We start from the raw sequence: 49,527 nt of genomic DNA on the forward strand, positions 1-49,527 counted from the left end.
CGGTTCGCTCCGCGAACGCGACGCGCCGCCGCTACGCGGCGGTTCCGGCGCAAAGCGCCGGCGGGCCCGGACTCCGTCCGGGCGGGTGGGGAGTCGCTCCGCGCTCCCCACCCTTGATCTGCACTCCGTGCAGATCAGAGGCCTGATCGCTCCGCGATCTGGCCTGCGGCTCCTACAGGAGGCCGGTGCCGTAGCGGAGCGTAGGCGCCTGCCGAACCTGACGGGCTGTCAGTAACTCCGCTGTGTGTCAGAGTTACTGCCCGGATCGGTTCTGGTCTCAACGCCCACACCCTATCTGCCCAGTGAAGGTGCGTCAAAACCTGTCCCGGATGGAATCTAGGGTGAGGTGGCATCACCTCTCCAATTCCTCAGGCCCGCTTAGGCATTGAACCAGTCCTGCGCGGTACGCAGCCACGTAATCGAGGCAGGCGTGCAGCGCCGTATCGAGTGCAGAGCGGGCCGAGTACTCAGGGTCGGGGCACCAGTCTGAGGCTTCTAGGTTGTCCAGCGATTCCGCGATTACTTCGAGCGAAAAGACTGGGTGGACAACGTACCCGAGAGTTCCTGAGGCATCAACGGCCCAGACGTTCATTCCGTCCAATCGGATGTCCCGGGCGGTGATTTCGTGTCCTTGGGGGCATTCGAATGCCTTGTCAGGGCGTACGCGGAATGTCTCCGTGCCGTTGCATTCGACGCAGGTGATGACGTTCATGATTGCCTCTCGATATGTACTACCCATGTGACTGCCTGAACTCGGCTGGGGATCTCTCCGATTGCCTGTGCGGCGGCTCGGTAGCAGTCGGCAAGCGTGTTGTAGCGGCCCTGTGCGCCTAGGCCTCGGTCGCGTTGGCCGTAGACCTTGCGGACTGCGATGTCGTGGGCGTGGCGGTCGATGACGACGGATTCGGGGTGTTCTGGGTTTTCGATGCAGAGGTAGAACCAGCCGGTTTTGAGTTTCATGGGGAGCACTTCGGCGGGGTCGGTTCCCGCCATGATGCGATTTGCTTTGGTGAGTGCGTCTCGGACGTGTCCGGTTGCGACTCCTTCGGTGAATGCCTTTCGGGCGAGTCGGCAGTTTTCGGCCCACGATGTGTTGGCGGACAATGCGGCCAATACGCCCGCCCCTTTCGTTGCGTCTCCTCCCGAGATTTCTAGGGCGAATTCGTGGGCGACGTCGTACCATTTGCGACCACGGCGCTTTTGGTCGGGCGTGGCTTCTTCCCACTTCTCGATAATGGCGCGGGTGTAGTGGAGGCGCTGTTCTTCGGTGCTCTTTACCGGGATCACTGAATTCCCTTGGGCGTGCTGGATTGCGCGCAGAGAGCGGCGAGGAGCGGGCGCTTGGGGCGGCTCAACTCGCGGCGGGGCGCGGGAAAGGGTGGCCGGGCGGCGGCGCGGAGTGCTCGCCGGGCGGGGGCGGGAGGCCCGGTTCGGGCCTCCCGCTGGTGTGCGCGTGCCTACTTCTTTGCGGTGAGGGAATTCAGTGCTTCCCGCAGGACGATTGCCCGGACGCTGGAGGCGGTGCAGGGCTCCAGGATTGCCCGTGCGTAAGGCATCGTGGCGGCGGGGGAATGGCTGAGGGTCTTGAGGATTTCTCGCGCGTCGTCGACGTGGGTGGGGTGTTGGAATGCGACGCATTCGCAGGTGATGGTGAGGTACGCCGCGAATTCGGCGATGCGCTTTGCGTGTTCGGCGACGGGGATGCATCCGGGGTGCCGGGTGATGGGGCGCGGCGTGGGGTCGCCGTTGCGGCCTCGGAGGTGGGACCAGAAGCGTCGGCCTTCCCACCCGCACAACTGGCACTCCATCATCCAGGGCTGGTCAGCGCCGGGGTAGCCCTGGAGGGGCTTCCAGGCGAGCTCTGTGAGCCGGGCCATGGCTTCGGCGGCCCGCACCACGTTGGGGAGCGTGGGGCGCAGGGAGGGGATGAGGTAGGTGTAGCTGCGGTGCGCGACGTCCACGGCGCGGGGCGTGTGGGGGCGTACGGCCGTGAGGGGGACGGTGGGTCGCTTGCCCTGGTCGACGGCGGCGACGAGGAGTTCGGCGGCGCCTTCCCGGCTGGTGCTGCGGCCGGTCAGCTTGTGGCCGGGCATGGTCGGGAACCAACTGCCGTGACGGCGGTGAACGGTTCCGGCGGGGTAGCCGTCGACTGCAACGGGGTAGATCCCGGAGTCTTCACGCGTGCCGATGACGTAACGGGCGTGCTGTTCCATTGTGTTCCTTTTCGCTTCGGTGCTTGGTTCGCTTTGTCGGTTGGGTGCCACTCCCTTCCGACAAGAGAAACAATACCGAATCGACGCCCCGAATTCAAAGGAATAGGGGCCGAAAAGGCCGATTGAGTGGATCTTTTTTATTTCATTTTCTGGGGCGGAAATGCTTTACCGGGCCCTATTTCGCGGGGTAGTCGGGGCGGGGTGCGGTACCGGCCGTTTTCCCGGCGGAGCCGGGACGCCCGGAGCTGCGGAGCAGCATCGGCAAGGGCGACGGAGTCGCCCGCAGCACGCGCCGGGGTGCCGGAGGCGCCCCGCAGGACCGCGGAGCGGGCCGTGCCGCGCGTGGCGGCGGCCGGTGGCGCACCCCGCCCCGCCCACCCCGCGAAATAAGGGACCTTGCTGCGCCCTGTGGCGCCTGCTGCGCCCTCGCTGCTCCCCCGGGCCCGAGACGGCGTCAGAGAGCCGCAGCGCGGCGCCCGTGGGCCGTGCTGCGGCGGGCTATGCTGGTGCTAGTTCCTCTTCGGAGGTTCGCTTCGGCCGGTACCCCGTGCCACCCGCTTCGGCGGACTGAGGGGTGCCGGCCTTTTGTGCAGGGTCGCCCTGGCACGAGCAACGGTGGGCATCAGCGGACGGGTATGGGTGGTAGAACCACCTCGGCTCCGCTGGAACCAGACCCCTGCACCTGCCACTGACCGTTGCCGATGGGCACAGAGCGCTCCCTCATCTGCTGGGCAACATCAGCGGGCCAAACCGTCCTCTCAGACCAAACCAGCTCCACGTAGATCGCGCCGGACAAGATCGCGCCGGACAAGTTCGCGCGGGACACGTTCGCGCGGAACAGGCGCGCGTCGGACACGTTCGCGTCGGACAGAGTCGCGCCGGACAGATCCGTGTCGGACAGGTTCGCGTCAGACAGGGTCGCGCGGGACAGGGTCGCGCCGGACAGGTCCGCACCGGACAGGTTCGCGCGGGACAAGTACGCGCCGTACAGGTACGCGCGGGACAAGTTCGCGCGGAACAGGTTCGCGTCGGACAGAGTCGCGCCGTACAGGTCCGCACCGGACAGGATCGCGCCGGACAGGTCCGCGCGGTACAGGATCGCGTCGGACAGGCGCGCGCCGGACAGGTCCGCGCGGGACAGGATCGCGTCGGACAGGATCGCGCCGGACAGGTCCGCGTCGGACAGAGTCGCGCCGGACAAGTCCGCGTCAGACAGGTCCGCGCGGGACAGGTTCGCGCGGGACAAGTTCGCGTCAGACAGGTTCGCGCGGGACAGGTTCGCGCCGGACAGGCGCGCGTCGGACAGGCGCGCGTCGGACAGGCGCGCGTCGGACAGGTTCGCGTCGGACAGGCGCGCGCCGGACAGGTTCGCGCCGGACAGGTCCGCACCGGACAGGTCCGCCTGGGACAGGTTCGCGTCGGACAGGCGCGCGCCGGACAGGTTCGCGCCGGACAGGTCCGCACCGGACAGGTCCTGCCGTCGCGAAGTGCGCTGGCCTTCGGCAGGCGCGGCAAGTAGGGCGGCTTGCGGCACCGCGGTGTGGGGGAATTTGTCTGGGGATTCGGCGATAGCCCTCGCCGTGCCCTCAATTCCTTCAGGTGAGGCGTCGGGGCAGGCGAGATAGAGCAGTCCGCGTAGGCGGGCTGCGTGTGCCCTGCGTTCGGCGTCCGTCACCACGCCTCCAGGGTAGGCCGGGGGTTCACTGCGGGCTCCGGTGTCGCATGACGCAGATGGGGCAGCGGAAATTGGTCTGTTGGGTGACCGCGAGCAGGAAGGCGATGGCCTCGTGCTCAGCGCGGCGCACGATGCTTGTCCGATCTGGCCGGTGCGGGATGGCGGCGCCCATGATGACCTCGGTCAGCTGAGTGAAGTGTTTCTCTGCGGTCTTCCAGTCCGGCTCGGGTGGCGGGCACTCGGACTCCGGCTCCGTGCTCTGGTGGCTGGCACCGAAAGCCTGGATGGCTGCCTTGACGTCGGCGCTGCCTTGCTCGAATGCCTCATGCAACGTGATCACGGGCCGCTCCCGGATGATCCGGGCGGGCTGCCGGGCTGTTCGGCGAGGCGGCGCAGCTCGTCCAGGACGTCGCCGAGCTGGCGGGCGTGGTGGGTTTGGATCTGTTCGGTGATGACGTAGCCGGCGGCTGCGCCGATGACGGCCGGGACCACGGCCCAGCCGGCGAGGGACAGGGGCCAGGCGCACCACGGGCAGGGGACGGTGTCGTCGGCGGGCGAGGTGATGGCGGTCATGACCTCATAGGCCAGCGTCCAGCCGTTCGCGAAGCCGTTGACGACGTAGAGCAGTACGCAGAGGCCGATGACGGTGGCACCGCGGCTGAGGAGCCAGAACCCGAAGCGCGGCAGGGCGTGGCGGTCGGCCCATCGCGCCCGCGCCTGTTGCCACCGGCTCGGGGGCGGGGGCCCTGTCGGCGGCGGAGGCGAAGGTGGTGCAGACACACGATCACGGTAGGGGACATGCCGCGCGTCTGGCAGGCGAACGGCAGCCTCCGTAACGGCACTTGGCGTGACGTCTCTGTGGAACGCCGGGACTCGGTGTACGTGCCGACGACTACCGCGCATGAAGCTGTTGGCCGGTACCCCGTGCCACCCGCTTCGGCGGACTGAGGGGTGCCGGCCTTTTGCGTGCGCTGCGCCCGCTCGCCGGGCAACCACGCGCGTTGGCAGCGTGCGACCTGATCGGCGTCACCCCAGGGAGGCGGAGTCCTCACAGACCGCATCGCGCTGGACCAGCCTGCGGTGATAGCCGAGAAGGATGACGTCCGTGTACATGTTGTCCTCGCCCATGCCGAAGGCGGCGATGTCCTGGCTCATCAGAGCCTTGTAGAAGGTGTTGCTCGGGGTGTTGTCAGTGGCCATGTCCGCGAAGTACTCGTTGTTCTTGTATCCGTAGAACATGAACTCCTCGATGAGGCGGGAGTAGATGCCGGCGTCGGTCAGGCGGTCCCGCAGGGTGCGGCCGTCGCTGCCGATCGAAGTCAGCTTGTTCATCTGGAACATGTCGGCCGCGTGTGCCTTGGCGACGGTGGAGGCCCGGTCGACGATCGTCAATGCGGGGACGCCGTTGACCGCGCGTTCCTTGTTGATCTCGCACACGATCCAGTCGACATCCGGGAAGTCAGAAGACTTCTTCACGGCGGTGGTCGACGTCTGGGTGGCAGATGCGACGGGTGCGGCCCCCGCCGGCACCGGGACCGCCATCAGCACGGCGCACGCCAGCAAGGTGACGATGCCACGGCACACACCATGCTTGGGAGCAGGAGACAGGGAAAGGATCATGCCTGCTCAACGCACATCGATCCGGCCGGTTGCGGGGCGTAGCCCATCAGGGCTGCCGCCGTCCGCACGGACTACTGCTCGTCAAGGTTCGATGGCACACGCTCAACGTCCGACGAGGAGACCCGGCTCTTGGGGTGGTGCACGGGGCCCGGCACGTAGAATCAAATGTGTGTTCGATGATTTGCCTGATGACCTGCCGCGGCTCCAGACGCTACGTGTCTGGCACGCCCATTGGTTGCGCCGGATAGACGCCAAGATCCAGGCGACGGAGCAGCGGGCGCGCGAGGTAGAACAGGGTCGTCGTGCGCGGCCTGCGCCGCCGGAGTGGGTCGTCGAACTCGGCATCGGTGACGGGCGCCCGCCCGTCCAGGTCCATGCGGGCGACTGCTACGCCGTGGGCAAGCGCCGGCGCCCGGTCGGCCGCGACGAAGCACGCCGTCTGCTGGCCGAGGGACTGCCCGGCTGCACGCACTGCCAGCCCGACACGCGCCTGGGCATCCTCGGCTTATCCCCGCGTCCGGCCCCACGTCTGACCACAGTGCACTGACCACCCTCTCGAGCCACAGGACCGCCGCCGATGACCACTCCCACTTCCCCGCCCCCGATCAGCGAGCCCGACCCGTCCGCGCTGGTCTGCTCCGGTAGCGACGTCGGATCGTGCGCCGGCTGCCAGCGCAAGACCCACCGATTCGGCAACGGCGGCTTCCCCCTGTGTCAGTGGTGCGCCGAGCCGGTCATGGCGGCGTGGAGCTCCAACGTGCGCCACACCAACACCCGGAAGTAACAGCGCGGACTGCGGCGGGCGGTGCGCCGCCCTCCTGTGCGAGGCGCCCCACCGCCGGGTGATCTTGGGGTTCAGGCCGTGACGGGCCGGGTGATCACGGCAGTTGCCTGATCATGAACCGATTGATGACCTTGGCCGCGGTTGCGGCCGTCCTCGCGGGCCTCGCCGTCGCTCCGCAGGCCGCCGCTGCCGCGCCCCCGCAGAAGACGCCAGCCGCCGCATCGTGCACCACCCAGTGGGAGGTCACGGGCAAGCGGGTCGCCGTACGACGCCCGGCAAGTGGGTCGGTCGCGTCGCCAAACTCCCCCGTGGATCACTACCTCCACAAGGGCGACCGGGTCACCTCCTGCGTGGCCGCCATCGCCCGGACCGAGAGCGGCCCGGCGTATCACAAATGCGGCCGGGACGGTCACCTCTGGCAGGTCGTCCGAGGCGGTCAAGTCCCGCAGACCTGCCTGAAGAAGGTCCGCTAGGCCTCTCCCCAGATACCGGGCGGGGCTGACCAGCAAAGGACGCCAAGTCTCGGGCAGGGGTACTGCGAACCGCCGCCCGGCTGTGGACCGTCCTGTCTCTCGTGAGACTCTCCCCGCCCGGACGCCGGGCTGAGCGGCGCGGCCTGCGCCTGTGGCACGTATGGATCGTCCTGCCCCTGACCTTCGCCGCCGCGCTCGCCATCGCCGGCGGCGTGTTCCTCGCCGGGTGGGACCTGCTGAACGTGCGCGGGCTCAAGCCCGAGCACCGCATCGACTCCACGACCCTCTTCGACCTGGTCAAGCTCTCCTTCGGCGTGGTCGCCGGGGCGGGCGCCTTGGTCGCCTTGGTCGTCGCCTACCGGCGCCAGCGGGTCGACGAGGACGGCGCGCTGCGCGATGCCACCCGCCTGCACACCGAACGCTTCACCACGGCCGTCTCCCAGCTCGGCGAGGAATCCGCCGCAGTCCGCCTCGGTGGCGTGCACGCCCTGGCCGGACTCGCCGACGACGCCCCCACCCGCGAACTGCGCCAAACCTGCATCGACGTACTGTGCGCCTACCTGCGCCTGCCATACACCGCCGAATCTGCGGTGCCTGCCGACGACACAGATGCCCGGCATGCCTACATGGCCTTACGGGAAGTCCGGCACACGATCATTCGACTCATCACCGACCATCTGCGCCTGCTGCCGCGGGACCCACGCTCCTGGCGGGGGTACAACTTCGACTTCACCGGCGTCGTCTTCGACGGCGGAGACTTCACCAGCGTGGAGTTCTCCTACGGCGGCACGGTCCGCTTCAGCGGGGCGCAGTTTTCCAGCGGCACGGTCCTCTTCAACGGAGTGGCGTTCTCCGGCGGCTGGGTCTACTTCAACGGAGCGGAGTTCTCCGGCGGCACGGTCGACTTCCGCTGGGCGGAGTTCTCCGGCGGCACGGTCGACTTCGGCCGGGCGGAGTTCACCGGCGGCACGGCCGACTTCAGCCAGACGAGGTTCTCCGGCGGCACGGTCAACTTCCGCAGCGCGGAGTTCACCGGCGGCACGGCCGACTTCAGCCAGACGAGGTTCTCCGGCGGCACGGTCAACTTCCGCAGCGCGGAGTTCACCGGCGGCACGGTCAACTTCAGCCAGACGAGGTTCTCCAGCGGCATGGTCGACTTCCGCTGGGCGGAGTTCTCCGGCGGCACGGTCAACTTCCGCAGCGCGGAATTCTCCGGCGCCACGGCCGACTTCAGCAACGCGAAATTCACCGGCGGCACGGCCAACTTCAGCAACGCGGAATTCACCGGCGGCACGGTCGACCTCAGCTGGGCAGAGTTCTCCGGCGGCACGGCCAACTTCAGCGAGGCGTCGTTCTTCAGCGACACGGTCGACTTCAGCGAGGCGCAATTCTCCGGCGGCACGGTCGACTTCGACTGGGCGACTGGCGTACCGCCAGCGGGTCTGGTTCCTCCGAGCGCGGCATCTCTGCCAGCAGGGCTGAGATTGTCGGCGGCCTGGTCCTGACTCACAGGGTGACGACCGACGGGCTGGCGACTTTTCAGGCGAGGGGCCCGAGGGCGACGTCCGCGCCGCACTCAGAGCAGGCCTGGGCGCCGGGCCGCCGCAGCTCATCGAGGGCAGCGAACACGTCCAGCTCCTCCCCGGCGGCCGGGGCTTCCGGGCAGTCCCACACGTGGACGACGACCGAGGCGGGCCGCCCGCCGGCCGCCGCCTGGTGCTGAAGCTTCCACGCCCGCCGGTCCGACGCCTGAGCAGTCGGCGCCTGCGGGCGCAGCGCACGGGTGGGGACCAGATCGTAGGAGACGCCCGGGACGGGCTGGGCCTGATCAGCAGTCAGCCAGACGCGATACTCCCGCGGCTCCACACTCTCCGACTCCGGCACGTCCGCCCACAGCGCGATGCCCACCCAGTACATCCACCCGCCCACGGGGAACTCCTGGCGCGCATGCAGCCGGGCCCGGACCTCCTGGCCGTCCGGCAGGAGCACCCGCACCTGCGGCAGATCAGCGGCGCTCATATCCGCCCCCGACGCGGTGACCGTGACGGCGACTGCAACGGAGGCAGTCCCTCGGCACACGACCAGTCCCGTCCTGCGTCGCGTGCCCTGCTGCCGTTCCCCATGACCGGTCAGCCTACGTAGGGTCAGCACATGGCGACGACTGAGGCTGTGCTGACCGCGCTGGCGGAGCTCCGGCAGGATCTCGACACCGGGGCGTGGGTGCCGGACGGGACCGAGCGGGCGCTGGCGACGGTGACCCGGGCTGATGGCAGCGTGAGCGCTGAGGCGATCCGGGCCGGGCTGCGGGCCGTCGGCCCCGACGGAGCCGCAGGGCGTCTCGCCCCGGTTCTGGCCCACTGGGGCGCCATCCTCGCTGGCCTGAGCGGCACCAGTTCGGCAGTCCGGCAAACGGTCGCCGTGGCCCTCGATGACGTCCTGGACGAGGTCGTCCTCGCCGGTCTGTGACCCGGTCTTCAGGGTCGCCCATCTGCCTGTCGTAACTGACCATCCGCTACCTCATCCCCTTGGAGAGCAGCGTGGAACTGAGCGCCACCGGCGAACCCGTCGCCGTACAGGAAGACACCCAGGTCCACGTCGGTCTCCACCTCCGACCGGGCAGCCTCACCCTCATCCGCGACGGAGAGAGCTTCGAGGCGTACCACGCCGAAGTGCAGTTCGCCGGCGTCAACGACAACCCGTGGACGGCGCAGCAGGTGAAGTTCTCAGCGAAGGGGCCGGACGGCACGGCCGTGGCGTTGACCGTGGATCTCCTGAACGACTCCTGGAACGGCCCCCGGCCTGGTGTACCCGATGCGGTCTGGAAGGTGGTGGCTCTGGCCGCAACGTCCGCCGGGGACGTCGGCATCACCTATACGGCTCCTGGCCCTGCCTGATGCAGGAGCGCGCTGTCGAGAATCGCGCACATCGACGCTAGCTGGCTCTCTACAGCGGCGACGGGATCGTTGGCGACGATCTTCGGCACGCCGAGCACGCAGCCTGTAATGGCGAGAACGGCAGCCTTGTGTGCGGGAGCGAGCCAATCGACGTACGGCAGGCTGAGCGCGATGTCGAGCCGGTTCCTGAGTACTTCCGGTACGCCGGCCTCCCCCCAGCGGTCGGGCTCGTCGCGGTCTGCGGGGTCCAGGCTGCTGGTGGCCTCCTGGACGGCATCGGCCAGATCTCCCGCGATCCAGTTCCCGGTTGCCGGGCCGGGCAGGGAGCGAAGCCAGTTCGCCGCCCGCAGGCCGGCGGCGGCGGTCGCTTCAAGAGCCGCGGCCTCTCCGGGGAAAGGCTCACGGGGCGGCTGGTCGGGTTGCGGGGGCGGGACGGGGCGGGACAGCTGGTAGTAGGTCATGCCTGGCAGAACGACCCACTGCGACCAGCGGCACGTCCCCGCCCGCGTGACCTCATCCCGTGCCGGTGTCCGGCACGGCCCACTCGCCGCTCGTGGTGGACACCTCGAAGGCCAGGCGCCACGGCTTATGCCCTTCGGCTTCGCAGTCGGCCCACAGCCGCAGGGGACGCTGGTAGCGGTAGTCGGCTTCCCACCGCAATTCGCCCTCCGCACCGTCATACCAGCGTGGACGCATGCTGGGTTGGACAGCGACCTTCCGCTCGTCGTGAGCCTCCAGGCTGAAGGGGCCAGCGGTGCGTTCTGCTGAGTCGGCCTGGTCGACCCCGTAGCGGAACCGCAGGGGCCCCCAGATCACTGCTTCTCGCGCCGCGCGCTGTTCGTCGGTATCCGATCCCAGCACCGGGTCCTCGGAGCGGTCACGGTCGTCGCGGATGCTCAAGGTGATGTGCAGACGTCCCAGCTCCCCGGGCCCGTCGAATCGCAGGATCAGTACCTGGTTGGAGCCGGAGAGGTCGACACGTACGCGGAGGCGAGGGGTGAGTTCGCGGTGCCAGCGGTCCCGCTCGATCTGGGCAACCGATTCGGCGGTCTGAGCCGCCAGTTCCGCCGTCCGGTTCGCTGTCTGCGCGTTGCGGTCTGACGACTCGGCAGCCTCCTTGGCTGTCTTCGCGGCATCCCTGGCACTGTATGCAGCCCAGCCGGTGAAGAACGCGGCAGCAGCCGCGATGCTGCCCTCAACAAGGTCCATGCGCGGCATTCAACCCGCACCTGCGGACATACCGCGCTGTTTTGGATCAACTCCTAGCGTGGGGGTAGCGCGATCCACGCCCTGTGCGGCCGTCCGGGGGGCCTGTGCCGAGGATGCTTGGTGAGAGTGGAAGACGTTGACCATGCCCTCACCCACGCCCGCCTGGTCGCTGCCCGAACCGATGCGGGCCGTACCGGTCAACGACCCGGCCCTGCCTGCCGGGTGCGCAGCGCAGCTCAAGTGGGACGGCTATCGCGCCCTGGCAGGACGGTGGGCCGACGGCCATATCGCCGTACGCAGCCGTAACGGACGGGACCTGGCCGCCCCGTTCCCGGAGATCGCGCACGCGGTGGAGCAGCTGCCCGCCGACACAGCCGTCGACTGCGAGCTGGTGGTGTGGGAAGCGGGACGGCTCGCGTTCGAGCGCCTCCAGCAGCGCATGCACCGCCGCGGCGCGGGTGCAGCCCGGGCGGCGGCGGACTGGCCGGCGCATCTGGTGTTCTCTGTCAAGTTCAGCGTGTTGAAGTCGAGGCGGTCCTGGCCCGGGCGGTGGACAGTAGTTGAAGGGTTGGCAGGCCGCCCGTCGAATACGGCGGCCTGCCAACCCTTGGCGAACTCGGCGGGAGCTGACAGCGGTTGTGGTCAAAGGTCGATGTCGGCCAGCCACTGGCTGGTGGTCCGGGGGGTGACTCCCAGCAGCTTCTGGGCGGAGGTCTCCGTGGCGATCGAGCGGCCGGGCATGGCGCTCATTGCCTGGTAGGCGCCTGCGATGTCAGCGGCGGCGCTCGCCCCGATCAGGGGAGTCATTGCGGTGCGGAATTCCTCGGGGGTGATCTGGTCGAAGACCACCCGCCGTCCGAGTCGGGCGCCGAACGCTTCGGCCAGATCCGGTCCGGTGATGGCCGGGTACTGACCGACAGAGACTACGCCGGTGACGTCCGTGCGGTCGAGCAGGGCGACGGCGGCGTCGGCGATGTCCAGGTGGGAGGCCCACGAGACGGGGAAGTCGGCCCGGATCGGGTAGGGCAGTACGCCGCGTTCGCGGACGGAGCCGATGACGTGCGGCATGAGCAGGTTCTCGAGGTAGAGCTCGGGCGCGATGACCGCGTGGGACACGCCGCCGTCGGACAGGCCGGCGGCCAGGGTCGCGGCGGCGCCGCCGATGGCGGGATCGATGGGGAAGCCGCTGGTGGAGAACACGACGCGGTCCGGCCGGGCCTCGCGAACGGCGGTGAGGACGTTGTGCGCGTAGGTCTGGCGGTCCTCCTCCGGGGCCACCGGCAAGTGGATGAAGACTCCCTCGGCGCCTCGGTAGGCGTCGGTCAGGTCGGCAGCGGAGGAGTATCCGGCGATCAGGACGCGCTGCGCGCCGGGCACGACGGCGTCGGGGTTGCGGGTCAGGGCTGTCACGGTCTTGCCCGCGGCGGCGAGAGCGGCGAATACGGGGGCGCCCTGGGCGCCGGTGGCGCCATGAATTACGTAGGTCATGACGCCATTAGTGCATGTGATGCACCAGTTACATCAACTGCACTAATGGGGTACGGTCGAAATTGTGACTGATCCCTGTCTGCCTGAGTGCGGTGTCGCCCGGTTCCTCACGCTGCTCAACGGCCCGTGGGCCACTTTGATCGTGCGCGAGCTGCTCCACGGCCCGCACCGGTTCAACCAGCTGCGCGAGGCCCTGCCCGGCATCAGTCCGCACACTCTGACAAGTCGACTGCGTCAGTTCGAGCGGCACGGCATCGTCACCCGCACGACCTACGCGGAGATCCCGCCGCGCGTCGAGTACGCGCTGACTCCTCTCGGCGAGGGCTTGCGCGAGGTCCTGGAGGCCATGGGGACGTGGGCCATGGCGGTGCCGGATCCCGAGTCCGGCGTCACCGCCTGACGTACGCCTGGCCCAGCGACCTGGTGACGGTCATGGTCACGCTGAGGATGCGAGCCTTGCCCGCAGGGCGTCATTGTCGTCGTGGTGGACGACCTCTTCGAAGCGCAGCCGCAGCCCGTGCCTGTCCAGCAGCTCGGCCACGATCGCGTCGAGCTGTTCGCGGTGCTCCTTGGTCCGCGCCTGGAGGTACGCCTCGCGGACCTCTTCGGGCTCGTCGGCAAGGACCTGGTCCATGCGCTCGAGGATGTAGCGCTTGAGGTTGATGTGCTCCATGAACACCTCGCCCACCCCGGCCTCGACGAGCTGTCCGAAGAGGTCGTCGAGGAGTTCGGGCTGGGTGGCGAAGTGGGGCAGGAGCGGGCCGACGAAGGCGTAGGTGGCGATACCGGCCTCGTTGAGTTCGGCCAGGGTGCGCAGGCGGCGGGAGGCGAGCGGGGCGCGGACCTCCAGCCAGCGGCTGACCTGGTCGTCGGTGGTGGTCACCGTCATGCCGACCTCGGCGCGCGGCAGACTGGTGAGCAGGTCGATGTCGCGGGTGACGACGGGCGACTTGGTCAGGATGCGCACCAGGCCCGGGTAGCCGACCGCTTGCAGTTCGCGCAGGATGCCGCGGGTGAGCCGGTACTTCGTCTCGTGGCCCTGGTAGGGGTCGGTGACCGAGCTGAGCAGCATCGTGCCTTGCCGCTTGTCCTGCGGCATCTTCGCCAGCTCGGTGCGGGCGAGCTCGACCGCGTTCTTCTTCACGTACAGGTAGTCGCCCCACTCCTTGACGGACCGGCCGAACTGCCGCCCCGCGAAGGAGGCGAAGCAGTAGGCGCAGCCCAGCACGCATCCGGTGTAGGGGTTGATGACGTAGTCGTTCGACGGTGTCTTCGATTTCTGGATCAGAGTCTTTGCCTCGATCTCGACCGGTTCCATGGCCGACTTCCTTCCTGCCGTTCACCGTCCGCTTGGGCGTCCGGGCTCCTCAGCTGTCCATGGGACGGCCGGCGGGACGCCGCCGGACCCACACCCATGGAACAATAATCCCAGGAAGTTGATTCCATGGAACATAAATGGTTGGCTGGGTGACAGCTGATCGAGGCTCGCGGTCACGCTTCCCACGGGTCGGCTCGCCGAGTCGCAGAGCCGCCGTCACCCATCGAGTCCAATCCATCTCAGAGAGTTTCTGCGCGCCCCCGGTATGGGGTGAGGAGTGAGTGTCATGACCGTTCCCGCCTTCAACTCGGTCGCCTGGTTCGAGTTCGGCACCGACCAGCCCGAGAAGGTCAAGGAGTTCTACGGCGAGCTCTTCGACTGGAAGTACGTCCTCAACACCAACACCCCGGGCGTCACCTACCACTCGGTGATGACACCGGGTGCCCAGCAGCCGGCCGGCGGAGTGTGGGATTCGGAAGGCGGCTTCCCCGACTACGCGGTCTTCTACGTCGTCGTCCAGGACGTCGCCGCGACCGTCGCCCAGGCCGAACGACTGGGCGCTGAGGTGCTCATGGCGCCGGTCTCCGACTCCGCGGGCTTCACCTTCGCCCGGCTGCGGGACACGGCGGGCAACCACTTCGGCGTGTTCTCCGCACCCGCCCCCTGACCGGTTCCGCGGGGCCGCGTCCCGCCCCTAATCCGCCTGGAGGTTTCCGATGCCCGGCGCCAGCGCCACCAGCGAACAGATCCCCGTCCGTGTCTACGGCGGACCGACCACCGTGATCGAGTACGGCGGGCTCAGGTTCGTCACCGATCCCACCTTCGACCCGCCCGGGGAGTACCCCATGCCGCTCCCGGGTGACCACAGGTTCGTCAAGACAGCCCCTGCCGCCGTCACGGCCGCCGATCTGGGCCGCGTCGATGCCGTCCTGCTTTCCCACGACGAGCACGACGACAACCTCGACCACGCCGGGCGCACCTACCTGTCCGAGGTTCCCGTCGTGTTCACCACGCTCAGCGGCTCCGGTCGCCTGGGCGGCAACGCCCGCGGGCTGGACGTCTGGCAGACCGCCGAGCTCGGGCGGCCCGATGCCGGCACCGTGACCGTCACCGGCGTGCCCGCCCGGCACGGCCCCGTCGGCTGTGAACCGATCACCGGTGACGTCATCGGCTTCATGCTCACCAGCGACGACCTGCCTCCGGTCTACGTCAGCGGCGACAACGCCGCCCTGGAGCACGTCAAGGAGATCGCCGAACGGTTCGCCCCGGTAGACACCGCGATCCTCTTCCTCGGCGGCGCCCGCATGCCCTTCGCCTTCGACGGCGCCCTGCTCACCCTCGACAGCGCCCAGGGCGCCGCGGCCGCGAAGACGCTCGGCGCCCGCCGGGTCGTCCCCGCCCACTTCGACAGCTGGGCCCACTTCACCGAAGGTCGAAAAGAGATCGAAACCGCGTTCACCGACGCCGGCCTGGCCGGATGCCTGGACTTCGCCCGCTAACAGCCGTCCCCACACAACACTCTGGAGAACACACACCATGACCAGCACGAACATCGACATCGCCCGCACCTACTTCCAGGCCGTGCAGACCGGCGACATGGCCACCCTCGGCGAGCTCCTCGACGAGGCGATCGTCTGGCACCAGCCCGGCGCCAACCAGTTCTCCGGCGAGCACAAGGGCCAGGGCGCCGTCTTCCAGATGCTCGGCGGCATGATGGAGGCCAGCCAGGGCACCTTCGCCATCGACAAGATCCACTCCCTGATGGGCAACGGCGACCTTGTCACCGCCACCATCCACTTCACAGGCCGCCGCGGCGACACGTCCATGGCCATGGACGGCGTGGATCTCTTGCGCCTCCAGAACGGCAAGATCACCGAGATGTGGCTCTTCTCCGGCGACCAGAACGCCGAGGACGCCTTCTGGGGCCGCTGACCCCCACTTCGTCGTGTCCTGCGGCCGGGCCGGCCGCAGGACACGACGAACAGCCCCCACCAGAGCGAGAGGCATCGCATGCGCAAGATGACTGACGAGCAGTGGCGGGCATTCGTCACGCACGGCACCCGCACCGGCAAACTGTCCACCGTCCGGGCCGACGGCAGCCCGCACGTCACACCTGTCTGGTTCCTTCTCGACGGCGACGACATCGTGCTCACCACCGAGAAGGACGGCGTCAAGGGCCGCAACCTCGCCCGCGACGGGCGCTTCGCCCTCTGCATCGACGACGACCACCCCCCATACGCGTTCGTCATCCTCCAAGGACACGCCGAGACCTCCACGCACCCCGACGAGATGCTGCACTGGGGCGGCCTCCTCGGCGCCCGCTACATGGGCGAAGAGCGCACCCAGGAGTACGCCGCCCGCAATGGCGGCCCCGGCAACCTCCTCGTCCGCGCCCACATCGACAAAGTCATCGCTTTCAACGGCATCGCCGACTGAACGCCAATGGGCGGCTGGTGCGGGGCAGACGAGCATGGTCATCTGCCCCGCACCAGCCGCCCACTGCCGTGTCCGAGACGCCCCGGCTCACGAGGCCGACCCGCCGGGCGGCCTCGGCGCCCGCATCGCCGGAACCGGCGTCTGACCCGCGGCCTTCCGTTCCGCGTCCAGAGCACGCCCGGCCGCCCGCAGAGTGCTGAGGACCGCGGTCACCTCGCGTACCGACTCCTCGGCAATCACCGACCCGATCCGCAGTTCCAACTCCTCCTCGAAGACCTTCAGCGCCCCCTCCACCAGCTTTTGCCCCTCAGGGGTGAGCTCGACGATCGAGGAACGGCGGTCGTTCGGATTGGCCCTCCGCCCGCACAGCCCCGCCGCCTCCAGACGGTCGACAACCTTGCTCGTACCGCCCACCGTGATCGAGAACTCCTCCGCGATGTCCTGGATCCGCCGTCCAGGCCGCCTCAACAGCAGGTGCAGCACCTCGAACGAGGTCAGCGCCAGGTCGTACTCCGTCCGCAACCGCTCCTCGATGCCGCCCCACAACTCGATCTCCAGCGAGACCAGCTCCCGGTACAGCAGCTTCAGGTCAGCGTCAGCCATCACTCATCTTCCAAAGAATTATCTTCCATAGACAGTTAATTGTAGGTCACCGGTATCGGGACTCTCCGCGAATGCCGGGTGTACGTACCGACGTGGACGGGTTGAAGCCAAGGTCTCAGCCGGTGGTCGGTGGCGAAGGGCCTGCTATGTGCCGAGCGTGGTCTGCGTCGGCAATGTGCGGACGGTGGCATGGCGGTCGGTGAGCTGCTGGTGCAAGTGGCTGTTTTCCATCGTGACCTGGTGCAGGGCGCCGACCAGTGCTTCAACGTCGGCCTTGAGCTGGGCGATCTCTTCGGCGTCCACCGCGCGCAGCTCCCTCAAGCGCCGGATCTGCTGGCGCAGCCGTTTCTCGCTGTCGGGGGTCTGCCCGCGGGCGCGGGCCTGGGCGTAGAAGTCGTTCTTCAGATCCAGGTGGCGTTGGGTCAGGGCATTGCGGGGGACTTGGGCTTCGGCGGCCAGGGCGACGATGGTCAGGGCGCCGTTGGAGTGTTCGGGGACTCCGGCCAGGATGCGTTCCATAGCGGCGCGGATGCGGTTACGTTCGTCGAGCGCGGGTGTCACGGGTCGCTTCCTGGGTGGTGCGGTCACGGTGATGCTGGGCGGCGATGTCGCGGTGGCGCTTAGCTCGGTGGCGCAGGCGGGCGGCCAGCGGTGGCGGGGTGAGGGGCGAGTCTGCTTGGTGTTCCAGCGTCGCGGCGTGTGCGATGAGGGTGCGGGCGTGTTGGTCGGTGCGGGCAATGTTGGCGCACAGCGGTTCGCAGACGTCGAGTCGCGGTGCATCGGGGCGCGGACCGGTGCGATGGCACAGGGCCTTGTCTCTGTCGTAGACGCACAGGAGATAGGCGTGCGGGTTGTCGTGGACGGCCAGGGACGGATTGGCCAGGAGTTCACGGGCCTGCCGGGAAGTGTGCAGGACGCCAGCGAAGGCTGGTCCGTGCGAGGCGGAGCGGATGGCGCGGGCTGCGGCGGGACCGGAGATCCCGGCGCCCGTGGCGAGGTCGTCGTGCAGGCGAGCGAGGGTGTCGGCGGTGGCGCGGGCGGTCTCGATGTCGAGGAGGTCGTGAATGCCGCCGCGGCTGCGGGAGGCGTATCCGGCTGACAGGGCGGTGCGCAGGTGCCCGTACTGGACGGCGAGGGCGACCAGGCCGCCGGGGCGGCGGGCGATGTGCCAGGCCAGGGTACGGCGCAGGCGGCGCGGGGTGAGCGGACCGTGTGGGTCGGGCGGGACACGTTCGTGGGGCCGGCCAAGGCGGGTTGCGACGGTGTTGGTCCAGTCGACGTAGGCGGCGAGGCGCTCGCGCATCGCCTCTACGGTGAGCGCCTTCGGCCGGGAATGGTGCCGACGCTGGGTGTGGTGGGCGGCATCGAACAGCAGGCTGCCGGACGGGGCCATGCTCTCCAGCACGCGGACAGCGTCGGTGACTGGGGGGATCGCGACCCAGGGCGTCTCGCGCCGCCGGCCTGAGGGATCGTGGGTGCCGTCCGTACCGGTGGTGGTCTTGAAAGTGCGGGCGTGCAGCAGGGCTGGGCCGTCGGCAGAAGGTGTGCAACAGCCATGGTGGAGGGACAGCGCCTCGGCCGGGCGCATTCCAGTGAGGTAGGCGATGACGACGAAGGCTGCCGTGGCCAGGTGACGGCGCAGGTCCGCGATGTCGTGGAAGTCGATTCCGTCGGTCCACGGCTGGCGGTCGACTTGTGCGGTGATCTCCACGGGCAGCGGACTGGTGCCAGGGTGGTTGCGCAGGTAAGCAGGCCACGGCGCTTTCTGGCATGCGCGTTGGACCTGGTGCTCGGTGGCGTCGGTGAGCGCGCTGATGTAGGTGGTGGCCAGGGTTGGCGCGCCTGCGGTCCGGGTCCGGGTGGGCAGCGGCTGGCCGTCCGCGGCGAGGCGTGCCAGGTAAGACTCCACCCGGTCCCGGGATTCCGGCGTCGCGCTGGCGTGGGCAGCACGGGCGAGTAATCGCTGGTGCGCCTCGGTCGCGGCGAGGATGTCAGCGGCGAAGTCCTCGACCAGACGCAGGGACCACACCAGCAGCGGGCCGATCGTGGCCGGGGCGATCGGCTCCGTGGTGTTCTCTCCGCCAGGGCGGGCCGAAGGCACGTATTCGTCATCGTCATGGGCCCAGGGCGGTTCGCCGACCCCGGCCGGGCGGGGCGAGGTGGCGTCCAGGGCCCACAGCCGCGTGAACGCGGCCAGTTCGTTGTGTACCTGGGTGCGATCCAGTCCTCTTGGCCTGATCGCGTCGTCGAAGTAGGCGTCGTAGACGTCCGCCTGACAGGCCCGCAGCGTGGTGGTACCGCGCCGGGCGAGCCACTTGGCCAGGCGCAACCAAGCCAAGTGGGTGTAATAGATGCCGGCGTAGCTGGGGCGTGAGCGCCAGGACGGGGCGCGGCTGGCGAGGAACGCGTCGGGCAGGCGCCGGTTGATCAACAGCCAGACCAGTAAGCGGAACTCCTCGCGCAGGACGTCGGGGTAGCCGTCCCAGACGATGCGGTGCGCTCGACCGGCCGGATTGTCATCCAGGGGCGTCAGCAACCAGATGGGATCGCCGTAGCGTGGCAGCGGACCGCGCCAGGAGGCGGCCACTCGGTCCGGTTTGATCGCCCAGATCGGGGCGGCGGCTGCGGTTGGTGGCTGCGGTACGAAGGTCACTGGTCGAAGTCGCCTTTCATCAGTGAGTCGATGACGTCGCGGTCGGCGTCGCTCACCCGGGCCAGGGCGTGCTGCCAGGGACCGGAGCCGATGCGGTTGCGCAGGTCTTCGAGCCGGGCGAGGGCCGGGCCCCAGTCGCGTTCCCAGCTCTCGGGCGGCAGCACGGCGCGCAGGTTGCTGATCGCGCGGTGCAGATGGGCCAGCCGGGCATGATGGCCCGGGTGTACGCGGGCGTTGGGGCACGCGGTGCACATCATGAACGACGCCGCACAGCCGTCGGTCTCGGGAGTCAGCGGGCTGTGCGTGAAGTCCACGCAGTCGGCGATCACGGTCATCTGATCGCCCAGGTCGCCGGCATCGGTGAGCCGGGCTCGAACGAGCGTGGTCCGGGCCGCTTCGACCGCAGCCGCAGCAGCGGCAGCGATCACGGGCACTGCGGCCTGCCGGGCCTGTGGCTCGCGCAGCACATAGACCACGTCATGGGTGTCCTGGCTGTTTTGTCCCGGCTCCCGGCGGTGCAGGACGTTGACGGTGCGGCGGATACGGCGCAACGGCGATCCAGGCCAGCCCTGTGAACGCCCCCACCGGTCCACCTGGTTGTCGGCAAGCCCGAGCCCGAATGGTCCCACCCTCAGCCCCTGCCATGTGGAACGTCGGCGGCTGTCGGTGGCCTCCCGCCAGATCAGCAATCGCCCCGCATCGCCGCCTGCTGCCGCGACGCAGGTGCGGGCAGGACCGGTCGCCTGCAACGTCTGCGTGATCAGCCGGCCCGGGGAATCGGCACCCCAGTCGGCCAGGTTGCGGGTCTCGGTGCTCAACCGGTTTCCCCGGCGGCGCTTTTCGAGCTCCAGCCGGTACACCGCTCCTGGGCCCCTCTCCGCGGCCGCGGAAACGATGCGCGGGACCCGGAGGTCCGACACCGTGGTGGCGTTCAACCCGAACTCCGCGACCAGAAGCACCGCCAGCGCGGCCGCCTCCCCCGGGCTGAGAAACAGCCGTTGCGAAGCCGCCACCACTCCGCCGCCGCCCAGCGCCTTGCCGTACCGGTACGGCACCCGGACGTACCCGTCCACCTCCCATGGAGGCAGACGGCCGGTCTGGGCGAGAGCGTCCAGCACCTCTCCCACCAACCAGTCCGGTGATCCCTGCTGGCAGGCACCGGACCGCCATGCGGTGAGCAAGGCGGCGTTGTGCTCGATGCGCAGAACCGCCGCGCGGAAGGTGCGGCGTGCCGCCGCGCGCACCTGGTCGAACTCCTGGGGAGAAAGCGCCTCCTCCTTTGCGGGCAGCCGCATGACCCGCCGGGACAGCGCCTCCCGCGCTGACGCCGTCAACGCGGGGTCGCTACGCAGAAACGAAGCCAGCACTGCCACCTCGTTGCGGCCAGTGGCCGTCTGCTGGCGAGCCATCCGGTAGGCGTTCCACACCCCCGCGCTCACGGCGTCCGCCCGTTCCTGCGCGGCCAGGAAGAAGGCAAAGCGCCTCAGGTTGAGCCACATCGACTTGCTGGACAGCACCGACTCCCAGCCGCCACCGGGCCGACAGCGCGCCGCGAACAACATCGCCCACATCTGCTGCAGCCCTTCAGCGACCGGAAGCTCTGCAAAGTCGTAGACCCGAGAGCGGCCCCGTCCGTCCTCATGCCGCACCACCAGACCATCCGCCCTCCGGATGACGGGCCGATGATGCTCCTCCGAGGGCAGGGCCGCCTTGCGCCCGCGGCCGCTCACCGCCGCACCAACTGCTCGTCCAGATCCACAATGCCCTCGCTCTCGCGGGCGATCCGTGCCAGCAGCCCTGTCACCCAGTCCGGCGAGGGCGCACCGAATCCAGGGTCGACCGGGCTCGGGTCGGCCAGCAGCGCCCGCAACTGCAGATCGGACACGGGGGCCAAGTAGATCTCCCGGGTCGTCTCCACCTGGGCGTGCCCCAGCAGGTCCTGCACCATCCGCCACACATCTCCGTACAGCAGCCGGAAATCCCGCCGCTCCTCAGCGCTCAGGCCCATTCGCCGGTCCACGACGTAGTGCAGGACGACCAGCATGTGAAGCGCGAAGGAGTGCCGGCACATGTGCGGCGTGCACACCGGAGGCTCCGTCATACGGCCCTGGAGCACGTCCACACACCGTTGCGATGCGGCCCGAAAGACGTTCTCCCACGATGCCGGCCGCAACGGCAGCCCCGACTCGTTCAACCACAGCCACAACGGCTCCAGCCCCTCCTGGCCCTCCCGAAACATCGTCATCCGCTCCGTCACGGACGCCGAGGCCAGTGGCGTCCGTCCCAACTGGTTGTCCTGATCGCGCCAGTGCAGCACCCGCTCCCGCAACCCGGTCACCGCCGTCACCACCCTGCGCACCGGCAGGCGCTCGTAACGGCCCAACGCCTGAGCCCGGCGCACCGCTGCCGCCCGGGACGACTCCACGTAACCCTCGACAGCCGCCACGACGGGAGCCGCCACGTAGAAGGTCCGCGGCCGCTTGGACTTGGTCACTTCCCGTGCCAGACGCCCGGGGTAGAACCCGCCAGCATCCAGCCGAAGCCGCGGCATCTCGATCGTCAATAGCGTGCCTCCCTCAGTCAGGCGCACCCCCGAGGAGAACAGGAACTCTGCGAAGGCCGTGTTGCGCGACTCCAGCCGCCCCCTCCACACAGTGGATGGGACCCCGTACGTGTCATGTCCCCGAAGGCCCACATCAACCCAGAGGCGAAACGCTCGTGGCGTCAGCCAGTGCACATTGCTCGTCCGCGCGTGCGCGATCCGCGCCTCGGCCACCTGGACCTGGCCGCCGAACCGGCCTCGCACCGTCCGTGTCACCACCGGGCTGCAGGCCACCACGCCTGCTGACACAGCCCAGCCGTACAGACGGGTCAACGCCGCAAGGCCGCGGTTCCACCGAGCCCCACCAATCCGTCCCGGATTGCGCGACGAGCGTGTTCGCCAGTCCTCGAAGTCCCACAGATCATCAGCATCGGCGTCACGCCAACTCTTGCCCCGCGCCCACAGGAAGTCGAAGAACACTCTGTAGTCGTCGGTGTAGTTCCGCTTCGTCTCCTGTGCCAAGCGGGAAAAGCCTGACCTGCACAAGAATCGGATCAGTATGGGATCAACCCGGTAGTCCGGCGACAACATGATCGGATCTCCTGGTCTGATCTCCACCTTCGCCGCTCCCGTGGCAAGGCCCTCCCGCCCGATCAGTCGACGCACACGTTCCGAGGAAGCCGTAACGCCTTCCCGCGCCCAAAACACCCGCCATCTGGCCACACGCACGTCCCTTGAGATCGGCTTCAACACGCCGATTCAACAGGGAACTGATCGCATTCGACGTCTTGCGTCTGCACGCACAGGATCTGACCGGCCGTCCACTCGCTGAGCGTCTCATCGCGCTGGAGCAACTGTTCCGCGAGCACGCACTGGCCGCGCCGTGGTCGCTGTGCCCGACGACGACCGACCCTGAGCAGGCTGCCGCGTGGCTTGCCGACTTCCCGGCCGTCGGCATCGAGGGCCTGGTGTTCAAGCCGCTGGCGGGACGGTACGTGCCGGGCGGGCGCGGGTGGAGCAAGTACAAGGCCCGACAGACCACGGAGGCGATCGTAGGCGCGGTTACGGGCAGTCTGCGGGCGCCCGCCACGGCACTGTTGGGCCGCTACGACGCGAGCGGCCGCTTCCGGTACACCGGCCGCACCACGACACTGCCTACGGCTGTCCGGCGCAGTCTCAGCGACCAGCTGCGGGCTGCGGACGCTGGTCACCCTTGGACAGGGCGCACCTTCAGCGCGGGATGGGGCTCCCGGGAGCACTTGTCCGTGCTCCTGGTCGTGCCTGAGATGGTCGCCGAAGTCGCGGTCGACGTCGCCAAGGATGCGGCCGGGCGGTGGCGTCACCCGACGAGGCTTACGCGTATCCGCACGGACATGGGACCTGACGACGTACCCCCATTCGGCGCGGCTGCCTGACGGTCCACCAACATGGGCGGGGCCGGTCTCTCGAATCGAGACCGGCCCCGCCCATGTCGCATTGCGGCTGATCAGTTGGGCGACTGCTTCGAACTGTGTGCGAGGAGGACGTCGAGCATCTTGCTGAACTCCGCTGACGGCATCTTGTGAATGAGGAGATGCGCGGCGGACACTCCGTCTCCGTAGGGAAACCGCTTGGGTTGGCTGGCCGGGTCGGAGAGTGTCTCGCCGGTTGTGCCCTGGGTAGGCACGGACGGACGGTCGATGCTCGGGGTGATAACTGAGTTATCACCCGCCGGTTCGGCTGCCGCGGGAGCTGCCTGAGCGGGCGGGGTGATAACTGAGTTATCACCCGCCTCGGCTGCGGGTTGCTTGGCAGCTCGCTCCTTCTTCTTGTTGGCGTCAGCCTGAGCGCGGCGGTCGGCCTCCTCCCGCTGCTGTTCCGGCGGGAGGCTGGCGAGGCTGCGCACGTGCGACACGTTGCGGCGGCCGGCCTCCAGGTCCGCTTGCAGCTCGGGCGCGAGAGCGAGCAGGGACAACTTTTGACTGATCAGGGGCTGGCTCATGCCGAGGCGCTTTGCTGCCTTGTGCTGCGAGCCGTAGAAGTCGACCAGTCGGCGCAGGGCTTGCGCCTCTTCCAGTTCGCTCAGGTCTTTGCGCTGGGCGTTCGCGATGAACGCCGCTTCGAGCAGGGTTTCGTCGGTGCTGGCGAAGGTGTCTTCGACTGTGACCTTGATGGCTTTCAGTCCGGCTTCCCTCGCGGCCTTAAGTCGCCGGTTGCCATCGATGACAACGTACTTGGCTCCTGCTTCGAGGTAGTCGTGCCGGTCGGGCCTGCCTGCCAGGTAGGCCTTGGCGCTGGCGATCGTGATGGCCACGATCTGCCCGACCTCGGTGAAGCTCGCGACCAGATCGCTGACGTCGCCGAGTTCCTCGCGGGGGTTGTCTGGGTTGAAGCTGATGTCGGCCGGCGAGAGGGACGTGACTGCTGTCGGGTCCCCCATGACGTGAGCGAGGGCCTGTCCACGGCTGCTGAGCGGGGCTCCGAACGAGGGAGCGCCGACCCGGGTGGCTGCGGTCTGGTGGTTGCTCACACGATCTCCCTGGCGATGCGGCGGATTACCTTGGCCTGCTGCGAGGCAGGGGCGTAGGACACCAAGGCCCGCTTATTCCTGACGGCCTCACGCTGGTCTTTCAGACGCCCTATGACACCGACGACCTTCGGCTCTTTCATGCCCTTCCATGCTTCTAGTGAGGACGTGACGACGTAGCCGTCACGGGCGTCGTAGAGGTTGACGACCAGGCCCAGGTGGTCGACTTGGATGCGCCAGTCCGCCTTGCCGGACTCGATTTGATCGAGCAGCAGAACGAAGGCATCACCGGAGGAGTCCTCAGCCTGGACTGGGATAATCACACCCGAGTTGCCGGGAGCTTCGTCGTCGCGGCGGCGGCTGTAGTAGATCGCCGCGTCCATGCCGACTCCGAGGCTGGGAGGGCAGTCGACAACGATGGCGTCATAGTCGGCTTCCAGCGGTTCGAGAACGCGCTCCAGCGTGGCCTGGCGGTTGCGGTCCGTGGAGATCATGATGTCGAGCAGGAAGGCGTCGGCGCAGGCGGGGAGAATGTCCAGTCTGCCGCCGAACCGGTCGTCGTCCACCTTGGCGATGAGGTCGCGGACTGTGCCGGCGCGCTCTGTGCCAGCCATGTACTTCGCCAGGCTGGGGGAGTCGATAGGGATGAGGGGAATCCCGAGTTGCTTGCTGAGGTGGCCCTGCGGGTCGTAGTCCACAAGCAGGACACGTAGGCCCAAGCCGGGGTGCAGTTCGTCCTTCTGGAGGAGGTCCTCGGCTTCGCCGGGGAGGTCGCTGTCCGCGGCCTTGTCGTCGGACAGCATGGCCACGGCTTCGGCAGCGACCGGCACCTGCAGCGCTGAGTCCTCCGCACAGGCTCCCGCGATCCCGGCTGCGATTGCGGTCTTCCCTACGCCGCCCTTCTGGTTGCAGACAACAAGTCGCCGTGTGTAGGGCGTCGTTGCGGGTCCGGAGTGCTGCCGTAGCCAGAGTTCGATGGACTGAGCGAGTCCCTGCACGAGGGGGATGCCGCGTTCCGTGCAGGTCTCCTTCAGCTCGGACCATTGGCCATGGGGCAGCCAACTCGACCACGCCACACCGCCGGCGGTGTCGACCGCCGGGAGGTCGTCACTGGAAGCGCGCCACATCTCGATGCCCTGGGACACGGCATCTTGAATGTCCACGCCGACTTGGGCGGCACGGACCTTCAGGTCCCGGCGCAACCATGACGGCAGCTTGGAGACAACCTTCTCCCTGTCTCCGGAGGGGCTAGGGGTAACCATGGGGTGAGCTTACTAACTTCACGGTCGCTCAGGTGCCTTGGTCGACTGCGTTGTCCCGTGTCGGGTGATAACTGAGTTATCACCCACCCAGCCGTGCCCCTACGGCACAGGAGCGGCTGGCTTGGTGTCCTGTCTCGTTCAATCGAGTCGTCTTCTCAACGAACCGAGTCGTCTGCGCTTCGGTGTCAGCGAACCTAATCGCGATACTGAGCTTCGGGGAGGATCTGCATGTGCTTGGCTGCTTCGTCGAGCACGTCCCTGGCCAAGCCGAGAAACGCCTTTCGCTCGGCTATGAATCCCATGCCCGCCTCGTGCACGATGTAGCCCCCGTTGCCGAGGCCGTCTGCCGCGACTGCTTCCGCGTACTCCCGGACATGTTGGACCAGAGAAGACAACTGATCAACGAGATTCTGGGCTGCCTCCGCGACGGCTTCGGGACCTTCCAGGACCACCACTAGTCCCGCGCTCTCGGCGTCCTTGAACTTCAGCCTGATCGCGGCGATCCGCGACTCGTCGAGCGGGACCTGAGAGCGTCTGGCCCGCAGCTCACGGAAGAAGGCTTGGTTGTCTCGGTCAGCGGTCCCCAGTGCTTCGAGGAAGGAGAGGTAGGCAGCTTGTCGGCGTTCACGCCGCCATCGCTGATGCTCGACCCACAGTTCATTCAGCCGCACCCGGTCCTGTGATCTTTCTCTGCGCCGTTCCGTACGAGCTGCAACGAAGGCGGTGAGCGTGGCCCCCATGACCGTGCCCAGCACGCTCACGACTGATACGAGGATGGCGGTCATACCGGCGTGTCTTCCCTGAAGAGGTGTGCACGTACGCGGACACGATCGAAGCCCACGGTGCTGGCCGATCGCAGCGATCCGAGTCGCCGCAGGGATGATCGGCCGAGATGGGCGGTCCGATCCGAGGTCAGCCGTCTCAACGAACGTAGTCCGTCCTGGTCAGCGGCCAGCGGGCGACTAACTTCGTTGAGAACGAGCACTTGGAGCCGCACGGTGCCACTGAGACGGGCCCTACGTGAGGACGGCGAGCAGCACGGTGCAGAGTGAAACGGTGACGACGGTCAGGGCCACAGCCTCTGCAACCGCGCCCCTGGCGAGCAGTGCACGGCGCCTCACGGACCGCTTCCCCCATCCTCGGGGGACAGTTCCTTGGCGCGGGTCGCATCCAGCACGACCCACACGCGTTTCGCCCTCGGCTGTGTGCCCGATCCCATGAGGTCGTAGCCCCACTGCGTTGCGAGTGCGTCGACCAGCCGGAGCCCCCGCCCGGATGCGTCGTCGGACCCGGGCGTGCGCATCTGCGGTAGGCGACCGGGAGCCTGGTCAATGACCGCCAGGATCACGCGTTCGTCAGTCGGGCGGTCGACGACAACCCTGACGGCGTGACCGGCCGCGTGACGAACGGCGTTGGAGACAAGCTCGGACAGCAGCAGTGCGGCTTCGTCGGCGACGTCGTCCAGGCCCCAGGTGGCGAGCGCCACGCGGGCCAGTACTCGGGCCTCGCGTGCGGCCTCCGGGACGCGGGTCATGGTGGCGCTGTAGCCGGGGTATCCAGTACCGCGTGGGTACGTGCGGGTCACGTGCCGGTCCTCCCAGCGACGAGCCGATGGTCTGCCGGTCCGGACTGCTCATGGATGGTCAGCAGGGCGCGGCACTGTATGGCCAACTCCCATAGGGGCACGTCGGGGCCGTCGGCGAGTAGCTCCCAGGTGCTGGCAAGCACATGCGCGGTCACGGGACGCCATTCGCCCCGCATTCCGGGGGCAGCGGTGGCGAGTTCCATCCCGAGGAGCTGCACGTGGCCCAGGAGCAGAGGACCGATCACGTCGCGTGTCCTACTGGGCAGGGCGCCCGGCGCCGCGAGCACGGTGTGGCACGACGCGCGAATCGTGGTGACGTCTATGTCGGCCGTGCATCCGGTGACGTCGGCCGCCGCTGTCCTGCTGCTCAACGTGTTGGCCACGGCACCCCTTCTGATGAGCCATCACAGCAGCCTCTACGCAACCACCTCTCCGGAGGCGGATGCGACGCAACAGCGATGAAAGAGCGATGCAAGTAGGTGTGCCCGGGTGAACTCTGGCCATCAGCGGGCAGGACAACGAGCAGGGGCGGTACGGTCGCCGCCACCCCCTGTCCACCAGCGAACCGTGGAGCTGGGCATGGCCGACCGCCGCAACCTCATCCCCAACACCGTGTTCCGTGCGGTGCGCGAGGACGAATGGCAGATGAGCCGCCACGAGTTCGCCAAGGCCGTCCGTGAGGCTGGTGCGGCGGTGGGTGAACATGTCGGCTGCGAGGCCCGGCTGATCGCCGCGTGGGAAGACGGGGAAGTCGGCTGTCCACGTCCGGTGTATCAGCGGATCTTGACGCGGATGACGGGCCGGAGCATGCACGAACTCGGCTTCCGTATCGCAGCCCCGCCCCTGTCCATGGCGTCTGCCGAGCCGCTGCCGGACCATGGTTCTGTGGACCGACGCGACTTCCTGCACGACGGGGTGGGAGTCGTCCTGGGGCTCCCGCTCGGCTCGCACGACCAGCCCCCGGGGAGAGTCGGCGCTGCGCAGGTGCGGGCTGTGAAGCGAGCCGTGGCCACGCTCTACGCCGAAGACCGCGATCATGGGTCGGCTGCGCTGCGTCGCTCTGCTGCTGAGGCTCTGCACACCGCCTACTCCTGGTTGCAGACCGGCACGTACTCCGGACGGACCGAGGCGCAACTGCGATCCGCGACCGGTGCGTTATCGATCGCCGCCGGATGGCTCAGCTACGACTCCGGTCGTCCCGGCGACGCCCACAGCCTCTACGGCGAGGCCCTGGCCGCTTCCCGGATCGCCGGTGACGCCGAACTCGAGGCGCACGCGTTCGGCTGTCTGTCGTTGTTGGCCAAAGCGCAGGGCCGACCGCGTGAGGCGGTTGCCGCGGCGCAGGGTGCACAGACCGTTGCCCGCGCTCTCGGCTCGCCCCGGCTGCTGTCCCTGATGCACATGCGGGAGGCCGGCGGCTGGGCACTGATGGGCGACGCAGCCGCGACCGACCGCGCGATCGTCCAGGCCCACAACCTCTATGCCCAGGGGCCCGGCGACGCGGACCCGGCTTGGCTCGCGTTCTACGCGCCGGGTGAATTGGCTGGCCTCGAATGCCTCGCCCGTGCCGACCTAGGACAGCATGAACGTGCCGCAGCCGGGGCTGAGCAGGCCGTACTGCTGCACGGCGGTGAGTTCGCCCGCAACAGTGCTCTGTACACAGCGGACGTGGCGATCCAGCATGCAGTCAGGGAGCGTCCGGAGCCGGAGGCAGCGGCAGCAGCCGCGGGCCGGGTCCTGGCGTTCCTCCCCGACGTGAGGTCAGACCGGCTGCTGCAATCGCTGCACGACGTCGCGGGCGCCCTGCAACGGCACTCGCGCGTACCGGCAGTTGCCGACTGGTTCGAGCAGTACCGCACCATCACAGCGACTGGAGGAGGACGGGCGTGACCCCCAGCACCCGCACGGACGTCGTGATCCGCACCTACGGCCCCGCCAAGGTCGCGCCGCTGATCGACACAGTCAGCGACGTCTGGGCAGATGCTCACCCGGAGATCACCGACACCCCGGGCGCGGCCACCGACGGCCTGTCCGTCTCTGCCCTGCGCCAGCAGATCGAGGCGCACGTCCGCAACCACAGGGAAGGCTTCACCCTCGTGGCCGCGTATGCGGCAGGCTCGATGGTGGGGTTCGGCTACGCCTTTCCCTGCACCCCTGAGTACTGGTACGGGCCCGAGCTGCTGCCCACGATCCCCAAGCAGGTCCGCGCCGGGCGCCTCATGGGTCTGTGTGAGCTGGCGGTGTCCCCGGCCTGGCAGGGGCAGGGCATCGGTACCCGTCTCCACGCTGCGCTGCTCACGGCGATTGATCCGGAGTACTCGTCACTGCTGGTCCGTCCCGACAATCCCCAAGGGCGCGCGCTGTACGAGCGGCTCGGCTACCGGTACGCCGGCCCGTACCGCAATGGCCCCGGGGGACCGGTGTATGACTTGCTGCTCCTACGCATCGGTGGGCCCCTGTCGTAGTCGCGCCCCAGAAGACCGCCAACGGCAGCGCGCTCGATCCGAGCTGAGGGCCCAGGGGCGGTACGGTCCCGAATTCCGCGAGGTACTGCCCGGGTTCGTGGGTCTCGGCCTGGCGGTGCTCACGCCCGTGCTGTTGCTCGCCTGGCTCTACCGCGCGTTCGGTGTCGTCGGGCTGCTGCTCGGCGTCGTCGGCTGGCGCTGACGCCGGACGGCCGTCCGCCCGCGCGGCGGCCACTACACCCCCGCCGAACTCGCTCGGCTCGATGACCCTGGTCTGGTGGTGGCGGCCGGGCGGATGCTTCGCCGCGACGGCTGGCACGTCACCGACGTATCCATGCGGGATCGCCCCCGCTTGTACGCGCGGGACCGCGGCGGCCGTGAACTCGACGTGGCGTTCCGTCCGGTGGAAACGGCGGACGAGGACGCAGGCACGCTCGCGGCCGCGCCGCTGCGAGAGGCTGGCCGCTCCGGGGTCGACCACCTGGTCAGGGTCATCGTCCACAGAGGCGCCTTCAGCCGGGAGGACGTGCGCTGGGCTTCCCGCCAGGGCGGCGTCCATCTCCTCGATGGCCACCAGCTGCAGCGCTGGGCGAGTGGTACCACCCTGGATTCGTTGGGTCTGCCGGGCAGCCGGTCCGGTAACAGTCCGCTGCGACTGGCAGTAACCATCGGGAGCAAGTTGTGGCGTACTGATATCAGTCCTTGGGGAGCAAGACGGAAGAGCAGAAAGTCTTGGCTGTGCGACGCGTTACCGGGCTAGGCGCCTGTCGGGCACGACCCACGGCGGTGGCCTCCAACTCTGTGAAGGCCACCGCTTCCTCAGTGGTTACTCGAAGGTGATGGCTCCGGTGACACCTCCGCGTACTGCCCGGGTCCCGCCTGAGAGTCGGAGGTAGGAGTGTGCGCCGGGTCCGCCGGCGTGGAGGAGAACGTGCTCTGAGCCGGGTCGGTCGGGCGCGTGGGCTTGTCCTCACCGATCAACCACATAAGCGTGAAAATCGCAGCGCCCACCAGGATCGCCGCCCCGAGCTTGGGATTGTTGTAGGCGAGGTACACACCGAGGCCAGCGAGGGCGAGAGCAAGGATCGCGAAGGTGGTCATCGAGCCTCCCTCTCCGCAGGGCTCAGGCCAACGCGTGACTGAGGCATGAGGGATGAGGGAGTGAACTTAATGCCGCTACGAACCCTTTTGACGGATTCCTGGTTCGACGAAACGGCGCTGCGGAGCATACGCTCGGGAACGTCTTTGATGGCCTTACTCCTGTACTTGATCGACACGTTGAGTCGGGCGGGGGCTGTCGGACTACGTGGGCGGCCCTCCGTTGGCGCGGGGGGCCGCCGCTTTTTTGCCTCCAGTGATCGAGGGCTGACGGACTACGTGGCGACCAGAAACCCGTTGGCGCGGGGGACGTCGATCTGAGCCCGGATGTACTCGGTTCGGACGTCCGTTTCGCTGGTCAAGGAGAAGCCTACGCAGACGCCGCGTGCGACAGGACCAGAGGTATACCCCCACCGTGGCCCCAAAAGAGTGAATCTGAGCCGTCATCAACAAGCCCTGACCTGCTGCTTCGTGGGTGTTAGTCGTAATGCGCAGCGGTAGCCGTTCATGTCTCAATCGCAGCGATCCGTACCCGGTCGGCGTCGATATTCGCCGTCATCGGTTGCGTTCGGCGCGTTCGTTGAACGAGCGCCACCTCGGTCCCCTCGGCGGGCTCCGCCCCCTAGAGGACGCCGAACCAACTTCTTTAAGACCCGTAGAGCGGCGTCCGGCGACAGTTGCTTCGCGTCGTAGGGCGAGTCTCGGTCACTTCGTCCGGGGTGAGCTGCCGGACGAACGCCCGGCTTTCCGACTGTCAGACGTCGCTCGGGTCGATGGTGGCCAGGTACTCACGGGCGGCGGTGAGGAGGCGTTCCGCGGTGCGGTGGCTGACGTCGTAGCGCTGCGCCAAGTCGGCGGCCGTGACGGGGGCCTGTCCTTCGGCGCTGGCGCGGGCGGTCGGCGGCCGCCTCGCGCACGCGGGCCTCGGTGCTGCTGCGGCGGCCGCGGGGGCCTGGTTGCGGGGGTCGCCGGGTCGGCGGCCCGCTCCGGTGCGTTCAGGGTGGTGGCGCTGGTCGCCCGCGTTGATGCGTGCCTGTACGACGTGGCGGGGCCAGTAGCGGCGGCCCGTGTTCCATGTTCCCCCGGCGGGGACGAGGACGGCGTCACCGATCTTCTGGGTTCGGGCGGCGAGCGGGGCGGCGTCCGCCGGGACGGCCCGGCCGTCGTGTCCGCTGTGGGCGACGGTCAGGATCATGCGCCGGTCGCCCAGCATCTGCAGCCCGGCGTTGATCCGCTTCGGCGAGCGGGGGCAGTTTGTGCTGCGGCCGGTCACCGATCCGAACCCCGAGGTTCGTCCAGTCGATGATGTAGGCGGCCGGGCGCACGTAGGGCTCCACCACGGTGTGGCGGCACCGTGTCCCGTTGGGGCAGCGGTAGACGTACTGCTGGCCGTACTTGCCCAGCTTGCGCGTCCCGATCTTCTTCCATGACTGGAAGGCCTCCACGTTCTCCTGGCACGAGGGGCACCACGCCAGCGGGCGGGGCTCGACGTCCGGCAGGGGGATGCTCTTGTGCGTGAAGACGACGTAGATGCGGTCGCGCCACTGGGGGGCCGGGTCGTTGCCGTCGCCTCCGACGTGGGCGGACGAGACGGACACGAACTGGTGGCGGTAGCCAGCGAGAGGGGCAGTCGGCGGCCGGCTGGCCACGTAAACCCCGGCGAGTAGCCGCTTCCCCCCAGGTCAAGGCCACAGTCCGGTGGCACGGGAGCTGGGCCTCGACCGCGCCATGCGCTGGAACATCACCAGCCGTCAGGGCTGCCAGCAGCTGGTGATGTTCCAGCGCATGACCGGGTTAGCACGAGGTGTAGATGTCACTACCCAGCCCCCACCAGGGTGGAAGAGGGCTCTGAGCTGCGGTTGCTCTCTGAGTCGAGGTTGCTTAATTGGAATTATGGCCACGACGCCCAGGCACGCAAACGAATCTTGATTTGGCGTAGGTTTCATAAAGAATCCGAGACTCAGCGGATCGCTCCCCTGAACGCCTCCGAAGAGCGTCATGGAGTACCACCCGTGATGGTATTGTTCCAATACTTCCTCGGCTGCCGTGGTGGACGCCAGCTGGTTCCATCCAGCGAGAGGAGGTAGGTGTGAGCATCGGCAACAGTTCTCCAGATGGAGACAAGGAGCCGGTGTGGGCGAAGCTGCTTCGCCGGTCCGTTGATGCGGTCCGGCTGGTGGGGGCCTTGCTTCAGGCCGTCTGGTACGGCTCGAAGTTCTGGTGACCTGCGCGTAGTTGCAGAGATGGGCCCAACCCTGTCGCGAAGGGCGGGCCCATCTGCAGTCCGACACCGTTGTGGTACCTGCGCCCCGTGTTGTGCTTTGGAGAGCCTCGCGGGGCGCAGCCATGTGGACTGTTGGCAACCGACTCAGCGGTTGTGCCGTCACGATACCACGACTGACAATTATTCGGGGGATCTCCCGCATTTGGGATCGCATCAAGAATCCCTCACAGCCTGAGAAATTCTTTTCCCAGATTCAATTCTTCAGCGAGCGTGGAGCAATACCTCTGTCGCCCAAAGTTGGCGGGCAGCAGATTTCAATTCCGCACGCCGCTTGGAATCTGCGGGAAGCATTGACCTGGACACGAAATGAGCAAAGTTCGCCTGGGAAAGTTGGGGCCCGCTGGTCCCGGGGCAAACGCTGAACACCGTCTCGGGCAACGTCTCGGATAACGGGCCAGGTACTCGGCCCGTCGCTACGGGATCGTAGCGACGGGCCCGTAGCGACGGGCCGTCGTCCAACGCAGGGCAACGGCCGGGCAACACCGACGACGCCGGTCAACGCATCGTGTTGTTGGGTGTTGAGTCGGTCAACACGAGCCGTTGCCCGCGGGTTGACTGCCCGTTCCGACGACGTGTGTAAGGCAGTAGACGACGGCCCGTCATCCGTAGGCGGCTGACGACGACGCTGGTCAGCCCACTGGAACGGACGGTCAACCGTTGCGCACGCCGGGCAATTGCCTACGGGTTGACTGCCTGTTCCGACGACGGGTGTACGGCGTGTAGACGACGCCCGTCGTCAGTGGACTGGCCGTCGACGACGCTGGTCAGCCCGCTGGAACGGACGGCACCCAACACGAGGCAAACGCTCGTTGTTGGGCGTTGTTGAGCGTTGTTGGTCATCCCAACGGACGTTTGGCCGGGGCGCTGAGCAGGCAGGCCCGTTATCCGGGGCGCCAGCGAGTGAGCCTGGGGTTCGGCCGAACGTAGGAGGTTGCGTCACCGACGGCCCTCGGGATCGTTCGCTACGCCCTGCGCATGCACGCATGCACCCCCGTGATGCGCCTATTGGCGCTCGTTGGTCACGGATTTCCACTCGCCGCACACGTCGAAAGTGGTACGCGATGATTCGTTCCTGGAGGACTGGGGATACCCGTCGGCTGTGCTTTATCGGGAAATGGTCTTCGCGTGGAACTAGTTGGCGCCGCGGCGCGCCTTTGGTTGTGACCTGGGAAAACGTGGAGGTGACCGCCAACCGGCACCCGCCATGAGCCGGGTCGTCACGCCAGGGCAGCACGGTGGCTGGCTCGCTGTGTAGACCTCGATCGAGGGGCCGCTTCAGGCTCTGACCTGCAACCTCACAACCCCACCCCCATGCATCTATAGATGCGTACGCTGGAGGTATGACGACACGCGATGACCTACACCGCCTCGTCGACGAGCTGCCCCCAGAGGGTCTGGAGGCGCTGGCTGAGCTGCTGCTTCGCCTTCACACGTCTACGGAGGATCTACAGGTGCTGACTGCTCTGCTGAGCCGCAGCGCTTTGCCTGTGCAGCAAGCCCTGCTTCCTGTACTGGTTGAGCCGCCGTATCCGCGCTCTGTCGGCTCCCTGACCGGGGCGCCGGCGGACCTCTCGGCCAACCTCGACGACTACCTCGCAGACGGCTTCGGCCAGTGACAGAATCCAGCGGGTGATCGTCGTAGACACTGGCCCGTTGGTTGCTCTCGCCTACCCGGAGGACAATGACCATGAACGGTGCCGGGCCTGGTTCGACGCTCTCCCCACCCGTAGAAGCCTGATCGTGCCCGCGACTGTGGTAGCGGAAGCCTGCTATCTCATCGACCGGTACAGCGGCGCCGAGGCTGAAGCTGTGTTCCTGGATGACTTGGCGGCAGGCTCGTATGGGATGGTTTCGGGGCTGGTGCCGGAAGATCTGCAGCGGATGGCCGAGCTGGTGCGGCAGTACAGAGATCTGCCGCTCGGTGGCACTGACGCATCCGTGATCACACTCGCTGAGCGGGTCAAGACGCTGAGCGTCGCCACGCTCGACCGCAGGCACTTCACTGTGGTGCGGAACATGCGTGGCGAGGCGTTCACCCTCTACCCGGCGTGACTGTTACCTACTCTGACCTGCGCGATTTCCGCTTTCTGGCCTTGGTCTGAGGCCTTGGGCGTTGTCCCGTACGGTGACGGCATGTCCTCTGCCGGCGCCGCGCCTCTGCCTCCGATCCGGGTCACGCTGCCAGACGGTCAGGAACTGTTGGGCGTCCTGCACGAACGTCGCTGCTGGCCGCTGGGTGGGTGGATGTACCTGGTGGGCCTGCCCATGTGGGCCACGGTTTCAGAGACCGAGGAAGTAGAGGCTCGCGAATACCGGGTGTGGCTCACCCCTGATCACGTCAGGCGGCCAGAGGGAGCGTCGTACGACGACGTCCCGACCATCCCTTTGTCGAAGGCGGACCAGGGTGACCACTCCGGCCGGTGGGGGTGGAAGGTCCAGCGGATTCCATCGGGCCAGGGCGGTCCCGGTGGCGTGGTCGTGCACGTCTGGGACTGTCAGGACGCGCCCGCGGGCAACGAAGAGATCGACCTCTTCGCGGCGCTCGAGGTACTGAACACGGCGGCCAGCGCGGTCGCCTGCAAGGAATGCGACGCCGCGGTGGCACTTGGTCCGCTGCTCGATCCGAGGTGATCCGCTGCTGGGCGACGGCCAGTCGGGTGCGGGGGTCGACGGCGCCGACCCCCGCACGCTGGTCAGCCGAACAGGTCGGCCTCCATCTGAACCATGCGGCCTAGCATCAGCTCCCTGAACTCCGCGTCGGATTGCTGCTCGAAGGGGAGCTGGGGAATCTCCCGGACGAGGGCGCTACGCAGCATGTCGGCCACGTGCGGGCTGACTTCCAGGATGTTCCCGTGGATGGTCCGCGGGGCTTCCTCGGTCCGGTCTATGTAGCGGATGGTCAGGGTTGCGCCCCCGTCCGGGGTGGCGGTGACGTCGAACCAGATCAGCTTCTGCTCGGCCTGTTCCTGCTCCATGTTCTGCTCCCTGGTCGTTGCCCGGTGTCCTGATGGGCTCCGCCCGCCACGAACCTGGGAGGGGCGCAAGGTGGAGCGCCCTACTGGACGTACGACCTTGCGCCCCTCCCAGGTTCGTGGCGCCCTTGGTATCAGGAGGCCGGGTGACGACCAGGGACCTGGTGGGGCGGACTGTCCACGAAACGATCGGTTGTTGAAGAGAGCTGTGAGCCAGGGCCACTGCAGCTCGTCGTCTACTTGGGGCGCCCAGAAGGTGGCTGCGACGTGGGCTGCGGGCTGGCAGAGGTAGACACTGACGACGGGGGGTTCGGAGCTTGCTTCTCCGATCCCCCACCTGCGGTGTTCACGCCGAACAGGAAGGCCAGGGCGACCAGTGCCACCGATGCAGCCGTAAAGGCTGCAGCAAGGTCTCCGGACGGCGGAGTAGTCACTGAGTTCTTAAGCGTGTGTCGGTACACGGCGTACCCCACAGCACACGAGACCAAGAAGATCAGCCCCGCTGCTGCGTCAATCTGTACGGTCATGTGACGGGCCCTCATGGTCCTGGGGCCTGCCCGCCGCGACTGGACATCCCGCGGGCAGGCCCTTCCACTAGGCCGTTCCCGCATGGAGCGGCCCCCTCCCTTGAGGGGAGCTGGGCCGGAGTGCATGAAAAAAGGCCCAACTCTCCCAAAAAGAGAGGGGGCCAAGATGTGCGTCGCCTCCCAGTATTGGGAGGCGGGCACCGAAAAGCAACCCCCTACAACTCCCCTTGGCAGATCCGCTGGTCAGCCCACGTCGCAGCCACCTTCTGGGCGCCCCCAGGTCGACGAGCTGCAGTGGCCCTGGCTCACAGCCCTGTTCACTGTCCCTTGGCGACCTCATCTTCGGTGCCCAGGAAGGGTGTTCAGTAGTTTCCTGTCAGGGATGTGGCACTCTGGTAGGTAGCTCTCGCCGGGACTGCCCGGCAGGCGGCTCGCGACCGCCGGAGGGCACGCTGAGGTCCGCATCCATGACCCCCATGCGGTGGAACCGGCTGACGGAAAAATTCCGTTGGATCGGGTGCTGACCTCTGCGGCAAGCCGCCCCGTCAGTGCGGAGATCAACTAGCACTGATGGAGTCGCGCCGTGGCGGCCATACTGCCGTTCCTCTCTCGTGTTCCCCTTCTGATCTGGGCACTTCTCGCGGTAGTGGTGCTCTACCTCGTGCTGATCGTGATCTTGTCATTCACAGCGGTGTACTCCGCCAAGCTTTCGCGGCGCCGTGCGGCCCGGGACATGGTCCGGATTCTGTGGATCACCCGTAGCAAGGAAGAGTGATCGCCCCTGATTGCTTCGTCAGTGCCAGCCAAGGACGGTCGTCGTGCACCGTCGGGACTTCGGGATGCTTCCCGCTGGAGACGACAAGCTCGACGTGCTGGCCACGGCGGGCGAGCATCAATCGCGCTGGGGCTCCATCTGGGTCTGATGGGGCTCGGCTAGCTGAGCCGAAGGGGTGTTGTCAGACCTGGCCTCTACTGTGGGCGGGTGACTGGTAGAGAAGGAGCGCCGTACGTTTTCCGACCGCATCGAACTCGGTCGGATGTTCACGGTGATCTGGACACCGCCGGCTCCCACGGCTGCGGCTGCGGCCGCCGCCATGCCGTGGTCGGTCAGGGCAAGGACGACCACCGTGGCGAGGGTCGCCAGGGTCGTCACGAGAGGCAGCCACAGGTGGGGGTGCGCAGAAGTGGACTCCGTACCCGCTGGGGTACGGTCAAGGGGCGTCATGGTTACTGATGTCCTTACGACGGATCGGCAGCCTGGCGCTAGGCGATGGGGAGACCTTCGCGAAGCCGCTTCCTACGGCAAGGCTTCGCAGGGGTCTCCCCTCGTCACACGGCGGGCCCTTCGGCCCAAACTCTACGTCCCGGCACTGACATTCACGGGTCCGTGCCAGGGAGCCTGACTCCGCACGGTTGAGCACGTCAACCGTCCAGATCCGAGCCAATACCCCGCGCTACACCAGGTCAGGACGTTGCCGAGCAAGAGCATGGCAGGCTCGTCGTGATACTTGTGACCAGCACTCCCGTCGGTCCCCGTAGCCCTTCTGGTACCCGCTGACCAGGGCCTTCGCCAGCGTGAACTCGCGGTGCATCTTCGAGATGATCATGTCCTTGACCAGGAACACCTTGAGGTCGAGGCTCTCGTCGTTGATGAAGAGCATCATCATCAGCGTGAACTCGCGGTGCACCGCAAGATGATGACGGGTTGAGCATGAACACCTTGAGGTCGAGGTGCTCGTCGTTGATGAAGAGCATCATCGAAGGTGGTGCTGAACATGTGCCCATCGGCTCAGCGGACGACGGTGTGCCCTCCGCGTAGCTGTGGATCACGCCGGCACTACCGTCTCCGAAGTGTCGGTGGCCGGTCGGCAGTGTTGGCGAGCATCCGGCGTACGGTCTCCGGGTGCCAGCGTTCCCCGCGCTTGGGGCGGATTCCCTCGGCTTCGAGTACGGCGATGATCTCGCGAAGGGACAGTCCGTCCTCGTCGCGGAGCTGGCGGGCTCGGGCGCGTCCGGCCTGTTCCATCTCCTCTGGGGTCAGTTCCTTCTTGTGGGCCTGCCATCCGTAGGGCGGGGCCCCGTACGCGTACTCGCCCTTCTCGCCTTTGATGCGCCGGCCGCGCCGGAGCTTGGCCACGGTCATGCCGCGGTCCAGCTGCGCGAAGACGCCCATCATCTGGCGCATGGCGGTGCGCATCGGGTCCTCGGGGTCGTCGGGGAGGATCTCGCCCTGGTCGGCCATGAAGGCGCGGCCGCCGTGCTTCCAGGTCTGCGCGAGCGCGGCCTCCTGCACGACCAGCTCGCGGGCGAGCCGGTCGAGGTTCGGGGCGACGATGCCGTCGACCTTCTTGTCCTCGATCCAGGAGAGCGCGGCGGCCAGCTCCGGACGCTCCTCGCCGGCGACCGTGCCGGAGACCGCCTTCTCGGTGAACACCTTCACGAGCTTGTGCCCGTGCTCGCGGGTCCAGCGTCGGACGATCTGCTCCTGGTCCTCCAGCCCGAATCCGTCTAGCTGGCTGCCGGTGGACACCCGGATGTACCCCGCGAGCCTCACAGAATTGCCTCCAATGCGCTGACCTGCACTGTCACAGATATTGGCATAACTGTGACGCGGGAGGGCCCGCTGAATACGCCCGAGAAGCAAGGGTACAGACAATCGCCACTACCTACTTTTGAAGAATCGTCCGACGAAGGTTCCCTGCCTCAAGTACTTCCTGACAATCTCAGGATTGTATGCGGCGGCGGATTTTATCAGCCGCTGCGCCCCTCCTTCTCTGTTCTCTCGCCGCAACTCCTCGATAGCAGCCTCAATCTTATTACTGTTGACCCTTCTACCCAAAGCCCACAGGAGGATGTTCGCGCCGTCTTCGCCAAACGGACCCGCCTTGCTCGCTTGGACAATAAACCAGGCAGACGCTTTGTTTACCGCCTCTTGAATCAGCCATTTGGCATCCGCCCAATAGCCCCAACTGTGCAGGTTCTCCCACACTTCGGCAAACTGCTCGGGAGCATACCCGTTAAGCAAGTTATACGCGATGGGAATTGCACTATTTTCGCTCTTCTCCAAGGCATTGTGCAACTCTTCCGCGTATTGCTGCATTTCTCTTGCATGGCTTACCCTGGAATGTTCATTTCGAGAGGGTTCAGGCTCTTGTCGCCATCGTGCTACTTCAACTTCTGCCTGATAAACAACTTCGTTCACGGCACGGTGTTGCATGGCGAGAAGTCTATTCATAGCCTCTGTTTGCTTCAGACGGTCCTCCAGGAAATCTAGTCTCCGGATTGCATGATCGCGCTCTTCGGTTAGTTCCCGGATTCTCTGCTGTTGCTCCGCTGTGAGTTCCTCTTGCTGCTCCCTGAGTTGATTAAGTTCGCCCTCGACACGTTGGCGGTGTTCGTTCTCGGTAAGAAGTTCGGCGCGGAGCCTATCTGCCGTTTCCACGGATTCGGCGAGCTGCTGCTCTAGATGTTCTAGGGCGCGTGCTGCCCGGCAGTAATGGCCGGGGAGAGGGCCATCCGTGTCCCAGGTGTCCTGGAGCAGGTTCCAGTCATGCGCCAACTCTCCCTTTGATGGCGGCTCCGTTTCCGTAACTGACGCCATAAGGTCATGGAGGGATTTCAGCTGCTTAGGAGTCAGAAGCCGTTCCCCGCTAAGGATGCGTGAGAAGTGTGATGCACTGATCCCAATCGCTTTGGCGATTTCTTCAGAGGTCATGCCAAGGTGAATTCGGATTTCTCTTAGCCGTTGCGCAAGGCGCATTTTGGCATTGTCCCTTGTCAGTGGGGCGAGCGCACGCGGTTTCCCCGTGGGCAAGGCTGGAACGTCTCGCTGGTTTCCAGTTTCGGGCATCTTGCTACCTCCGCAACTTGCTTGGATTCTGGCAACGTGGGATTGCGTCCTGATGCAATGAGGTTCGAGCGATGTCAAATGATGGAGTCTGATCGGTAGGACTCGCAGGAGGCGTCACATGAAGAGCAGGAAGACCAAGGAGATTTCGGCGGAGAAGAAGCTGGATCCTCCATTTCTGGAAATCCGGGCGGGTGGCTTCTACATGTCCGTCCAGGCGGTTCCCTATAAGCTGATTACAGCGGCCGGGGCGCTTGCCGGTGTTGCGAGTGGAATGACATGGTTTATTCGTTGATTTCCTAGACGGAGGTTCGATTTTTCGGCGGGGTGCTGATGGCTTCGGCACCCCGCCGCCTTTGGTGCCTGTGGCGTGCCGCTCCCTTGATGGTGGGGCGGGCGTAGAGCCGTTTCTGTTCTCCTGGGTAGGCGGAATTTCCTACACCTCGATGTAGGCGACGACGACCACGGTGCGCAGGGCGGTGACGAAATACAGGACGCGGACGTGCTCGATCTCGTCGGTGTACTGGCGCAGTTGGGGGCCGGCGGTGTTGTCGGGGATCGGTTCGCCGACCTCGGGGTCGACGGAGATGACGACGAGGGCGCGGTCCAGGGCGTGGAGCTCCGCCTCGTCAGTGATGGCTTCCAGCTGCTTGGCGGCCGCGTCGGAGAAAGCGATCCGGGCCCGGCGGCCGCGGTGCTGAGGAGACATCAGGCGACGGCCGGCCTCTGCTTGGCGAGGCGGGCCAGGTGCTGCTCGCGCAGGTCTTCCCACGGGGTGCACTGCTCGGGGTCGGGCAGCCCGTTGGTGGCGATGTCCTCCAGGACAGCCGCGAACTGATCGGCCCGGGCTCGGGTCTGCGCCGCGACCGCGCGCACAGCATCGGCGGTCTCGGCGTCCAACGGCTGGCGGACGGCGGGGGCCGGGTGGTCGCTCACGTTGCCTCCAACTGCGGGATGCGGGCGCGCTATCAACGGTATCGCCAGGCACCCTCTTGCGGGGTGCTCCTGGACTCTGTGATGTCCCCCCGCCGGGGTCTCGACCGCTCTGTACCGGATTCCAGGAAGACCAGGTCCATCGCCTCTATGGGGGTTCTCGGCTGGCGCTTCGCATGCTCCGGTCCTCCGTGTACATGGCTGCGTTGGCCCCTGCGCGATGGTCAGGTTGGCTGTCGCGGCGGTTCGAAACCGATGCCCGTCCGTGGGTGTCAAGCCGACGCACCGGCTCCCGGGAAGTGTTGGCAATAAGGGACGGGCTTCCGTCAACGTTTGATGGTATGTGATCTGCGCCACATTATGAAATTGTGCGTGCAATTTCATGTTCGCGCAAAGTGGCTCTTTATTCGTTCGTTTCGAGAAAAGGGCCAGTTCATTGACGGTGGCGTGGAGAGCGCGCAGGGGTGGCGAAGTGTGGCGTTGCGCGATAGCAAAATGCGCCGTCTTGTGCTGCAAGCGGAAAGTTACCTTCCGTTAAAACAGGGTGCTCAAAGGCCTGCACGAATCCCCAGGGTCGTCGGCTTATGTGTTCCCCAGAGCAACGTGCTCTAGGTGTTCGCCCGCCCGACGGGGGACGGCGCGGTCTCAACACCGCTCGAAAAGAAGGAAGACAGTCACTGTGAACTACGTCGACGTCAGCTTCGTGCTGGCCTTCGCCGCCGCGGCGCGCTCCCTCGCGCCCGACGTGTGGTTCTTAGTGCGGCGTCCGCTGGGCGCCGGAGTCCCGCTCACCACCCCGGCCCGGGCAGAACACCAGCCCTTCTCCCCTGTCCACCGCCCTGCGGCTTCTCCGGGCGAGGAGAGCCGCCCATGAGCCGTCAGCACCCCGACAGGGCAGCGCACACGATCGACTCCTACGGCTCACCTATGCCGCCCGACTTCGAGGCCTTCCAGGCCCGGTACGACCGTGCCTTTGTGGAGTACAGCCGCATCCATCTCGGTGACGCGGCCGCCGCCCGCCGGCTGGTCGACGCCACGTTCCTCTACCTGGCCGTCATCTGGCCCCAATTGCGCACCATGGCCGACCGCGGCTCGCAGGCCTGGGCGCTGTTCAAGCAGCGCGTCCACGGCGAGCTCGATGCGCAGGGCCTGAGCCCGGCCGTCACCGAGAACCTGGCGTTCGCCCGCGCCATACGGGCAGCCACCGAGCCCCTGCTGGAGACCTTCAGGACGTCCTTCCACGCGGAGCACGGCCGTGAGATCGCCGAGCTCGAGGAAGGGCTCGGCATCTACCGCCACATGTCGCGGCTGAGCGAGCGGCAGTTCGACATTCTCGTGCTCCGCGACGCGCTGGGGTTCACCACCAAGGACACCGCGCTGATCATGGGCATCAACGAGGCCACGGTGCGCTCCACCCACCGAACCGCCAGGCACCGCCTGGCCACGGCCATGAGACTGCGCACCGACGACATGCCCGAGACAGACAAGGAGTGAGGGGCTTGTGAACCGCACCCCGCGCAGCATCGATGAGGCACTGCGCCGTGCCCGTGTCTTTGAGGGCGAGTACACCGACGCCGACCTCAAGCAGGCCCAGCGCACCCTGGCCGGGCACCTGCACGAGCTGCGCTGGGTGCAGTTCCTGACCTCCGCCTCGCACGAGCGCCCGTCGGCGCCGGCCCTGCTGCACGAGCAGGCCGCCCAGGATCTGCGGCTGCTGTGCCGCGGCACGGTCCAGCACCATCAGGCCGCCGCTCGCATCTCGGCCTTCGACACCGACCGCGACCCCGGCGGTGCGCTGACCTTCGCCAGCCTTCTCTACCTCGCCGACCAGCACGAAGGAGCCCAGTTCTGGTGGCACTATGCCGCCGGCGCGGGCAACGTCACCGCCGCCTTGTGCATCTATCTCCTGCACCTGCGCCACGGGGACATGCGCGACGCCGTCCACTGGGCCCGCCAGCTGCACCGGCTCAACAGCCTCAACTGGAACACCTACACCCCCGTGGACCACCACGCCGGGCTGCCCGCCTGCCGGACCACGGCGACCGCATCGGTCCATTACGAGCTGCCTGCATCCGGGCCCGGTGTGTGCGAAGAGGCGCTGCGCAGCGCCGTCGACGACCTGCGCAGCCCCTGCTTCGGCCCTCTCGGCCCGGTGCCCCAGCCCATCCCCGCTCTCGCCGCTCACTGGGCGGACCTGGTCGCCTGCTAGGAAGGAAGACGTCGTGAAGAGCCGCCACACAGCCGGCAGCGTGTCCGTCCCGTGCTGCTCGAGCGTGCAACGACAGGACCTGCGGCACGATCCCGGCGGCAGCCGCCCCCGGGGATGGTCCTGGCCCTGCACGTGCAGGGCCAGGACCACAGCAGGACATCGCGGCAACGAACCCTGCTCCTGTCTCCGGGTGACTGATTGCCCGCAGTACTTCGGAGAGCCTCGCCGACGCGGAAACCGCGCCCGGCGAATGCACGACTAAAGATCAGGCATCCCCGCCGCCAGGTCAACACTGGGACACCCGCGCGGAAAACCTGATCCGCATTCACCTCCTGACCTGCCAAAGGGCAGGTCAGGACAGGTCTGAAACACGCACGGAGACGTGAAACAGCCATGCGGAAAATTACTCTGCGTGACATTACGGGCTGTCTGAGACCGGGACACAGATGCGGAAATCTTCCCACCACAGGCCACATGACCAGCCAATTCACCTCGGCTGATATCAAGTTCAGCGCAGACAAACGCAGGGACACAAACGCGGTTATCGGCTCCGAGGGGTTAGTGCTCAGAGCCCGGATGCTGCAACATCACTTGCCATGAAGGCGGCGGCAACCGCCTTGCCACACCCGCTTGTTCACCCGTTCGTCCGCCCGCAGTACAGCAAGGCTTGGAGAAAGATCCCCTTGAACAACCCTTTCTGCGGCCCGCCACGGCCGCTCACCACGCCGGAAGCCGGCGTCATCATCGTCATCGTCATCGTCGCCGCCGTCCTGGCCGCTCTCGGCCTGCCGACCGCCAGCGTGATCCTGCTGATCACTGAGGCGGTCTCACTCGGCACCGGGCTGCTCCTGCGGCTCCGCCGAAGCGGCACAGACCCAGCGCAGGTCGCAGAGGTCTGACCGCCGGATGGGGCGCCGCGAGAATCCGATTCCCCAGTGCAGCAAATCCCTGCACGCACTGGTGGCTTGGCTGCGTGCTGGCCGTACGGAGGCCGGGTTGACGTACGACCAGCTCGCCACACGCACCAAGTTCAGTGCGGACACTCTCGCGCGCGCCGCATCTGGACGCAGCGTCCCGCAAAACCTCGCCGTCGTCACCGCCTACGCCCTCGCCTGCAACCGCAGCCCGAAGGAAGCCGAACGGCTCTGGAAACAGGCACGCCGCGACGAAGCCCGCGCGCAGAGCGTCCTGAGCGGACACCGCGGCGGAGTCCACATCAGCGTCGTCAAAGACTTCGCCGACCTCCACTCGGCCATCGTCGACCTCTACCGCGACGACGGCAGCCCACCCCTGCGCAGCCTCGACGCACGCGTCGGCAACGTGGGCCGCCTCCCGCACAGCACCGTCGCCCGCGTCCTCAAAGGCAGCTCCACACCCAGCAGAACCTTCGTGGCCGCATTCGCCGAGGCCTGCAACGTCCGTAAAGCAGACCTGCCGGAATGGACCAAGGCCTGGGACAGGGCAGACACCGACCGGCGCAGCACCCGCATGCGCAAGAAACCGGCAGGCCTGCACCGACGACTGACCGTCCACGACCGCGCGACCCCACGCGACCTGCAACAGCTGATGAGCGAACTGGAATCCTCAGCACGCAGAGAGCCGGGCCTCAAGCTCCTGGTACACATCCCCCAGCCCGGCGACGCCGACACCGCCGCCTCCGCCCGCATGACCCGCGAACTCCTCATCGACCAGGCCCAGCGCAGCGGAGACCTCGCCTGCCCCCAGTGCCGGCGGCCCTCCTTCGGCTACGACGACCGCCACGGCTGGATCCCACAACTGTGCACCACCTGCGCCCCGCCAGCCCCCGCCCCAACCGGCCCGGCCACCGACACCCCGACCCTGGCACTCGGCTTACGCATCCCGACCCAGCGCCCGCCCCTGCCCCAGCGCATCGCCCGCCCCTGGCCCACCCCAGAGACCGCCCCCGCCGCACCCCAGAACGCAGACAGCCTGGCCACCCACCACGACCCGCCGACCACCCCAACCGCCCCCGCAACCGACTTCTTTGCACCGCGTAAGGACACCCCTGCAGCGGGCGCCGTCAACGGAGCCGATGAGACGGAGGAAGCGCCGGCCCGCACCGAGACCCGGCTGACAACACGCATCCGCATCAACATCCCCGGCAGCCGGCCCATCCCTCCCGTGATCATCCACAAGGCCGTCTCCCCTCGATCCTCGACAGGTGAAGACGAGGTGTGCGCCCCGCCGGGCTAAGCCTCTTTGCGTCGGGCGAGAGTTCCGGTGACCTGGGCGCATGCGCGCCTCGAGGGTGCAGATCTCCCGCGATGTGAGGCCCCGCCGACAGCGCGCTGATCGGAGACCGGGAAACGACTGCGTCTGCCTGGCGTCTTCTCCTACGGTGAACAGCCTGACCATCAGTGCGCGGACCGGCACCGGGCATCAGGGCAGCCGGTCGTTGCTGGATTAAGGGGGATACGGGTGGAGATCGAGCTGACGAAGGCTGTAGCCGCGGTGCGCAATGAGCTGCTGGAGGCGGCCGCGCAGGGCGCGGGTGAAGACCTGACGTTCAAGGTCGGTCCGGTGGAGCTGGAGTTCACGGTCGAACTGCGCGCGGACGCCAAGGCCAAGGCCGGGTTCAAGGCCTGGGTGGTCAATGCAGATGTGGAGGCGGGCGTGGCCAGGGGGCGCACGCACCGCGTGAAGCTGACACTCACGCCGCAGCAGGCCGGTGGCGGAGACCTCCTCGTACGCGGCCGGGCCGGCCAGCAATCCGGGCCGGGTGACGTGTCCGGGCGTATCGAGCCCTGATCACAGCAGCACGGCGTCCAGGTCGGGGGAGTTCGGGGGTACGGGGTGGAGCAGGAACGGGTCATCGCGGTCGACGGTCCCGGCGGGCCGGGGTCGGGCTATGTGATCGCACCGCGGTTGGTGCTGGCTTCCGCGCATGTCCTACCCGAACCGGGCGAGAAGGTCGCGGTGTTCAGGCCGGGCCGGGCGGATGTGTGGCAGGCGACAGTGGTCTGGCGCGGCACCCCCGCAGGCCGGGACGACGCAGCCCTGCTGCATATCGACGATCCCGACTGGATCCCGATGCCCGCCCGGCCAGTGCGGTGGGGCCGCCTGGCGACCGCGCGGGCCGGCACCCCGTGTGAGACCTGGGGCAGGCCCGATCTCGTCCAGCAACCCGGCCGGCCCGTCGACACCGCCCACCGCACCGGCACCCTCAACCCCGGCGACCGAATCGTCGGCAACCGGTATGTGATGCACCTCGCCCAGCATCCGCCCCAGCCCGAACAGGAAGACGCCTCACCCTGGGGCGGCCTGTCCGGAGCCGCCCTGTTCTGCGGTGACCTGCTGACCGGTGTGATCGCCACAGATCCGGCCCGGCACGCACACGCCGCGCTCGAGGCGGTGCCCGCCTACGTCCTGCTGCACGATCCCGCCTTCCGCACCGCACTCGCCGAACACGACGGAGCGGCCGGCAGCGAGCTGGAGCCCGTCGAATGGCAGGACCTGGCCGAAGCCGCAGACCCCGTCGACGGGCTGGTGCGCTCCCCCGCAGCCCTGCTGCGGGCCCGCCGCCAGACCGTGCCCTTCCACGGCCGCACCGCCCAACTCGACCAACTCCAGGCATGGAGCGACCTGCCGGTATTCGGGGCGCTGCTGCTGTACGGCAGCGGCGGACAGGGCAAGACCCGTCTCGCCCAGCAGTTTGCCAACACCCTCACCGCGCAACGGTGGAGCGTGCTGTGGCTACGCCCCGACGCCTCCCCGGAAAGCCTGACAATGCTGTCGGCAGCGGCAGTGCCGCTGCTGGTGATCGTCGACTACGCCGAAACCCGCACCGCCCAGGTCACCGCGCTGCTGGAGGCTGCCGCCCGCCACAGCGGCAGCACACCCTGCAAGATGCTGCTCATCGCTCGCACCGCGGGCGACTGGTGGCAGCAGCTCCAATCCCACACTTCCCTGGCCGAGGACCTGCTCGACAACGCCCCCACCATCAGCCTGTCCCCCCTGGAACCCGAGGCAAGCGAATCCCCCACCGACGCCTACCACCAAGCCCTCCGCGCCTACGCAGCTCAACTCCCCCGCGTCGATGGCCTGCGGCAGTACGACTGGCCCGCCATCGCGGCCCACCTCAACGTGAGAACGCCTCACCCCGGCCGCGCCGCAACCAGTGACAGCCAGAACGTGCAAACTGCGCTGACCGTGCACATGACCGCCCTGGCCGACCTGCTCGATGCCACCCCACGACCACTGACCAGAACACCAGACCAGTCCGCTTCCCACGGTAACGACCGCACCGTCGAAGACAGGCTGCTAAAACACGAGGAACGTTACTGGGCCGCCACCAGCAGCCATCTGCACGCCACTCTGACCCAGACCACGCTCACCGACGCCCTGGCAGCCGTCTTCCTCACCGGCGCCGACACCCTCACCGAAGCAGACGACCTGCTCGCCTGCCTGCCCGCCCTCACCGACCAGTCACGCGACCGGCGCAACGCCGTCCGCGACTGGATCGCCGCCCTCTACCCGCCGACCACACCGGGACGGCCCTGGGACAGTCTCCAACCCGACCGCCTCGCCGAACGCTTCATCGGCCGCCGCCTCCAACACCACCCCGAACTTGCCCACCACCTGATCCCCGGACGCAGCGAACGCCAGGCCGTCCAAATCCTGACCGTGTACTCCCGTGCCGCAGCCCAGCCCGCCTTCCACCACCAACTCGCCCCCCACCTCACCAGCCTGTGCGTACGGCACGCCGACACCCTGACCATGCCAGCCATCGAGGTCGTCCCCCAGACGGAAGCACCCGGGCCCCTTCTCAACGCCCTGCAGGAAATCACCGACCTACCAGGCGTCTCACTCGACACCCTTGCTATGTGGGCAGCTCGTCTGCCTGACGCCAGTCACAATCTCGCGCCCTGGGCTGCACACCTGACCCAACGCATCACCGATCTCCGACGCGAACGCGCCACCGAAGAGCCCACTTGGCTGCTCGACCTCGCCTCGAGCCTGAACAACCTCTCCAGCCGGCTGAGCGATCTGGGCCGACGGGAGGAAGCACTCGAAGCGAGCACTGAAGCCGTAGCCATCCGACGCGAACTCGCCGCAGCACGCTCCGACGCCTTCCAACTCAACCTCGCCGCAAGCCTGAACAACCTCTCCAACCGGCTGAGCGATCTGGGCCGACGAGAGGAAGCACTCGAAGCAATCACCGAAGCCGTGGACGTCTACCGCCAGCTGACCGCCGCACGCCCCGACGCCTTCCAACCTGACCTCGCCACAAGCCTGAACAACCTCTCCATCCGACTGAGCGATCTGGGCCGACGAGAGGAAGCACTCGAAGCAATCACCGAAGCCGTGGACGTCTACCGCCAGCTGACCGCCGCACGCCCCGGCGCCTTCCAACCTGACCTCGCCGCAAGTCTGAACAACCTCTCCATCCGACTGAGCGAGCTAGGCCGACGGGAGGAAGCACTCGAAGCGAGCACTGAAGCCGTAGCCATCCGACGCGAACTCGCCGCAGCACGCCCCGACGCCTTCCAACCCAACCTCGCCTCAAGCCTGAACAACCTCTCCAAGGCCCTGAGCGAGCTGGGCCGACGAGAGGAAGCACTCGAAGCAATCACCAAAGCCGTGGACGTCTACCGCCAGCTGACCGCCGCACGCCCCGACGCCTTCCAACCCAACCTCGCCATGAGCCTGAACAACCTCTCCAACGCCCTGAGCGAGCTGGGCCGACCGGAGGAAGCACTCGAAGCAATCACTGAAGCCGTAGCCATCCGACGCGAACTCGCCGCAGCACACCCCGACGCCTTCCAACCCAACCTCGCCATGAGCCTGAACAACCTCTCCAACCGACTGGGAGATCTGGGCCGACCGGAGGAAGCACTCGAAGCAATCACTGAAGCCGTAGCCATCCGACGCGAACTCGCCGCAGCACACCCCGACGCCTTCCAACCCAAC

The 49,527-nt window shown here is 67.4% G+C and carries 57 protein-coding genes; 27 read left to right on the top strand and 30 right to left on the bottom strand.

Annotated features, from left to right (window positions below; genetic code table 11):
- Positions 1-352 precede the first annotated feature (352 nt).
- The 7 genes from ACFUO4_RS44880 to ACFUO4_RS44910 all read right to left on the bottom strand — a co-directional run bounded on the left by ACFUO4_RS44880 (position 353) and on the right by ACFUO4_RS44910 (position 5,508).
- Entirely contained in the window at positions 353-712 is a 360-nt protein-coding gene (locus tag ACFUO4_RS44880; protein WP_383496870.1) for a hypothetical protein, read from the bottom strand.
- The gene (locus ACFUO4_RS44885) at positions 709-1,287 is read right to left on the bottom strand and encodes a hypothetical protein (protein ID WP_383496873.1); all 579 of its coding nucleotides are present in this window, start codon (positions 1,285-1,287) and stop codon (positions 709-711) included. The genes ACFUO4_RS44880 and ACFUO4_RS44885 overlap by 4 nt, the downstream gene beginning before the upstream one ends.
- A 170-nt stretch (positions 1,288-1,457) precedes the next feature.
- Positions 1,458-2,213, bottom strand: a complete 756-nt coding sequence (locus ACFUO4_RS44890) for a hypothetical protein (protein ID WP_383496876.1) — start codon at positions 2,211-2,213, stop codon at positions 1,458-1,460.
- A 622-nt stretch (positions 2,214-2,835) separates the two neighbouring features.
- On the bottom strand, positions 2,836-3,891 hold the full coding sequence (locus ACFUO4_RS44895) for a pentapeptide repeat-containing protein (RefSeq protein WP_383496879.1): 1,056 nt from the start codon (positions 3,889-3,891) through the stop codon (positions 2,836-2,838).
- 22 nt (positions 3,892-3,913) lie between these two features.
- Positions 3,914-4,228 carry a hypothetical protein gene (locus ACFUO4_RS44900; protein WP_383496881.1) on the bottom strand — a complete coding sequence of 105 codons (315 nt, stop codon included), beginning with the start codon at positions 4,226-4,228 and terminating at the stop codon, positions 3,914-3,916.
- Positions 4,225-4,668 carry a DUF6313 family protein gene (locus tag ACFUO4_RS44905; protein ID WP_383496884.1) on the bottom strand — a complete coding sequence of 148 codons (444 nt, stop codon included), beginning with the start codon at positions 4,666-4,668 and terminating at the stop codon, positions 4,225-4,227. The genes ACFUO4_RS44900 and ACFUO4_RS44905 overlap by 4 nt, the downstream gene beginning before the upstream one ends.
- A 246-nt stretch (positions 4,669-4,914) precedes the next feature.
- Positions 4,915-5,508, bottom strand: a complete 594-nt coding sequence (locus tag ACFUO4_RS44910; protein ID WP_383496887.1) for a CAP domain-containing protein — start codon at positions 5,506-5,508, stop codon at positions 4,915-4,917.
- A gap of 169 nt (positions 5,509-5,677) precedes the next feature.
- Between ACFUO4_RS44910 and ACFUO4_RS44915 the strand changes: the two genes are divergently transcribed.
- The 4 genes from ACFUO4_RS44915 (at position 5,678) to ACFUO4_RS44930 (ending at position 8,270) form a co-directional block, all read left to right on the top strand.
- On the top strand, positions 5,678-6,055 hold the full coding sequence (locus tag ACFUO4_RS44915; protein ID WP_383496890.1) for a DUF6233 domain-containing protein: 378 nt from the start codon (positions 5,678-5,680) through the stop codon (positions 6,053-6,055).
- A 30-nt stretch (positions 6,056-6,085) separates the two neighbouring features.
- Positions 6,086-6,292 carry a hypothetical protein gene (locus ACFUO4_RS44920; protein ID WP_383496893.1) on the top strand — a complete coding sequence of 69 codons (207 nt, stop codon included), beginning with the start codon at positions 6,086-6,088 and terminating at the stop codon, positions 6,290-6,292.
- 125 nt (positions 6,293-6,417) lie between these two features.
- Positions 6,418-6,765: a hypothetical protein gene (locus tag ACFUO4_RS44925; protein ID WP_383496896.1), complete on the top strand. Its 348-nt coding sequence runs from the start codon at positions 6,418-6,420 to the stop codon at positions 6,763-6,765.
- Between the two features lie 101 nt (positions 6,766-6,866).
- A complete protein-coding gene (locus ACFUO4_RS44930) occupies positions 6,867-8,270 on the top strand; it encodes a pentapeptide repeat-containing protein (protein ID WP_383496899.1) in 1,404 nt (467 codons plus the stop codon).
- Positions 8,271-8,304: 34 nt separating this feature from the next.
- Here the strand turns inward: ACFUO4_RS44930 and ACFUO4_RS44935 are convergent, their stop codons facing one another.
- On the bottom strand, positions 8,305-8,784 hold the full coding sequence (locus tag ACFUO4_RS44935; protein WP_383496902.1) for a DUF6233 domain-containing protein: 480 nt from the start codon (positions 8,782-8,784) through the stop codon (positions 8,305-8,307).
- Positions 8,785-8,916: 132 nt separating this feature from the next.
- On the opposite strand from ACFUO4_RS44935, the gene ACFUO4_RS44940 reads away from it, so the two are divergent.
- Both ACFUO4_RS44940 and ACFUO4_RS44945 read left to right on the top strand, forming a co-directional pair.
- On the top strand, positions 8,917-9,231 hold the full coding sequence (locus ACFUO4_RS44940) for a hypothetical protein (protein ID WP_383496905.1): 315 nt from the start codon (positions 8,917-8,919) through the stop codon (positions 9,229-9,231).
- A gap of 71 nt (positions 9,232-9,302) precedes the next feature.
- A complete protein-coding gene (locus ACFUO4_RS44945; RefSeq protein ID WP_383496907.1) occupies positions 9,303-9,659 on the top strand; it encodes a hypothetical protein in 357 nt (118 codons plus the stop codon).
- On the opposite strand, the gene ACFUO4_RS44950 is transcribed toward ACFUO4_RS44945, so the two are convergent.
- Positions 9,635-10,120, bottom strand: a complete 486-nt coding sequence (locus ACFUO4_RS44950) for a hypothetical protein (protein ID WP_383496909.1) — start codon at positions 10,118-10,120, stop codon at positions 9,635-9,637. The genes ACFUO4_RS44945 and ACFUO4_RS44950 overlap by 25 nt on opposite strands.
- A gap of 52 nt (positions 10,121-10,172) precedes the next feature.
- Positions 10,173-10,868: a hypothetical protein gene (locus ACFUO4_RS44955; protein WP_383496912.1), complete on the bottom strand. Its 696-nt coding sequence runs from the start codon at positions 10,866-10,868 to the stop codon at positions 10,173-10,175.
- 181 nt (positions 10,869-11,049) lie between these two features.
- Here ACFUO4_RS44955 and ACFUO4_RS44960 point away from each other — a divergent pair, with 181 nt between their 5' ends.
- Positions 11,050-11,628, top strand: a complete 579-nt coding sequence (locus ACFUO4_RS44960) for a hypothetical protein (protein WP_383497020.1) — start codon at positions 11,050-11,052, stop codon at positions 11,626-11,628.
- On the opposite strand, the gene ACFUO4_RS44965 is transcribed toward ACFUO4_RS44960, so the two are convergent.
- Positions 11,511-12,356, bottom strand: a complete 846-nt coding sequence (locus tag ACFUO4_RS44965) for an NAD(P)H-binding protein (RefSeq protein WP_132835637.1) — start codon at positions 12,354-12,356, stop codon at positions 11,511-11,513. The two genes, ACFUO4_RS44960 and ACFUO4_RS44965, sit on opposite strands and share 118 nt — an antisense overlap.
- A gap of 64 nt (positions 12,357-12,420) precedes the next feature.
- Here ACFUO4_RS44965 and ACFUO4_RS44970 point away from each other — a divergent pair, with 64 nt between their 5' ends.
- Entirely contained in the window at positions 12,421-12,756 is a 336-nt protein-coding gene (locus ACFUO4_RS44970) for a helix-turn-helix domain-containing protein (RefSeq protein WP_013002051.1), read from the top strand.
- Positions 12,757-12,792: 36 nt separating this feature from the next.
- Here ACFUO4_RS44970 and ACFUO4_RS44975 read toward each other — a convergent pair whose 3' ends face one another.
- Entirely contained in the window at positions 12,793-13,674 is an 882-nt protein-coding gene (locus ACFUO4_RS44975; protein WP_132835636.1) for a radical SAM protein, read from the bottom strand.
- Between the two features lie 286 nt (positions 13,675-13,960).
- On the opposite strand from ACFUO4_RS44975, the gene ACFUO4_RS44980 reads away from it, so the two are divergent.
- The 4 genes from ACFUO4_RS44980 (at position 13,961) to ACFUO4_RS44995 (ending at position 16,110) form a co-directional block, all read left to right on the top strand.
- Complete coding sequence (locus tag ACFUO4_RS44980; protein WP_132835635.1) at positions 13,961-14,341, top strand: VOC family protein; 381 nt, start codon at positions 13,961-13,963, stop codon at positions 14,339-14,341.
- Positions 14,342-14,390: 49 nt separating this feature from the next.
- Positions 14,391-15,173, top strand: a complete 783-nt coding sequence (locus ACFUO4_RS44985; protein ID WP_132835634.1) for an MBL fold metallo-hydrolase — start codon at positions 14,391-14,393, stop codon at positions 15,171-15,173.
- A gap of 37 nt (positions 15,174-15,210) precedes the next feature.
- Positions 15,211-15,606 carry a nuclear transport factor 2 family protein gene (locus ACFUO4_RS44990; protein WP_132835633.1) on the top strand — a complete coding sequence of 132 codons (396 nt, stop codon included), beginning with the start codon at positions 15,211-15,213 and terminating at the stop codon, positions 15,604-15,606.
- Positions 15,607-15,684: 78 nt separating this feature from the next.
- Positions 15,685-16,110, top strand: a complete 426-nt coding sequence (locus ACFUO4_RS44995; RefSeq protein ID WP_132835632.1) for a PPOX class F420-dependent oxidoreductase — start codon at positions 15,685-15,687, stop codon at positions 16,108-16,110.
- Between the two features lie 87 nt (positions 16,111-16,197).
- Here ACFUO4_RS44995 and ACFUO4_RS45000 read toward each other — a convergent pair whose 3' ends face one another.
- The 5 genes from ACFUO4_RS45000 to ACFUO4_RS45020 form a co-directional block, all read right to left on the bottom strand.
- On the bottom strand, positions 16,198-16,713 hold the full coding sequence (locus ACFUO4_RS45000; RefSeq protein WP_132835631.1) for a MarR family winged helix-turn-helix transcriptional regulator: 516 nt from the start codon (positions 16,711-16,713) through the stop codon (positions 16,198-16,200).
- Between the two features lie 144 nt (positions 16,714-16,857).
- Positions 16,858-17,274, bottom strand: coding sequence for a hypothetical protein (locus ACFUO4_RS45005; RefSeq protein WP_132835630.1), 417 nt, complete (start codon positions 17,272-17,274; stop codon positions 16,858-16,860).
- Positions 17,249-19,366 (bottom strand): integrase, encoded by a 2,118-nt coding sequence (locus ACFUO4_RS45010; protein ID WP_132835629.1) that lies wholly within the window; start codon positions 19,364-19,366, stop codon positions 17,249-17,251. Before ACFUO4_RS45010 ends, ACFUO4_RS45005 begins: the two co-directional genes overlap by 26 nt.
- Entirely contained in the window at positions 19,363-21,096 is a 1,734-nt protein-coding gene (locus ACFUO4_RS45015; RefSeq protein WP_132835628.1) for a hypothetical protein, read from the bottom strand. The genes ACFUO4_RS45010 and ACFUO4_RS45015 overlap by 4 nt, the downstream gene beginning before the upstream one ends.
- Positions 21,093-22,430: a site-specific integrase gene (locus ACFUO4_RS45020; RefSeq protein WP_383496921.1), complete on the bottom strand. Its 1,338-nt coding sequence runs from the start codon at positions 22,428-22,430 to the stop codon at positions 21,093-21,095. The genes ACFUO4_RS45015 and ACFUO4_RS45020 overlap by 4 nt, the downstream gene beginning before the upstream one ends.
- 212 nt (positions 22,431-22,642) lie before the next feature.
- Between ACFUO4_RS45020 and ACFUO4_RS45025 the strand changes: the two genes are divergently transcribed.
- Complete coding sequence (locus ACFUO4_RS45025) at positions 22,643-23,323, top strand: ATP-dependent DNA ligase (protein ID WP_383496924.1); 681 nt, start codon at positions 22,643-22,645, stop codon at positions 23,321-23,323.
- Positions 23,324-23,394: 71 nt separating this feature from the next.
- On the opposite strand, the gene ACFUO4_RS45030 is transcribed toward ACFUO4_RS45025, so the two are convergent.
- The 5 genes from ACFUO4_RS45030 to ACFUO4_RS45050 all read right to left on the bottom strand — a co-directional run bounded on the left by ACFUO4_RS45030 (position 23,395) and on the right by ACFUO4_RS45050 (position 27,644).
- Positions 23,395-24,417, bottom strand: a complete 1,023-nt coding sequence (locus ACFUO4_RS45030; RefSeq protein WP_383496927.1) for a ParB/RepB/Spo0J family partition protein — start codon at positions 24,415-24,417, stop codon at positions 23,395-23,397.
- Positions 24,414-25,676 carry a ParA family protein gene (locus ACFUO4_RS45035; protein ID WP_383496930.1) on the bottom strand — a complete coding sequence of 421 codons (1,263 nt, stop codon included), beginning with the start codon at positions 25,674-25,676 and terminating at the stop codon, positions 24,414-24,416. The genes ACFUO4_RS45030 and ACFUO4_RS45035 overlap by 4 nt, the downstream gene beginning before the upstream one ends.
- Positions 25,677-25,870: 194 nt before the next feature.
- Positions 25,871-26,461 carry a hypothetical protein gene (locus ACFUO4_RS45040; RefSeq protein WP_383496933.1) on the bottom strand — a complete coding sequence of 197 codons (591 nt, stop codon included), beginning with the start codon at positions 26,459-26,461 and terminating at the stop codon, positions 25,871-25,873.
- Between the two features lie 332 nt (positions 26,462-26,793).
- On the bottom strand, positions 26,794-27,261 hold the full coding sequence (locus tag ACFUO4_RS45045) for an ATP-binding protein (protein ID WP_383496936.1): 468 nt from the start codon (positions 27,259-27,261) through the stop codon (positions 26,794-26,796).
- Positions 27,258-27,644 carry a hypothetical protein gene (locus tag ACFUO4_RS45050; protein ID WP_383496939.1) on the bottom strand — a complete coding sequence of 129 codons (387 nt, stop codon included), beginning with the start codon at positions 27,642-27,644 and terminating at the stop codon, positions 27,258-27,260. Before ACFUO4_RS45050 ends, ACFUO4_RS45045 begins: the two co-directional genes overlap by 4 nt.
- A gap of 196 nt (positions 27,645-27,840) precedes the next feature.
- Here ACFUO4_RS45050 and ACFUO4_RS45055 point away from each other — a divergent pair, with 196 nt between their 5' ends.
- Together ACFUO4_RS45055 and ACFUO4_RS45060 are read left to right on the top strand one after the other, a co-directional pair.
- Positions 27,841-29,151: a hypothetical protein gene (locus tag ACFUO4_RS45055; protein WP_383496942.1), complete on the top strand. Its 1,311-nt coding sequence runs from the start codon at positions 27,841-27,843 to the stop codon at positions 29,149-29,151.
- Entirely contained in the window at positions 29,148-29,726 is a 579-nt protein-coding gene (locus ACFUO4_RS45060; protein WP_383496945.1) for a GNAT family N-acetyltransferase, read from the top strand. Before ACFUO4_RS45055 ends, ACFUO4_RS45060 begins: the two co-directional genes overlap by 4 nt.
- An 819-nt stretch (positions 29,727-30,545) precedes the next feature.
- Here ACFUO4_RS45060 and ACFUO4_RS45065 read toward each other — a convergent pair.
- Positions 30,546-30,827 carry a hypothetical protein gene (locus ACFUO4_RS45065; protein WP_383496948.1) on the bottom strand — a complete coding sequence of 94 codons (282 nt, stop codon included), beginning with the start codon at positions 30,825-30,827 and terminating at the stop codon, positions 30,546-30,548.
- A 751-nt stretch (positions 30,828-31,578) separates the two neighbouring features.
- Positions 31,579-32,097 carry a hypothetical protein gene (locus ACFUO4_RS45070; RefSeq protein WP_383496951.1) on the bottom strand — a complete coding sequence of 173 codons (519 nt, stop codon included), beginning with the start codon at positions 32,095-32,097 and terminating at the stop codon, positions 31,579-31,581.
- A gap of 816 nt (positions 32,098-32,913) precedes the next feature.
- Between ACFUO4_RS45070 and ACFUO4_RS45075 the strand changes: the two genes are divergently transcribed.
- The 4 genes from ACFUO4_RS45075 to ACFUO4_RS45090 all read left to right on the top strand — a co-directional run bounded on the left by ACFUO4_RS45075 (position 32,914) and on the right by ACFUO4_RS45090 (position 35,739).
- Positions 32,914-33,048: a hypothetical protein gene (locus tag ACFUO4_RS45075; protein WP_383496954.1), complete on the top strand. Its 135-nt coding sequence runs from the start codon at positions 32,914-32,916 to the stop codon at positions 33,046-33,048.
- Between the two features lie 1,400 nt (positions 33,049-34,448).
- Positions 34,449-34,724, top strand: a complete 276-nt coding sequence (locus tag ACFUO4_RS45080) for a hypothetical protein (protein WP_383496957.1) — start codon at positions 34,449-34,451, stop codon at positions 34,722-34,724.
- 13 nt (positions 34,725-34,737) lie between these two features.
- Positions 34,738-35,160: a type II toxin-antitoxin system VapC family toxin gene (locus ACFUO4_RS45085; RefSeq protein ID WP_383496960.1), complete on the top strand. Its 423-nt coding sequence runs from the start codon at positions 34,738-34,740 to the stop codon at positions 35,158-35,160.
- A gap of 81 nt (positions 35,161-35,241) precedes the next feature.
- Complete coding sequence (locus ACFUO4_RS45090) at positions 35,242-35,739, top strand: DUF6233 domain-containing protein (RefSeq protein WP_383496963.1); 498 nt, start codon at positions 35,242-35,244, stop codon at positions 35,737-35,739.
- 62 nt (positions 35,740-35,801) lie between these two features.
- Here ACFUO4_RS45090 and ACFUO4_RS45095 read toward each other — a convergent pair whose 3' ends face one another.
- Entirely contained in the window at positions 35,802-36,083 is a 282-nt protein-coding gene (locus ACFUO4_RS45095) for a hypothetical protein (protein ID WP_383496966.1), read from the bottom strand.
- A 1,107-nt stretch (positions 36,084-37,190) separates the two neighbouring features.
- Between ACFUO4_RS45095 and ACFUO4_RS45100 the strand changes: the two genes are divergently transcribed.
- On the top strand, positions 37,191-37,382 hold the full coding sequence (locus ACFUO4_RS45100; protein ID WP_383496969.1) for a hypothetical protein: 192 nt from the start codon (positions 37,191-37,193) through the stop codon (positions 37,380-37,382).
- Between the two features lie 679 nt (positions 37,383-38,061).
- Here ACFUO4_RS45100 and ACFUO4_RS45105 read toward each other — a convergent pair.
- From ACFUO4_RS45105 to ACFUO4_RS45115, 3 genes are all read right to left on the bottom strand, one after another.
- Positions 38,062-38,295 (bottom strand): hypothetical protein, encoded by a 234-nt coding sequence (locus ACFUO4_RS45105; RefSeq protein WP_383496972.1) that lies wholly within the window; start codon positions 38,293-38,295, stop codon positions 38,062-38,064.
- A gap of 149 nt (positions 38,296-38,444) precedes the next feature.
- Positions 38,445-39,161, bottom strand: coding sequence for a recombinase family protein (locus tag ACFUO4_RS45110; RefSeq protein ID WP_383496976.1), 717 nt, complete (start codon positions 39,159-39,161; stop codon positions 38,445-38,447).
- 108 nt (positions 39,162-39,269) lie between these two features.
- A complete protein-coding gene (locus tag ACFUO4_RS45115) occupies positions 39,270-40,367 on the bottom strand; it encodes a helix-turn-helix domain-containing protein (protein ID WP_383496979.1) in 1,098 nt (365 codons plus the stop codon).
- A gap of 208 nt (positions 40,368-40,575) precedes the next feature.
- Between ACFUO4_RS45115 and ACFUO4_RS45120 the strand changes: the two genes are divergently transcribed.
- Positions 40,576-40,749, top strand: a complete 174-nt coding sequence (locus tag ACFUO4_RS45120) for a hypothetical protein (RefSeq protein WP_383496982.1) — start codon at positions 40,576-40,578, stop codon at positions 40,747-40,749.
- 141 nt (positions 40,750-40,890) lie between these two features.
- Here the strand turns inward: ACFUO4_RS45120 and ACFUO4_RS45125 are convergent, their stop codons facing one another.
- Both ACFUO4_RS45125 and ACFUO4_RS45130 read right to left on the bottom strand, forming a co-directional pair.
- A complete protein-coding gene (locus tag ACFUO4_RS45125; RefSeq protein WP_383496985.1) occupies positions 40,891-41,163 on the bottom strand; it encodes a hypothetical protein in 273 nt (90 codons plus the stop codon).
- Positions 41,163-41,390, bottom strand: a complete 228-nt coding sequence (locus ACFUO4_RS45130; RefSeq protein WP_383496987.1) for a hypothetical protein — start codon at positions 41,388-41,390, stop codon at positions 41,163-41,165. The genes ACFUO4_RS45125 and ACFUO4_RS45130 overlap by 1 nt, the downstream gene beginning before the upstream one ends.
- Before the next feature lie 867 nt (positions 41,391-42,257).
- Here ACFUO4_RS45130 and ACFUO4_RS45135 point away from each other — a divergent pair.
- The 6 genes from ACFUO4_RS45135 to ACFUO4_RS45160 all read left to right on the top strand — a co-directional run.
- Complete coding sequence (locus ACFUO4_RS45135; protein ID WP_383496990.1) at positions 42,258-42,881, top strand: RNA polymerase sigma factor; 624 nt, start codon at positions 42,258-42,260, stop codon at positions 42,879-42,881.
- Between the two features lie 7 nt (positions 42,882-42,888).
- The gene (locus ACFUO4_RS45140; protein WP_383496993.1) at positions 42,889-43,596 is read left to right on the top strand and encodes a hypothetical protein; all 708 of its coding nucleotides are present in this window, start codon (positions 42,889-42,891) and stop codon (positions 43,594-43,596) included.
- A 596-nt stretch (positions 43,597-44,192) separates the two neighbouring features.
- A complete protein-coding gene (locus ACFUO4_RS45145) occupies positions 44,193-44,495 on the top strand; it encodes a hypothetical protein (RefSeq protein WP_383496996.1) in 303 nt (100 codons plus the stop codon).
- Positions 44,496-44,502: 7 nt separating this feature from the next.
- On the top strand, positions 44,503-45,810 hold the full coding sequence (locus tag ACFUO4_RS45150) for a helix-turn-helix domain-containing protein (RefSeq protein ID WP_383496999.1): 1,308 nt from the start codon (positions 44,503-44,505) through the stop codon (positions 45,808-45,810).
- A gap of 225 nt (positions 45,811-46,035) precedes the next feature.
- Positions 46,036-46,365, top strand: coding sequence for a trypco2 family protein (locus tag ACFUO4_RS45155; protein WP_383497002.1), 330 nt, complete (start codon positions 46,036-46,038; stop codon positions 46,363-46,365).
- Positions 46,366-46,410: 45 nt separating this feature from the next.
- The coding region (locus ACFUO4_RS45160) for a tetratricopeptide repeat protein (protein WP_383497005.1) at positions 46,411-49,527 on the top strand (3,117 nt) is incomplete at its 3' end.

This window comes from Streptomyces sp. NPDC057280 (assembly GCF_042668605.1).
Lineage (GTDB): Bacteria > Actinomycetota > Actinomycetes > Streptomycetales > Streptomycetaceae > Streptomyces.

Excerpts from the sequence above, each read along its gene's own strand:
- ACFUO4_RS44880 (WP_383496870.1), bottom strand. The coding sequence starts at position 712 with ATGAACGTCATCACCTGCGTCGAATGCAACGGCACGGAGACATTCCGC.
- ACFUO4_RS44890 (WP_383496876.1), bottom strand. The coding sequence starts at position 2,213 with ATGGAACAGCACGCCCGTTACGTCATCGGCACGCGTGAAGACTCCGGG.
- ACFUO4_RS44910 (WP_383496887.1), bottom strand. The coding sequence starts at position 5,508 with ATGATCCTTTCCCTGTCTCCTGCTCCCAAGCATGGTGTGTGCCGTGGC.
- ACFUO4_RS44920 (WP_383496893.1), top strand. The coding sequence starts at position 6,086 with ATGACCACTCCCACTTCCCCGCCCCCGATCAGCGAGCCCGACCCGTCC.
- ACFUO4_RS44925 (WP_383496896.1), top strand. The coding sequence starts at position 6,418 with ATGACCTTGGCCGCGGTTGCGGCCGTCCTCGCGGGCCTCGCCGTCGCT.
- ACFUO4_RS44935 (WP_383496902.1), bottom strand. The coding sequence starts at position 8,784 with ATGAGCGCCGCTGATCTGCCGCAGGTGCGGGTGCTCCTGCCGGACGGC.
- ACFUO4_RS44940 (WP_383496905.1), top strand. The coding sequence starts at position 8,917 with ATGGCGACGACTGAGGCTGTGCTGACCGCGCTGGCGGAGCTCCGGCAG.
- ACFUO4_RS44950 (WP_383496909.1), bottom strand. The coding sequence starts at position 10,120 with ATGACCTACTACCAGCTGTCCCGCCCCGTCCCGCCCCCGCAACCCGAC.
- ACFUO4_RS44955 (WP_383496912.1), bottom strand. The coding sequence starts at position 10,868 with ATGGACCTTGTTGAGGGCAGCATCGCGGCTGCTGCCGCGTTCTTCACC.
- ACFUO4_RS44960 (WP_383497020.1), top strand. The coding sequence starts at position 11,050 with ATGCGGGCCGTACCGGTCAACGACCCGGCCCTGCCTGCCGGGTGCGCA.
- ACFUO4_RS44965 (WP_132835637.1), bottom strand. The coding sequence starts at position 12,356 with ATGACCTACGTAATTCATGGCGCCACCGGCGCCCAGGGCGCCCCCGTA.
- ACFUO4_RS44975 (WP_132835636.1), bottom strand. The coding sequence starts at position 13,674 with ATGGAACCGGTCGAGATCGAGGCAAAGACTCTGATCCAGAAATCGAAG.
- ACFUO4_RS44980 (WP_132835635.1), top strand. The coding sequence starts at position 13,961 with ATGACCGTTCCCGCCTTCAACTCGGTCGCCTGGTTCGAGTTCGGCACC.
- ACFUO4_RS44985 (WP_132835634.1), top strand. The coding sequence starts at position 14,391 with ATGCCCGGCGCCAGCGCCACCAGCGAACAGATCCCCGTCCGTGTCTAC.
- ACFUO4_RS44990 (WP_132835633.1), top strand. The coding sequence starts at position 15,211 with ATGACCAGCACGAACATCGACATCGCCCGCACCTACTTCCAGGCCGTG.
- ACFUO4_RS44995 (WP_132835632.1), top strand. The coding sequence starts at position 15,685 with ATGCGCAAGATGACTGACGAGCAGTGGCGGGCATTCGTCACGCACGGC.
- ACFUO4_RS45000 (WP_132835631.1), bottom strand. The coding sequence starts at position 16,713 with ATGGCTGACGCTGACCTGAAGCTGCTGTACCGGGAGCTGGTCTCGCTG.
- ACFUO4_RS45035 (WP_383496930.1), bottom strand. The coding sequence starts at position 25,676 with ATGGTTACCCCTAGCCCCTCCGGAGACAGGGAGAAGGTTGTCTCCAAG.
- ACFUO4_RS45040 (WP_383496933.1), bottom strand. The coding sequence starts at position 26,461 with ATGACCGCCATCCTCGTATCAGTCGTGAGCGTGCTGGGCACGGTCATG.
- ACFUO4_RS45055 (WP_383496942.1), top strand. The coding sequence starts at position 27,841 with ATGGCCGACCGCCGCAACCTCATCCCCAACACCGTGTTCCGTGCGGTG.
- ACFUO4_RS45065 (WP_383496948.1), bottom strand. The coding sequence starts at position 30,827 with ATGACCACCTTCGCGATCCTTGCTCTCGCCCTCGCTGGCCTCGGTGTG.
- ACFUO4_RS45080 (WP_383496957.1), top strand. The coding sequence starts at position 34,449 with ATGACGACACGCGATGACCTACACCGCCTCGTCGACGAGCTGCCCCCA.
- ACFUO4_RS45090 (WP_383496963.1), top strand. The coding sequence starts at position 35,242 with ATGTCCTCTGCCGGCGCCGCGCCTCTGCCTCCGATCCGGGTCACGCTG.
- ACFUO4_RS45095 (WP_383496966.1), bottom strand. The coding sequence starts at position 36,083 with ATGGAGCAGGAACAGGCCGAGCAGAAGCTGATCTGGTTCGACGTCACC.
- ACFUO4_RS45115 (WP_383496979.1), bottom strand. The coding sequence starts at position 40,367 with ATGCGCCTTGCGCAACGGCTAAGAGAAATCCGAATTCACCTTGGCATG.
- ACFUO4_RS45120 (WP_383496982.1), top strand. The coding sequence starts at position 40,576 with ATGAAGAGCAGGAAGACCAAGGAGATTTCGGCGGAGAAGAAGCTGGAT.
- ACFUO4_RS45125 (WP_383496985.1), bottom strand. The coding sequence starts at position 41,163 with ATGTCTCCTCAGCACCGCGGCCGCCGGGCCCGGATCGCTTTCTCCGAC.
- ACFUO4_RS45135 (WP_383496990.1), top strand. The coding sequence starts at position 42,258 with ATGAGCCGTCAGCACCCCGACAGGGCAGCGCACACGATCGACTCCTAC.
- ACFUO4_RS45145 (WP_383496996.1), top strand. The coding sequence starts at position 44,193 with ATGAAGGCGGCGGCAACCGCCTTGCCACACCCGCTTGTTCACCCGTTC.
- ACFUO4_RS45150 (WP_383496999.1), top strand. The coding sequence starts at position 44,503 with ATGGGGCGCCGCGAGAATCCGATTCCCCAGTGCAGCAAATCCCTGCAC.